51 protein-coding genes, 2 rRNA genes and 1 other RNA gene (2 of these 54 running past the window's edge) are annotated in these 56,625 nt (G+C 65.2%); 14 read left to right on the forward strand and 40 right to left on the reverse strand.

The annotated features are described in order from the left end of the window. Both priA and GT347_RS07650 read left to right on the forward strand, forming a co-directional pair. Positions 1-1,618 carry the 3' portion of a replication restart helicase PriA gene (gene priA / locus GT347_RS07645; protein WP_160551395.1) on the forward strand. Its footprint begins 461 nt before the window's first position, so 1,618 of the gene's 2,079 nt are visible here — the last part of the coding sequence; its start codon lies beyond the left edge, outside the window; the stop codon is at positions 1,616-1,618. 61 nt (positions 1,619-1,679) lie between these two features. Next, positions 1,680-2,414, forward strand: coding sequence for an extensin-like domain-containing protein (locus GT347_RS07650; RefSeq protein WP_160551396.1), 735 nt, complete (start codon positions 1,680-1,682; stop codon positions 2,412-2,414). Here GT347_RS07650 and GT347_RS07655 read toward each other — a convergent pair. Both GT347_RS07655 and GT347_RS07660 read right to left on the reverse strand, forming a co-directional pair. Next, positions 2,411-3,778, reverse strand: a complete 1,368-nt coding sequence (locus tag GT347_RS07655) for a sensor histidine kinase (protein WP_160551397.1) — start codon at positions 3,776-3,778, stop codon at positions 2,411-2,413. The genes GT347_RS07650 and GT347_RS07655 overlap by 4 nt on opposite strands. A 5-nt stretch (positions 3,779-3,783) precedes the next feature. Next, positions 3,784-4,464, reverse strand: coding sequence for a response regulator (locus GT347_RS07660; protein WP_160551398.1), 681 nt, complete (start codon positions 4,462-4,464; stop codon positions 3,784-3,786). Positions 4,465-4,683: 219 nt separating this feature from the next. Here GT347_RS07660 and GT347_RS07665 point away from each other — a divergent pair, with 219 nt between their 5' ends. The 3 genes from GT347_RS07665 (at position 4,684) to GT347_RS07675 (ending at position 7,530) form a co-directional block, all read left to right on the forward strand. Further along, on the forward strand, positions 4,684-6,369 hold the full coding sequence (locus GT347_RS07665; RefSeq protein WP_229722786.1) for a phosphoethanolamine transferase: 1,686 nt from the start codon (positions 4,684-4,686) through the stop codon (positions 6,367-6,369). Positions 6,370-6,442: 73 nt separating this feature from the next. Then, positions 6,443-7,012, forward strand: coding sequence for a type II RES/Xre toxin-antitoxin system antitoxin (gene parS, locus GT347_RS07670; protein WP_160551400.1), 570 nt, complete (start codon positions 6,443-6,445; stop codon positions 7,010-7,012). A 14-nt stretch (positions 7,013-7,026) separates the two neighbouring features. After that, positions 7,027-7,530, forward strand: coding sequence for an RES family NAD+ phosphorylase (locus tag GT347_RS07675; protein WP_160551401.1), 504 nt, complete (start codon positions 7,027-7,029; stop codon positions 7,528-7,530). 4 nt (positions 7,531-7,534) lie between these two features. On the opposite strand, the gene GT347_RS07680 is transcribed toward GT347_RS07675, so the two are convergent. Further along, positions 7,535-8,029: a CreA family protein gene (locus GT347_RS07680; protein WP_160551402.1), complete on the reverse strand. Its 495-nt coding sequence runs from the start codon at positions 8,027-8,029 to the stop codon at positions 7,535-7,537. Between the two features lie 91 nt (positions 8,030-8,120). Here GT347_RS07680 and GT347_RS07685 point away from each other — a divergent pair, with 91 nt between their 5' ends. Both GT347_RS07685 and GT347_RS07690 read left to right on the forward strand, forming a co-directional pair. Continuing rightward, positions 8,121-9,773, forward strand: coding sequence for an MBL fold metallo-hydrolase (locus tag GT347_RS07685; RefSeq protein WP_160551403.1), 1,653 nt, complete (start codon positions 8,121-8,123; stop codon positions 9,771-9,773). Between the two features lie 32 nt (positions 9,774-9,805). After that, positions 9,806-10,558 carry an RNA pseudouridine synthase gene (locus GT347_RS07690; RefSeq protein WP_160551404.1) on the forward strand — a complete coding sequence of 251 codons (753 nt, stop codon included), beginning with the start codon at positions 9,806-9,808 and terminating at the stop codon, positions 10,556-10,558. 26 nt (positions 10,559-10,584) lie between these two features. On the opposite strand, the gene rnpB is transcribed toward GT347_RS07690, so the two are convergent. After that, positions 10,585-11,058: RNase P RNA component class A (gene rnpB, locus GT347_RS07695), an RNA gene on the reverse strand. Positions 11,059-11,150: 92 nt separating this feature from the next. Here rnpB and GT347_RS07700 point away from each other — a divergent pair. Further along, positions 11,151-12,839 carry an NAD(P)/FAD-dependent oxidoreductase gene (locus GT347_RS07700; RefSeq protein WP_160551405.1) on the forward strand — a complete coding sequence of 563 codons (1,689 nt, stop codon included), beginning with the start codon at positions 11,151-11,153 and terminating at the stop codon, positions 12,837-12,839. A gap of 23 nt (positions 12,840-12,862) precedes the next feature. Continuing rightward, positions 12,863-13,486: a flavin reductase family protein gene (locus GT347_RS07705; RefSeq protein ID WP_160551406.1), complete on the forward strand. Its 624-nt coding sequence runs from the start codon at positions 12,863-12,865 to the stop codon at positions 13,484-13,486. Between the two features lie 13 nt (positions 13,487-13,499). Here the strand turns inward: GT347_RS07705 and GT347_RS07710 are convergent, their stop codons facing one another. The 6 genes from GT347_RS07710 to pyrC form a co-directional block, all read right to left on the reverse strand. Further along, on the reverse strand, positions 13,500-15,452 hold the full coding sequence (locus tag GT347_RS07710; protein ID WP_160551407.1) for a hypothetical protein: 1,953 nt from the start codon (positions 15,450-15,452) through the stop codon (positions 13,500-13,502). A gap of 7 nt (positions 15,453-15,459) precedes the next feature. Next, positions 15,460-16,794, reverse strand: a complete 1,335-nt coding sequence (locus GT347_RS07715) for a hypothetical protein (protein WP_160551408.1) — start codon at positions 16,792-16,794, stop codon at positions 15,460-15,462. Positions 16,795-16,913: 119 nt separating this feature from the next. Next, the gene (locus GT347_RS07720; RefSeq protein ID WP_160551409.1) at positions 16,914-18,236 is read right to left on the reverse strand and encodes a hypothetical protein; all 1,323 of its coding nucleotides are present in this window, start codon (positions 18,234-18,236) and stop codon (positions 16,914-16,916) included. 158 nt (positions 18,237-18,394) lie between these two features. After that, a complete protein-coding gene (gene htpX / locus GT347_RS07725; protein ID WP_160551410.1) occupies positions 18,395-19,270 on the reverse strand; it encodes a protease HtpX in 876 nt (291 codons plus the stop codon). Positions 19,271-19,334: 64 nt separating this feature from the next. Continuing rightward, positions 19,335-20,168, reverse strand: coding sequence for a DUF3025 domain-containing protein (locus tag GT347_RS07730; protein ID WP_326830390.1), 834 nt, complete (start codon positions 20,166-20,168; stop codon positions 19,335-19,337). Between the two features lie 2 nt (positions 20,169-20,170). Next, on the reverse strand, positions 20,171-21,226 hold the full coding sequence (pyrC, locus tag GT347_RS07735) for a dihydroorotase (protein ID WP_160551411.1): 1,056 nt from the start codon (positions 21,224-21,226) through the stop codon (positions 20,171-20,173). 129 nt (positions 21,227-21,355) lie between these two features. Between pyrC and GT347_RS07740 the strand changes: the two genes are divergently transcribed. Genes GT347_RS07740 through GT347_RS07750 form a run of 3 tightly spaced genes read left to right on the forward strand, consistent with a single transcriptional unit; the run spans position 21,356 to position 24,255 of the window. After that, entirely contained in the window at positions 21,356-21,892 is a 537-nt protein-coding gene (locus GT347_RS07740; protein WP_160551412.1) for a TRAP transporter small permease, read from the forward strand. Next, positions 21,889-23,187, forward strand: a complete 1,299-nt coding sequence (locus GT347_RS07745; RefSeq protein WP_160551413.1) for a TRAP transporter large permease — start codon at positions 21,889-21,891, stop codon at positions 23,185-23,187. Before GT347_RS07740 ends, GT347_RS07745 begins: the two co-directional genes overlap by 4 nt. Positions 23,188-23,214: 27 nt before the next feature. Then, positions 23,215-24,255 carry a DctP family TRAP transporter solute-binding subunit gene (locus tag GT347_RS07750; RefSeq protein WP_160551414.1) on the forward strand — a complete coding sequence of 347 codons (1,041 nt, stop codon included), beginning with the start codon at positions 23,215-23,217 and terminating at the stop codon, positions 24,253-24,255. Between the two features lie 3 nt (positions 24,256-24,258). On the opposite strand, the gene GT347_RS07755 is transcribed toward GT347_RS07750, so the two are convergent. The 10 genes from GT347_RS07755 to GT347_RS07800 form a co-directional block, all read right to left on the reverse strand. After that, complete coding sequence (locus tag GT347_RS07755; protein ID WP_160551415.1) at positions 24,259-24,729, reverse strand: hypothetical protein; 471 nt, start codon at positions 24,727-24,729, stop codon at positions 24,259-24,261. Positions 24,730-24,745: 16 nt separating this feature from the next. Further along, positions 24,746-25,780 (reverse strand): extracellular catalytic domain type 2 short-chain-length polyhydroxyalkanoate depolymerase, encoded by a 1,035-nt coding sequence (locus GT347_RS07760; protein WP_229722787.1) that lies wholly within the window; start codon positions 25,778-25,780, stop codon positions 24,746-24,748. Between the two features lie 227 nt (positions 25,781-26,007). Then, positions 26,008-26,385: a hypothetical protein gene (locus GT347_RS07765; RefSeq protein ID WP_160551417.1), complete on the reverse strand. Its 378-nt coding sequence runs from the start codon at positions 26,383-26,385 to the stop codon at positions 26,008-26,010. A gap of 238 nt (positions 26,386-26,623) precedes the next feature. Then, on the reverse strand, positions 26,624-27,361 hold the full coding sequence (locus tag GT347_RS07770; protein WP_160555260.1) for an amino acid ABC transporter ATP-binding protein: 738 nt from the start codon (positions 27,359-27,361) through the stop codon (positions 26,624-26,626). A gap of 26 nt (positions 27,362-27,387) precedes the next feature. After that, positions 27,388-28,056 carry an amino acid ABC transporter permease gene (locus GT347_RS07775; protein WP_160551418.1) on the reverse strand — a complete coding sequence of 223 codons (669 nt, stop codon included), beginning with the start codon at positions 28,054-28,056 and terminating at the stop codon, positions 27,388-27,390. Beyond that, positions 28,056-28,781, reverse strand: coding sequence for an amino acid ABC transporter permease (locus tag GT347_RS07780; RefSeq protein ID WP_160551419.1), 726 nt, complete (start codon positions 28,779-28,781; stop codon positions 28,056-28,058). The genes GT347_RS07775 and GT347_RS07780 overlap by 1 nt, the downstream gene beginning before the upstream one ends. Before the next feature lie 118 nt (positions 28,782-28,899). After that, a complete protein-coding gene (locus GT347_RS07785) occupies positions 28,900-29,799 on the reverse strand; it encodes an amino acid ABC transporter substrate-binding protein (RefSeq protein ID WP_160551420.1) in 900 nt (299 codons plus the stop codon). A 210-nt stretch (positions 29,800-30,009) separates the two neighbouring features. Further along, positions 30,010-31,005, reverse strand: a complete 996-nt coding sequence (locus GT347_RS07790; protein WP_160551421.1) for a LysR substrate-binding domain-containing protein — start codon at positions 31,003-31,005, stop codon at positions 30,010-30,012. 28 nt (positions 31,006-31,033) lie between these two features. Beyond that, the gene (locus GT347_RS07795) at positions 31,034-31,966 is read right to left on the reverse strand and encodes an NAD(P)-dependent oxidoreductase (protein WP_160551422.1); all 933 of its coding nucleotides are present in this window, start codon (positions 31,964-31,966) and stop codon (positions 31,034-31,036) included. 47 nt (positions 31,967-32,013) lie between these two features. After that, positions 32,014-33,855 carry an ABCB family ABC transporter ATP-binding protein/permease gene (locus GT347_RS07800; RefSeq protein ID WP_160551423.1) on the reverse strand — a complete coding sequence of 614 codons (1,842 nt, stop codon included), beginning with the start codon at positions 33,853-33,855 and terminating at the stop codon, positions 32,014-32,016. Positions 33,856-33,929: 74 nt separating this feature from the next. Between GT347_RS07800 and GT347_RS07805 the strand changes: the two genes are divergently transcribed. Next, entirely contained in the window at positions 33,930-34,364 is a 435-nt protein-coding gene (locus tag GT347_RS07805) for an acyl-CoA thioesterase (RefSeq protein ID WP_160551424.1), read from the forward strand. A gap of 15 nt (positions 34,365-34,379) precedes the next feature. Here GT347_RS07805 and GT347_RS07810 read toward each other — a convergent pair whose 3' ends face one another. The 5 genes from GT347_RS07810 to GT347_RS07830 all read right to left on the reverse strand — a co-directional run bounded on the left by GT347_RS07810 (position 34,380) and on the right by GT347_RS07830 (position 38,799). After that, positions 34,380-35,144: an enoyl-CoA hydratase gene (locus tag GT347_RS07810; protein WP_160551425.1), complete on the reverse strand. Its 765-nt coding sequence runs from the start codon at positions 35,142-35,144 to the stop codon at positions 34,380-34,382. A gap of 16 nt (positions 35,145-35,160) precedes the next feature. Further along, positions 35,161-36,006 (reverse strand): acyl-CoA thioesterase, encoded by an 846-nt coding sequence (locus tag GT347_RS07815; RefSeq protein WP_160551426.1) that lies wholly within the window; start codon positions 36,004-36,006, stop codon positions 35,161-35,163. Positions 36,007-36,054: 48 nt separating this feature from the next. After that, positions 36,055-36,696, reverse strand: coding sequence for a nucleoid occlusion factor SlmA (gene slmA / locus GT347_RS07820; protein WP_160551427.1), 642 nt, complete (start codon positions 36,694-36,696; stop codon positions 36,055-36,057). A 79-nt stretch (positions 36,697-36,775) separates the two neighbouring features. Continuing rightward, positions 36,776-37,666, reverse strand: a complete 891-nt coding sequence (gene argB / locus GT347_RS07825; protein WP_160551428.1) for an acetylglutamate kinase — start codon at positions 37,664-37,666, stop codon at positions 36,776-36,778. A 35-nt stretch (positions 37,667-37,701) separates the two neighbouring features. After that, a complete protein-coding gene (locus tag GT347_RS07830) occupies positions 37,702-38,799 on the reverse strand; it encodes an MraY family glycosyltransferase (RefSeq protein ID WP_160551429.1) in 1,098 nt (365 codons plus the stop codon). Positions 38,800-38,846: 47 nt separating this feature from the next. On the opposite strand from GT347_RS07830, the gene GT347_RS07835 reads away from it, so the two are divergent. Next, a complete protein-coding gene (locus tag GT347_RS07835) occupies positions 38,847-39,605 on the forward strand; it encodes a glycosyltransferase family 2 protein (protein ID WP_160551430.1) in 759 nt (252 codons plus the stop codon). Here GT347_RS07835 and GT347_RS07840 read toward each other — a convergent pair whose 3' ends face one another. The 15 genes from GT347_RS07840 to GT347_RS07905 all read right to left on the reverse strand — a co-directional run. After that, entirely contained in the window at positions 39,606-40,604 is a 999-nt protein-coding gene (locus GT347_RS07840; RefSeq protein ID WP_160551431.1) for a glycosyltransferase, read from the reverse strand. Positions 40,605-40,608: 4 nt separating this feature from the next. Next, entirely contained in the window at positions 40,609-41,601 is a 993-nt protein-coding gene (locus GT347_RS07845) for a glycosyltransferase family 2 protein (RefSeq protein WP_160551432.1), read from the reverse strand. Further along, positions 41,601-41,894, reverse strand: a complete 294-nt coding sequence (locus GT347_RS27460; protein ID WP_229722789.1) for a hypothetical protein — start codon at positions 41,892-41,894, stop codon at positions 41,601-41,603. The genes GT347_RS07845 and GT347_RS27460 overlap by 1 nt, the downstream gene beginning before the upstream one ends. Then, on the reverse strand, positions 41,870-42,616 hold the full coding sequence (locus tag GT347_RS07850; protein WP_229722790.1) for a glycosyltransferase family 2 protein: 747 nt from the start codon (positions 42,614-42,616) through the stop codon (positions 41,870-41,872). Before GT347_RS07850 ends, GT347_RS27460 begins: the two co-directional genes overlap by 25 nt. Further along, entirely contained in the window at positions 42,600-43,028 is a 429-nt protein-coding gene (locus GT347_RS07855) for a GtrA family protein (protein ID WP_160551433.1), read from the reverse strand. The genes GT347_RS07850 and GT347_RS07855 overlap by 17 nt, the downstream gene beginning before the upstream one ends. Continuing rightward, a complete protein-coding gene (locus GT347_RS07860) occupies positions 43,018-45,972 on the reverse strand; it encodes a hypothetical protein (protein WP_160551434.1) in 2,955 nt (984 codons plus the stop codon). Before GT347_RS07860 ends, GT347_RS07855 begins: the two co-directional genes overlap by 11 nt. Next, on the reverse strand, positions 45,969-47,834 hold the full coding sequence (locus GT347_RS07865) for a glycosyltransferase family 2 protein (RefSeq protein ID WP_160551435.1): 1,866 nt from the start codon (positions 47,832-47,834) through the stop codon (positions 45,969-45,971). The genes GT347_RS07860 and GT347_RS07865 overlap by 4 nt, the downstream gene beginning before the upstream one ends. A 109-nt stretch (positions 47,835-47,943) precedes the next feature. Then, positions 47,944-49,503: a glycosyltransferase gene (locus GT347_RS07870; protein ID WP_160551436.1), complete on the reverse strand. Its 1,560-nt coding sequence runs from the start codon at positions 49,501-49,503 to the stop codon at positions 47,944-47,946. After that, positions 49,496-49,921, reverse strand: coding sequence for a GNAT family N-acetyltransferase (locus GT347_RS07875; protein ID WP_160551437.1), 426 nt, complete (start codon positions 49,919-49,921; stop codon positions 49,496-49,498). The genes GT347_RS07870 and GT347_RS07875 overlap by 8 nt, the downstream gene beginning before the upstream one ends. A gap of 91 nt (positions 49,922-50,012) precedes the next feature. Beyond that, entirely contained in the window at positions 50,013-51,137 is a 1,125-nt protein-coding gene (locus GT347_RS07880; RefSeq protein ID WP_160551438.1) for a DegT/DnrJ/EryC1/StrS family aminotransferase, read from the reverse strand. A gap of 2 nt (positions 51,138-51,139) precedes the next feature. Next, complete coding sequence (locus GT347_RS07885) at positions 51,140-51,886, reverse strand: ABC transporter ATP-binding protein (RefSeq protein WP_160551439.1); 747 nt, start codon at positions 51,884-51,886, stop codon at positions 51,140-51,142. Then, a complete protein-coding gene (locus GT347_RS07890; protein ID WP_160551440.1) occupies positions 51,883-52,662 on the reverse strand; it encodes an ABC transporter permease in 780 nt (259 codons plus the stop codon). The genes GT347_RS07885 and GT347_RS07890 overlap by 4 nt, the downstream gene beginning before the upstream one ends. Before the next feature lie 58 nt (positions 52,663-52,720). Continuing rightward, positions 52,721-53,518 (reverse strand): type III pantothenate kinase, encoded by a 798-nt coding sequence (locus GT347_RS07895; protein ID WP_160551441.1) that lies wholly within the window; start codon positions 53,516-53,518, stop codon positions 52,721-52,723. Between the two features lie 145 nt (positions 53,519-53,663). Then, positions 53,664-53,776: ribosomal RNA gene (gene rrf, locus GT347_RS07900) — 5S ribosomal RNA — on the reverse strand. 127 nt (positions 53,777-53,903) lie between these two features. Then, positions 53,904-56,625: ribosomal RNA gene (locus GT347_RS07905) — 23S ribosomal RNA — on the reverse strand (it continues 156 nt past the right edge of the window).

The raw sequence follows: 56,625 nt of genomic DNA on the forward strand, positions 1-56,625 counted from the left end.
CGCCTTCCTGCTTTTCGGCGCCACTGGCAGCGGCAAGACCGAGGTCTATCTGCGCAGCGTCGCCGCCATGCTGGCGGCCCGGCCCGACGCCCAGGCGCTGGTGATGGTGCCGGAGATCAACCTGACGCCGCAGCTGGAGGCGCGTTTCCGGGCGCGTTTCGGCGAGGCCACCGTCGTCTCGCTGCACAGCGGCATGACCAATCCGCAGCGGCTCAAGAGCTGGCTGGCGGCGCATACCGGCAGCGCACGCATCGTGCTGGGCACCCGCATGGCGGTGTTTGCCTCGATGCCGCGCCTGGGCCTGATCGTGGTCGACGAGGAGCACGACCCCAGCTACAAGCAGCAGGAAGGCGCGCGTTATTCGGCGCGCGACCTGGCCGTGTGGCGCGGCCACCAGGAAGGGGTGCGGGTGATCCTGGGTTCGGCCACGCCTTCGCTGGAGAGCTGGTACCACAGCCGTCCGGCCAGCGCCGAGGATGCCGGCGGCCGCTACCGGCGGCTGGACATGCCGGCCCGCGTCGGCGCCGGCGCCCTGCCGCGGGTACGGCTGGTGGACATGCAGCAGCAGCCGCGCGGCACCGTCTTCACGCCCGCCCTGCTCGAAGCCATGCGCGAGCGCATAGGCCGCGGCGAGCAGTCGCTGGTGCTGCTCAACCGCCGCGGCTATGCGCCGGTGCTGGCCTGCGGCGACTGCGACTGGAAAAGCGAATGTCCGCACTGCAGCGCCTTCCGGGTGTTCCACAAGGTCGACCGCAGCCTCCGCTGCCACCACTGCGGCTTCACCCAGGCGGTGCCGCGCGCCTGCCCGTCCTGCGGCAACCTGGACATCGCGCCGGTGGGCCGCGGCACCGAACGCCTGGAGGAGCTGCTGGCCGAGCGCCTGGCCGACACCCTGCGGCCGGACGGCTCCCCGGTGCGCATCGCCCGCATCGATGCCGACACCACCCGGCTGCGCGGCGCGCTCGAATCGCAGCTGGCGCAGGTGCATTCGGGTGACGTGGATGTGCTGGTCGGCACCCAGATGGTGGCCAAGGGCCATGACTTCCGGCGCATGACGCTGGTGGCGGCGATCAACCCGGACGGCGCCCTGTTCTCCGCCGATTTCCGCGCGCCCGAGCGGCTCTTCGCCCTGCTGATGCAGGCCGGCGGGCGGGCCGGCCGCGACGCCGCGCAAGGCGATGTCAGCGAGCTGTGGGTGCAGACCTTCCACCCCACCCATGCACTCTTCGCCACCCTGCGCCGGCACGACTATCCGGCCTTCGCCGCCGCGCAGCTGGAAGAGCGCCGTTCGGCCGGCCTGCCGCCCTGGGCCGCCCAGGCGCTGGTGCGGGCCGAGGCGCGCAGCCAGGAGATCGCCCAGCAGTTCCTGCGCGCCGCCCGGGCCGCCGCCACCGAGGCGGGGCTGGATGCCGATGGCCGGGTGGTCGCCTTCGATGCGGTGCCGATGTCGCTGCAGCGGGTGGCCAATGTGGAGCGGGCGCAGATGCTGCTGGAGAGCACCAACCGCCCCGCCCTGCAGCGTTTCCTGGCCGCCTGGCAGCCGCTGCTGCATGCGGCCCGGGCGGAGCACAAGGGGGTGATCCGCTGGGCGATCGATGTGGATCCGCTGGCCATCTAAACATCTGATAACGGACAGCCGGTAACTTGCCCTGCGATCCCAGGCCGCAGACTGGCGGGCCATGTCCACCGCCCGACGTATCGCCACCCTGATCCTGCTCCTGGCCGTCGCGGCCCTGGGCTGGTGCGCCTATCTGGCCTGGCAGGACCGCCTGCCGCTGCCGCCGCGCTGGAACCCCTTGGCGCCGCTGGGCCTGGCGGAGGAACCCGGGCCGCTCACCCGCTACAAGCTCTCCCGCCTGGCCGATGCACCGCCCGCGGCCTGTTATGCCTGGCTCGACGCGGCCGGCGTGAAGCACCAGCCGCTGGGCGACCGCAGCGAGACCGACAGCTGCGGCTGGCAGGGCGCGACCCGGCTGTCGGCCTTCGGTTCGGTGCGCCTGGCCAGCACCGCGCCGCTGGCCTGCCCGACGGTGGTGGCGCTGGCGCTGTGGGAGCGCCATGCCCTGCAGCCGGCCGCGATCGTGCAGTTCGGCTCGCCGGTCACCGGCATCGAACATCTGGGCAGCTATGCCTGCCGCAACATCTATGGCGGCGCGGCCGACCGCCGCAGCGAGCATGCGAGCGCCAATGCACTGGACATCTCGGCCTTCCGGCTGGCCAACGGGCGGCGCATCACGGTGCTGGATCCGTCGAGGAAACGCGAGGCCTCGCCGCAGGCGCCCGAGGGCCTGTTCCTGCGCGAGGCGGCCCAGGGCGCCTGCCCCTTCTTCTCGGCGGTGCTGGGCCCCGGCTACAACGCGGCGCACCGCGACCACCTGCACCTGGACCGCGGCCCCTACCGCGTCTGCAGCTAAGACTCGTAGGAATTGCCGGCGGGGCCTTCGAAGGGCAGCAGCAGCATGCGGGCCTCCATGCCGCGTTTGCCTTCGGGCAGCGGCGAAACCAGCTCCAGCCGGGCGTGGTGCCGCTCGACGATGGTGGTCACGATCGAAAGCCCCAGCCCGTAGCCGATAGGCCGCGCCGAATGGCGTGCATGGCGGGTGCGCAGGGCCTGCAGCCGCGCCGGCTCCACGCCTTCGCCGTAATCGCGCACCACCAGCATGCAGGGCGCCTCCACCCGCAGTTCGACTCGGCCGTCGCTGTAGCGCAGGCCGTTCTCCACCAGGTTGCGCAAGGCGATGGCCAGGGCATCGAAGTCGCCTCGCGCCACCAGCGGCCCGGCGCTCTCGGCCACCTCCAGTTGCAGACGGGCCTGCAGGGCCGGCGTCTGCCAGAACTCCTCGGCGATGGTGGCGGCCAGGCGGGCCAGGTCCACCGGCTGGTCCGGCAGCACGGCGCCGGCCTCGGCGCGCGAGAGCTGCAGCAGTTTTTCCGCGCGCTGCGACAGCACGTTGAGCGAGGCCAGCGCGGCCTCCACATCGGTGCGTTCCAGCGCACCTTCGAGGGCGGTCTGCAGCCGCAGCCGCGCGGCCGCCAGCGGCGTGCGCAGCTCGTGCGCCGCGTTGGCCGACAGGGCGCGTTCCACATCGAGCGCATCGGCCAGGCGGCCCAGCAGGCGGTTGACGTGTTCGCCCACCGATTGCAGCTCGCGCGGCATGCCGTCCACCACCACCGGCCGCAGGTCGTTGCCGCCGCGCCGGGCGATCTCGCTCTCCAGCCGCTGCAGCACCGTCAGCTCGCCGCGCGCCACCGTGCCCAGCAGCAAAAAGAGCACGGCCATCACCGCCAGCATCGGCAAGGTCAGGCCGATCAGCACCCGGTGCACCGCATGGCGCCGCTCGGAGCGCGGATCGGCCAGCTGCAGCAGCAGGCCGCGCTGCGGATGGTGGGCAGTGAAGACGCGCCAGCCATCGATGTTGAAGTAACCCGGCCGCAGCGGCACCTTGTCGAAGAACATCTCCCGGGGCTCGTCGCGCGGGATCAGCAGCACGCGGCCGGATTCGTCGACCAGGCGGAAGATCAGCGTGTCGCCGCTGGCCTGCGGCGGCGGCTCCACCACCGGCGGCTGGCCGGGGCCGGGCATGCCGGCCACTTCCAGGTCGTGCGCGGCCACGTCGAGCAGGCGCAGGCCGCTTTCCTCGAGTTCGCTGTCGAAGTTGCGGTTGATCTCGTAGTGCACGAAACCCACCGCGCCGCACAGGCAGGCCACCCAGGCGGCGGCCACGCACAGCAGCAGCACCCGGGTCAGGCGCTGCGCCAGCGTGGCGGGGCGGCGCATGGCCTTCACCGGCCGCCCGCGTCCGGCACGAAAGACAGGCGGTAGCCCAGGCCGCGCAGGGTCTGGATGTGCTCCCGGCCGAGCTTGCGGCGCAGGCGGCTGATGAAGACTTCGAGGGTGTTGCTGTCGGTCTCGCTGTCAAAACCATAGAGCGCGTCCTGCAGCACCTCGCGGGTGTGGATGCGTTCGGGCCGGCTGGCCATCACCCGCAGCAGGGCCCATTCCTTCGAGGTGAGCGTCACCGGCGCGCCGTGCAGGCGCACCAGGTCGCGCGAAAGGTCGATCTCCAGCGGGCCCAGCTGCAGCACCGGATGGTCGGAAGCGGCGCCGCGCCGGCGTTCGATGGCGCGCAGCCGCGCCAGCAGTTCGCCGGGGTCGTAGGGTTTGACGAGATAGTCGTCGGCACCGGCATCGAGGCCGCGGATGCGGTCGCTGACCTGGTCGCGCGCGGTGAGCACGATCACCGCCGGCATCTCCGGCAAGGCCCGCAGATGCGGCAGCAGGGACAGGCCGTCGCCGTCCTCCAGGTGCAGGTCGAGCAGCACGGCCGCATAACGCGCACCGGCCAGGGCGGCCCGCGCCGCATGCAGGCTGGGAGCCGCATCCACCACGAAGGCCTTGGCCCGCAGGTAGCCGCAAACGGCGTCGGACAGGGGCAGATCGTCTTCGACGAGCAGGATTCGCATGGCGGGCGCGCGAGGCGCGTGAAAAAAACAGCGCCCAGTTTATGCGGGTTGTATCCGGGGGATCGCGAAAGCTGAATGCTTTATGAACAAGTCATTCAGCGGTAGGTCAGTGCAAGCTGTTACTTTCGATGGATCATGTCGAATGTCCCGCCCGCCTCTGCCGCCCTGCCGGCTTCTTCCGCGCCCACCGCGCCCCTTCTCGCCCCGCTGCACCGCCGCATGACCAGAGGCCCGCTCACGCCCCGCATGGCCGCCCTGGTGATCGCCCTGTGGGTCGCCATCGCCGGCAATCTCTCGCTCTGGACCGAACTGCACAAGCTCGCCGGCGAAAACGAGCTGGGCCGCAACCCGCTGCTGCTGGGCGGCACCATCTTCCTGGCCGCCTACGGCGCCATCGCCACGGTGCTGAGCGGCTTCACCGGCCGACGCATCTTCAAGCCGGCCATGCTGGTGCTGCTGATCCTGACCGGCTGCGTGCAGCATTTCATGATCGCCTACGGCACCGTGATGGACCCCGGCATGGTGGCCAACGTGCTGCAGACCAACACCACCGAGGCGCGCGATCTGCTCGGCCTCGACATGCTCGGCCAGTGCCTGCTGGTGGCCGGCCCGCCGATGATCTGGCTGTGGCGGCTGCGCCTGGCGCCGCAGCGCGGCTGGGCGGCCGTCTGGCGCAACCTGGTGATGGTGCTGGTGCTGCTGGCGCTGACCGTCGGCGTCACGCTCAGCATGTACCGCGAACTCGCGCCGCTGCTGCGCAACCACCTGGAACTGCGCTTCGCGGTGAATCCGGTGTCCACGCTGGTGTCCACCGTCTCGGCCGTCACCAAGCCCCTGCGCAAGAGCCGCAACGGCCCGCTGGTCAAGATGACGGCCGGTGCCGCCCTCGGCCCCAGCTACGCGGCCGCCGCGGCCGCCGGCAGCACTGCCAGGCCGCCGCTGTTCCTGCTGGTGGTCGGCGAAACCGCCCGGGCCGACCACTTCGCCCTCAACGGCTATCCCCGCGACACCACGCCCGAACTCGCAAAACGTGACGTGATCAGCTTCACCGAGGTGCGCTCCTGCGGCACCAACACCCTGCATTCGGTGCCCTGCATGTTCTCGCCCCTGGGCAAGGCCGGCTGGGAAAGCCGCAAGGCCGAGACCGAGAACCTGCTCGACGTGATCCAGGCCGCCGGCCTGGCCGTGCTGTGGGTGGACAACCAGGCCGGCTGCAAGGGCGTGTGCGAGCGTGTGCCCAACATGAGCACCGAAAAGCCCTTCGCCCCCGCCGCCGATGCCGCGGCCAAGCTGTGCGCCGACGGCGAATGCCTGGACCGGGTGATGCTCGCCGGCCTCGACGAACGCATCGCCACCCTGCCCGCCGAGCGCCGCGCCAAGGGTGTCGTGCTGGTCATGCACATGATGGGCAGCCACGGCCCCGCCTACTGGCGCCGTTCCGCCCCCGACACCAAGCGCTTCGCCCCCGAATGCGCCACCCAGGCGCTGTCGCAGTGCGAACACCAGGACCTGATCAACGTCTACGACAACTCCATCGCCGAGACCGACCGTTTCCTCGGCGCCGCCATCGACTGGCTCAAGGCCCGCGACGACCGCTACGCGCCGGCCATGCTCTACCTGTCGGACCACGGCGAATCGCTGGGCGAATACGGCATCTACCTGCACGGCGTGCCCTACGCCTTCGCACCCGAGGTGCAGAAACATGTGCCGATGGTGTTCTGGATGGACAAGCAGTTCGCCGCGCGCGGCGGTACCGACGAAGCCTGCCTGCGCAAGCGCCGCGACGAGGCGCTGAGCCACGACAACCTCTATCCCTCGGTGCTGGGCTTGATGGACGTGACCACGCCGACCTACAAGCCAGCATTGGATGCGTTCGCGCCTTGCCGCGGGAAAAGCGGCGCTTGAGCTAATCAGCCGGTCGGCAAAAATTCCGTCATATGGCAAAATAAAAATGCCGAATGGCAGAACAGGTGCCGCCATGAACGTGAATGAAATGGTTTTTCAGTCGCCTGAAGCAAGCGACTTCAGGGCCTCCATCGATGACCGGCCGCCGGAAATCTCGGCCGAACTGAAAAAACGCTACAGCGCGCTCATCGCCTCCAGCGGCCCCCATCTGGTCATCGCGCTGGAGATGCTGGGGGGGCGCGACGTTTTTTCGCATATTCCTGAAAGCTTGCTGGACGTCCATCGCTGGGTGTCTCACGGCATGCCCAGCGCTTCCATCCTCCACCTGGCCCAGGCCATGGAGCCGCTGTCGTCGAATGCGCTGAGCGAAGCCCTGGGCATCAGCCTGCGCACCCTGCACCGCAAGAAGGGCGCACAAGGCGACACCTTGAGCGTGGCCCAGGGCGGGCGCACCTTCAAATTCGCGGAAGTCGTCGCCAAGGCCTCGGTGGTGCTCGGCAACCGGGAGACGGCCGTGCAGTGGCTCACCTCCCCCGCCATGGGCCTCGATCGACAAAAGCCCATAGACCTCCTGGCAACGCCCATGGGCACGCAGCTCGTCGAGGAACTGCTCGGGCGCATCGAATACGGGGTCTATGCCTGATGCTTGAGCATCCGATGATGCCCCTGCCGGACATCGGCGCGGGCAGCTCCATGCTGGCCTGGCGCCTGGACCGGCAGATCTATGCAGGCACCTGGGACAGCGGCATCGGCGCCGAGAAATTCGGCGGCCGCTGGAACGCCAGGGGGCAACGCGCGGTGTACTGTTCCATCGACCCGAGCACGGCCATCCTCGAACTGGCCGTGCACGCGGGTTTTCCGGTGCTGGATACCCAGCCGCACATGCTGACCTGCGCGGAAATCATCGGAGGTCCGATTCACCGGGTGGCGCCGGAGAGCGTGCCCAACCCCGCATGGCTGATCCCCGGCACACCCAGCGCCGGCCAGCAGGCCTTCGGCAGCCGCTTGCTCGCCCAGCACGGCATCGTGCTCTTTCCCAGCGCGGTCTCCCGCTTCAGCTGGAACTTGGTGATGGAACCCGCCGTCGCCAAGGGTCGATACCGGCAGAACTCGCAGGCCCGGCTCGTTCTGGATACGCGCCTGCACCCACCCCTGCCCTGACAGCTCAGCGCGCCGGAATCCCGCCCGCCACCGGCACCGCCGTCACGCTGTTCTTGGGCGAGCCCTCGATCACCCGGTCGGAATACGTCAGGTAGACCAGGGTGTTGCGCTTGCGGTCCACCATGCGCACCACGCGCAGCTTCTTGAAGACCAGGGAGATGCGTTCGCTGAACATCTCCTCCTGGTCCGGCAGCGGCTTGCCGGCCGCGAAGGCGATGGGGCCGGTCTGGCGGCAGGCGATGGCGGCCTCGGCCTTGTCCTCGGCCAGGCCCACCGCGCCCTTGATGCCGCCGGTCCTGGCGCGGGAGACATAGCAGGTCACGCCCTGCACCTTGGGGTCGTCGTAGGCATCGACCACGATCTTGTGGTCCGGCCCGATCAGCTTGAAGACGGTGTCGACCTCGCCGATGGTCTCGGCCCGCGCGCCGGGCAGGACACACAGCCCCGACAGCAGCAGCGCCAGGCAGGCGGGGCGCGAGGCGCGGAATACGTCGGTCATGCGGTGATCTCCGGGAAGCCAGGACACCGGACAGGAAACGCCTGCGGTTCGCCCTGATGATGGCCGCCCGATTCTTGCGCAGAATGCGGCGATGGTCCGTGCCTCCCAACTCCTGCATCCCGCCCTCGCCCCGGTCCAGCCCCGGCCCGCCGCCACCCTGCTGCTGCTGCGCGATGCCGAAGGCGGCCTGGAGGTGCTGATGACCCGGCGCTCCGCCCAGGCCCGCTTCGCGCCGGGCGTGCATGTCTTTCCCGGCGGCGCCATCGATGCGGCCGACGGCCTGGCCCATGCCCAGGTGGAGCGCCGCGCCACGCAGGACGACACGGCACTCACCCAGGCCATCGCCGCCCTGCGTGAGTCCTTCGAGGAACTAGGCATCCTGCTGGCCCGCCATGCCGACGGCCGTCCGGCGGACGCCGACGATGTGGCCGCCCTCGACCGCCACCAGCCCCTGCTGCCGCAGTGCGCCGAACGCGGCCTGCGACTGGCCTGCGACCAGGCCTGGCCGCTGGCGCACTGGGTGACCAGCCTGGGCTCGCCCAAGCGCTTCGACACCGCCTTCCTCGTCGCCCGCATGCCCGAAGGCCAGACTGCCGTGGCCGACGAGACCGAGCAGTTCGAGCCGGTCTGGCTGCGGCCCGCCTACGCCCTGTCGCGCCATGCCGCGGGCAGCCTGCCGATGATGTTTCCCACCATCCGCACGCTGGAGCACCTGCAGCGTTATGCCGACACTTCCAGCGCCCTGGCCGCCTGCGCGCCGCACGGCGGCGTCGAAGCGCCGCTGTGGCACTACCACCCGCGCGGCGCGCTGCGCCAGGGCCGGGAATCCCGCGTCACCGACGTGGAAGCGGCCTATGGCGAGTTGATGCTGGTCTGCCCCGACGGCCATCTGCTGCACGAGATCGACTGGCAGCACGAAAGCGCCGTGCCGCTGCTGCGCAACCTGCGGCGGCTGACCGCCGCCAACCCCGGCGTGATGACCGGCCCCGGCACCAACAGCTATCTGGTCGGCAGCGCCGCCACCGGTTACGTGGTGATCGATCCCGGCCCGGACGACGCCACCCACGTCGCCCGCCTGTTCGAGGCGGCCGGCGGCGACATCCGCGCCATCGTCTGCACCCATTCCCACCCCGACCACTCGCCGGGCGCCAGGCCGCTGCAGGCGCTGTGCGATCCGCGCCCGCCCATCCTGGGCCTGCCCTCGGCGCCGACGGCACGGCCGGTCGACCATTTCGTGCCCGACCACGCCCTGGCCGATGGCGAGCGCATCGTGCTGGCCTCGGCCGACGGCGGCGAGGTGCACACGCTGCGCAGCGTGCACACGCCCGGCCATGCCGCCAACCATCTGTGCCTGGTGCTGGAGGAGGACGCCCTGCTGTTCTCCGGCGACCACATCCTCAACGGCAGCACCACCATCGTCAGCCCGCCCGACGGCCACATGGACGACTACCTGCGCTCGCTCGACCGGCTGGCCGGCATCTGCCGCGAGGAAGACATCCGCTTCATCCTGCCCGCCCACGGCCATGTGCTGGCCGACGCCCCGGGCGCCATCGCCCGGCTGAAGGCGCACCGCCTGGCCCGCGAAGCCCGGGTGGCCGCCGCCATGCAGGCGCTGCCCGAAGGCAGCATCGAGGACTGGGTGCGCCACGCCTACGAGGACACGCCGCCGGCCCTGTGGCCGATCGCGGCACGCTCGCTCAGCGCCCATGTGGAGCGGCTGCGGCAGCGGGTCGCCAGCCCCTGACTACACTGCCGCTTTGCCCGCCTGTCGCTCCGATGCCTGTTTCCGTACCGCCCGAACCCGTCCGCCTGTCGAAGATCGTCGCCGAAATGGCGCATTGCTCGCGGCGCGAAGCCGAGCTGTACATCGAGGGCGGCTGGGTGCGGGTGAACGGGCAGGTCGTCGATGTGCCCGGCGCCAAGGTGCTGGACGAGCAGGTGACGCTGGACGAGAACGCGGTGGCCGAGCCGGTGGTGCCGGTGACCATCGTGCTGCACAAGCCTTCCGGTTTCGAGACCTGGGCCGAGGGGCGTCGGCCGGCGCTGCAGCTGCTGCGGCCCGGAACCCGTTCGGCGCAGGCCGACCGGTCGGGCATCCGCCCGGCACGCCAGCATTTCATGCAGGAATGCCTGACGCCGCTGGAGCCGGCCGCATCGGGGCTGGTGATCTACAGCCAGGATTTCCGGGTGCGGCGCAAGCTGACCGAGGATGCCGGCCTGATCGAGCACGAGGTGATCGTCGATGTGCAGGGCGATGTGGGCGAAGCCGCCCTCGACCGGCTCAACCGCGCACCGGTGATCGACGGCCGGGCCATGACGCCGGCCAGGGTCAGCATCAGCCGCCAGAGCGATGGGGTGACCGGGCTGCGCTTTGCCAGCAAGGGCCATTGGGTGGGCCGCATCGCGCAGATGCTGGAGGCCGAGCGCCTGCGCATCGTGGGCATGAGGCGCATCCGCGTGGGCCGGGTGAACCTGGCGGGGCTGGAGCCTGGGGAGTGGCGCTATTTTTACGAAGGAGAGCGGGTCTGATGCCTGCCCTCCCCGGCGCGAAAGAAGGATGAAGTACGCCTGTAAGCCGGATTCTGTGCACCGCACCGGCCTTGCGGCAGATGCGGCGTGACCGCCATTAATCTGGGCCGGGAATCGCTCCCCGGCTCGGTGCTACCTACCCGTCAACTCAGCGGGCCGCCTCGACGTTGACCTACTTGGTATTGCTGCGCGCAGAGATTGCCCGTTTCACCCCGGTCGCCTCCGGCGACCGGGGTGGCTATGAAGCCAGGCTTGCGCCTGGGTCAGATGGCTTGCGCCATCTGCCTTGCCGGCTTTCGCCGGCACTTCATAGAACACCTCGGCTACCTTGATGGGCGATCGGACTCGTCTCTGTTGCTCTGATCCTCACCTCACGGTGGAGAGCCGTTAGCTCCTGCGCTGCCCTGTGCAGTCCGGACGTTCCTCCAGTGCGGTGTTTCCACATGACGACGGATCGTCACCCCTTGCGGGCCAGCACCAGCGGCGGTCCGGCGTACTTCAAGCGCGGGATTATGGCAGGCCCGTATCATCGGCAGCCGGCTCCCGACCAGAGGAGCGTTGTCCAGCCCGATAGTCACGGGCCCCCACGACCATGATCCGCATCTCCGAAATCAAGCTCGGCCTCGAGCACGACGAGGCCGCGCTGCAGGCCGCCGCCGCCCAGGCGCTCGGCCTGGCGCCCGAAGCCATCGCCCGCCTGCACATCCACAAACGCAGCTTCGACGCACGCAAGCAGGCGGTGATGGCCGTCTACATCGTCGACGTCGCCCTGGCCGATCCGGCGCAGGAAGCCGGCCTGCTGCAGCGCAACGAAAAGAACCCGCACATCGCCGCCTCGCCCGACATGGCCTGGTATCCGCCGGCCGGCGCGCCCTTCGAATCGCCGCAGCGGCCGGTCGTCATCGGCTTCGGGCCCTGCGGCATCTTCGCGGCGCTGGTGCTGGCCCAGCTGGGGCTCAAGCCCATCGTGCTGGAGCGCGGCCGCAGCGTGCGCCAGCGCACCCAGGACACCTGGGGCCTGTGGCGGCGCAAGGAGCTGCAGCCGGAGTCGAACGTGCAGTTCGGCGAAGGCGGCGCCGGCACGTTTTCCGACGGCAAGCTCTACAGCCAGATCAAGGATCCGCGCCATCTCGGCCGCAAGGTGATGAACGAGTTCGTGGCCGCCGGCGCGCCGCCCGAGATCCTGACCGAGGCGCGGCCGCACATCGGCACCTTCAAGCTGGTCAAGGTGGTGGAGAACATTCGCGCCAAGATCGTGGAACTCGGTGGCGAGATCCGCTTCGAGCACAAGGTGGTCGACCTGCACATCGAGGCCGGCCCGCGCGGCCGGCAGCTGCGCGGCCTGACCGTGCTGGACCAGGCCAGCGGCGAGCGCCACGAGATGCGCGCCGACCATGTGGTGCTGGCGCTCGGCCACAGTGCCCGCGACACCTTCGAGATGCTGTACCGGCGTGGCGTGCACATCGAGGCCAAGCCCTTTTCCATCGGCTTTCGGGTGGAGCATCCGCAGGGCGTGATCGACCGCGCCCGCTGGGGCCGGCATGCCGGCCATCCCAAGCTGGGCGCGGCCGATTACCGGCTGGTGCACCATGCCGCCAACGGCCGGGCCGTCTACAGCTTCTGCATGTGCCCGGGCGGCACCGTGGTGGCGGCCACCAGCGAGCCGGGGCGTGTGGTCACCAACGGCATGAGCCAGTACTCCCGCAACGAACGCAATGCCAATGCGGGCATCGTCGTCGGCATAGACCCCAGCGACTTCCCCACCGACTACCTGCACCTCGACCTGCCGCCCGAAGCCCAGGGCAAGCCCCATGCGCTGGCCGGCATCGAGATGCAGCGCCGGCTCGAATCGAACGCCTATGTGCTGGGCGGCAGCGACTACCAGGCGCCCGGCCAGCTGGTCGGCGATTTCGTGGCCGGCCGGCCTTCGGCCGCGCTCGGCGAGGTCGAGCCCAGCTACAAGCCCGGCGTGCGCCTGGGCGACCTGCATGCGGCCCTGCCCGGCTATGCCATCGAGGCGATGCGCGAAGCCTTCCCGGCCTTCGCCCGCAAGATCCCCGGCTTCGACCGCCATGATGCGGTGCTGACCGGTGTCGAAACCCGCACCTCCTCGCCGATCAAGATCACCCGCGGCGAGGATTTCCAGAGCCTGAACCTGCGCGGCCTGTTCCCCGCCGGCGAAGGCGCGAGTTATGCCGGCGGCATCCTGTCGGCCGGCGTGGACGGCGTGAAGGTGGCCGAGGCGCTGGCGATGGACATCGCCGCGCCCGCCACCGCCTGAACAAACCCCAGGAGCAGACGACGATGGCCCAGGCAGACAGCCACTTCTACGAACCCGCGGCCGGCCACGGCCTGCCGCACGACCCGTTCAACGCCATCGTGGGGCCGCGGCCGATCGGCTGGGTGTCCACCCACGACGGACAGGGCGTGCGCAACCTGGCGCCCTACAGCTTCTTCAACGGTTTCAACTACACGCCGCCCATCGTGGGTTTCTCCAGCATCGGCTGGAAGGACAGCGTGCGCAACATCGCCGCCACCAAGGAGTTCGTCTGGAACCTGGCCACCCGCCCCCTGGCCGAGCAGATGAACGCCAGCTGCGCCTCCGTGCCGCCGGAGGTCGATGAATTCGCCCTGGCCGGCCTGACGCCGGTGGCCTCGCGTGTGATCGGCGCGCCGCGGGTGCTGGAGAGCCCGGTCAATTTCGAATGCCGGCTGACCCAGCTGGTGCCGCTGCAGAACGTGGCGGGCCACGAGGTCGGCGCCTGGCTGGTGCTGGGCGAGGTGGTGGCGGTGCACATCGACCGCGCCCTGCTGAAGGACGGCGTGTACGACACGGCCGGCGGCCAGCCCATTCTGCGCGGCGGCGGGCCGGCGGATTACTTCGGCATCACGCCCGAACAGCTGTTCAAGATGCGCCGGCCGGGCTGAGCCGGCCAGGGCCTCACTCGTCGTAGTTGTCGCCGCCGCCCAGCACCAGCGGCTGCAGATCGAGTTCGGGCCAGCCAAAGCCCCGACCGCGCGCCTGGATCTGTTCGTGCCAGCGAAGGGCCAGGAAGGCGCGCCAGGCTTCGGCGCGCATGTCGTCCAGCGCCCTGGCGCCGTTGGCGCCGGTGGGTTTCCAGCCGGACCAGTCCTGGACCAGGAAGCTGTGCACCCCCTGGCGCAGGCCGACCAGCACCCGCCGCCGCATGCCCGCCGCGTCGCGCCAGTAGACCTCGTCGATGGTGGTGCCCGACCTGCGCCAGGGATAGGCGATGGTCAGGCGCGGCCGCATCATGCCGGGCATGCGGGCGGCGGAGGGCGCGACCGTGTGCACCACGCCGGCCGGAATGGTCCGCAGGTTGCGCACCAGCTCCTCCTCGCTGCAGACAAAGACGATATCGCCCGACAGCAGGCCGGCCAGGCCGATCCCGCTGACCAGGTTCTTTCTCGCGCCCACCACCGTGTTGACCAGCGGAGTGCCCGGCACCGTCGGCCTGGAGATGCGTTCGAAAAAGGCGTCCAGCTCCTGCGCCAGCCGGTCCTGCTCCAGCACCAGCAGGCGCCATTCCAGATCGGGCAGATAGTGCTCGACGGGCTGCTCCACCGCCGCCATGGCGGCTTCGTCCAGGGACGCGAAGGTGCGCGCCCGGCCGTCCCCGCCCAGGGGCTGCTCCAGGGCGCTGTCGATGGCGGCCTTGGCCAGCCGCTCGACCCAGGGCCCGACCACCGGGGCGAGTTCCGGCCGGCGCGCCAGCACACGGTCGCGCAGCCCGGCCAGGACAGGCCAGAAGTCTTCCAGCGCCCGGGCCGCGTTGCGCAGCACCTGCGTGTCGTGCTCGCGCCCGGGCTGGAATCCGAGTGCATAGACCATGTCGCCCAGGCGGCGCCGCTCCGCCGGCACGCCGGGGTTTTCCGGCGGCACCGCGTCGGGCGGCCCGCCGCCCAGGGCGCGCTGGCCAACCTCCTGCAACAGGGACTCCAGCACCATGGTCATGTAGCGGCGGTCATGCACCGGCACGTTGTGGTTGACCGGCGTCGGCAGGGTGTAGGCGGCGGAGCCTTGGCGTGCATCGGCCACGCTGGCGTCCACGCCCGGAGGGGCGGCACGCCGGTGGACCGCGCGGCGGTCCCGGTCGAGCACGATGCGGCCCGCGGGCTGCGGCCGGCCCCGCTTCTGCGCCAGCTTCTGGAGGTAGCGGTCCATGTCCTTCTGGAAGGCCGCACGGGCCTGCGTGTACAGGCGGGCGTCGAGTTCACGCAGGTAGTCGGGCAGGGGCCGCAGCACCGCCTCGTTGATGGCGGCGTAGAGCCGTGGGTCATATTGCGCCTCGCCGTCCTCGCCCAGCGGCAGGCGCAGGGCCTGCACGACCGCATCGTGGATGAGTTCACCGATCCAGGGCCCGATCACCGGGCCCAGGTCGGGCCGGCTGTCGTACACCTCGGAGCGCAGGATGCGCAGGTAGTGCCAGAAGTCGTCCAGCGCGCGCCCGGCGTTCTGCAGCAGCCTGGCGTCGTGTTCGCGGCCCGGCTGGAAGGCCAGGGCATAACGCATGTCGCCCAGGCGCCGGGTTTCGGCGGGCACATCCGGGTTCAGCGGCGGCACCGCGTCCTGCGGGCCGTCGCCCAGGGCGCGCCGGCCCACCTCGGTCAGCAGGTCCAGCAGCGGCATGGTCATGTAGCGGTGGTCGTGCACGGGCACGTTGTGGTTGACCTCGGGCGGCAGCGTGAAGACCTGGTCTTGCGCATCGGCCGTGGCCGGGCTCAGCAAGGTGGCGAGCTCGCGGCCGATGCGCGGGAGCGCGTCGGCATGGCGGCCGCGCCAGGCAGGCGCGGCCTGCAGCAGGCCGGCGGCGTGGGCGATCGGCAGCGCGGCGGTCGTGGCGGCCAGGGCGATGGCGGAGGCTTGCAACATGGCCGCCTCAGCCGTGGAAGTCGAGCATGGGATGCGGCCGGCGCGGCAGCACCTCGGTATCGGTCCAGCCGCGCACCAGGGCCTGGTTGTAGGCATGCCAGCGCTGGGCCAGGAAGGAGCGCCAGGCCTCGGCGCGCATGTCCTCCAGCACCGCGCCGGTGCCGCCGCCGGTCGGCTGCCAGACGGTCTCGCCATCGATCAGGAAACTGTGCCGGCCCTGGTAGCGCACCACCGCCACCCGCCGGGTCGTGCCCTGCTCGTCGCGCCAGTAGACATCGTCGATGGTGGTGCCGGAAGCGCGGTCCGGGTAGCGCAGCGCATAACGCGGCCGCGTCGTGCGGCCCGGCAGGTGGGCGACCACCGCATCGATCCGGCGCAGCGTGCCGGCGGGGATGGTGCGCAGGTTGGCCGCCAGTTCCTCGCGCTGGCAGACGAAGACGATGTTGCCCTTGAGCAGCTGGAACAGGTCGGCGCCCCAGACCAGGTTTCTCCTGGCGCCGACCACGCCGTTGGCGATCGGCGACTCGGGGCTGGCCGGGCTGGAGATGCGTTCGAAGAAGGCGCGCAGCTCCTCCTGCAGCCGGCCCTGTTCGAGGCCGTTGGCCTGGCGCTCCAGCCCGTCCAAAACGTCTTCGACCGGCCGGTGCGCCAGCGCGTTGATCGCGGTGTAGAGCGCGGGGTCGTACTGCGCCTGGCCGTCTTCGGCCAGCGGCAGCTGCAGCGCCAGCTCGATCGCGGTTTGCGCCAGCCCGGCCGCCCAGGGGGCGATGACCGACTCCAGCTCCGGCCGGCGAGCGCGCGCCTGGGCCACCAGTTCGCGGTAGTCGTACCAGAAGCTGTCGAGCGCCCTGCCGGCATTGAGCAGGCGCTGGCCGTCCGCTTCGCGGCCAGGCTGGTATTGCAGGGCGAAGCGCATGTCGCCCAGGCGGCGGGTGGTCGCCGGTACGCCGGGGTTCTCGATGGGCACCGCATCGGGCGGGCCTTCGTCCAGGGCCCGCTGGCCGACCTCGGTGAGCAGCTCGCGCAGGCCCATGGTCATGTAGCGCCAGTCGTGGCGCGGCACGTTGTGGTTGACCTCGGGCGGCAGGGTGTGGGCAAGGTCGCGCGTCGCGCTTGTGTCGAAGGTGTCCGCATCCAGCAGGGCGGACAGCTCCGGGCTGACCGGCATGCCCTGCTCGCCGATGCCCAGTTGCCGCGGCGGGATGGCGCGGCTGTTGTCGACGTCCAGGCGCCGGGCCTGCGGATCGACCCGGAACGCAGGCGCCCCGGTGGCCTGCGCCAAGGCGTGGGCCAGCGGCCCGGGGGCCGTGGCGGTCGAGGAGAAATCGGCATGCTGCAGCATGGTCAGCCTTTCGTGGGAGGGAGAAATTTCAGTGCCCGGCGCGGTCCGTCGTGGTCCGCGGAGCGAGCCGAAGTTGCGGGACGTCCCGGGTTCGTGGCAGCCGTGACGGCCGCTGCGTCCTATTCGCCGAACTCGCCGATTCCCGCCGCGATTCCGCCGCCCGGCCATCCCAGCAGCAAGGCCTGGTTGTAGTCGTGCCAGCGCTGCGCCAGGAAGGAGCGCCAGCCCTCGGCACGCATGTCTTCGAGCGCCTTGGCACCATCGGCGCCGGTCGGTGTCCAGGCCCCGTCGCCTTCGACCCGGAAGCTGTGCACCCCGTGGTGCAGCGCCACCAGCACCCGGGCCACCACGCCCGCCTCGTTGCGCCAGTAGACGTTGTGGATGGTGGTGCCGGACGCACGGTCGGGGTAGCGGATGGCGTAGCGCTGCTCCGGGTGGGCCACCATGTCGGGTGTGCGCGCTGGAAGCGGCCAGAGCTTGCCCGCCGGGATGGTCCGGAGATTGGCCACGAGATCCTCGCGCCTGCAGGAGAAGACGATGTCGCCCCTGCGCAGCCGATAGAACTCGTGGCCCCCGAGCAGGTTCCTGGGTGCGCCGAGCACGCCGTTGGAGACCGGCACATCCGGACTGGCGGGCTGCGCGATGCGTTCGAAGAAGAGGCCCAGCTCCTGCTGCAGCAAGCCCTGGCGGTGCAGCCCCATGCGGCGTTCCAGGTCGGGCAGATAGTCTTGCAGCGGGCGCCGTGCCAGCGCATCGATCGCGCCGTAGAGCCCCGGGTCGTACTGCGCCTGGCCATCGTCGTCGAGCGGAATCAGCAGCGCACGGCGGATCGCCGACTGCGCCAGGTCGTGCGCCCAGGGGCCGATCGCGGGTTCCAGCTCGGGGTGGAGGCCGCGCATCCGGCCGACCAGGCCACGGTAGTCGTACCAGAAGTTGTAGAGCGCCCGGCCGGCGCTCAGCAGCCGCTGTTCGTCGCGCTCGCGGCCGGGCTGGAACAGCAGCGCGAAACGCATGTCGCCCAGGCGGCGCGTTTCGGCGGGCACGCCGGGGTTCTCGATCGGCAGCGCGTCGGCCGGACCCTCGCCCAGGGCGCGCTGCGACACCTCCGTCAGCAGCGCGCGCAGCGGCATGGTCATGTAGCGCTGGTCTTGCGGGGGCACGTTGTGGTTGACCTGCGGCGGCAGGGTGATGGGGGGCTCGGGCTTGTCCATGGCATTGAGTTCGACCAGCCGCGCCAGCTCCTCGCTGACCGACAGGCCCTGCGCGCCGGGCTGCAGTTCGGGCGGCGGCGCGGCGCGGCTGTTGTCGGTGGCGAGCTTGCCGGCCTGCCTTGCGGCACGGGAGCGCGGCGTGTCGGGCGAGAACAAGGCGGCAAGCCCGCCAGATGTCGAAGCCGCCAAGGTGGCCGGGAACGTGGCTGAGAAGGCGATTTGCTGCAGCATGGACGGCCTTTCGGGATGGGAGGCTGGCCAGTCTCCGCCCGGCAGCGCGTTTCGTCCGGCCGCCAAACGCAGCCCCGTCCTGTCCCGCGTTTGCCGCAAGAAAAGAAAAAGCCGCCGACCTTGCGGCACGGCGGCTGTCGCTGCGGGAAGAAGAAGGATCAGCCCTGCGCGGACTGCAGCGCGGCGATGCGCTCTTCCAGCGGCGGATGGGTGGCGAAGAGCTTGCCGATGCTGCCGGTGATGCCCATGGCCTCGACGTTCTTGGGCAGCTGGCCCGGCACCATGCCGCCCAGGCGCTGCAGCGCGGCCACCATGGGCTGGCGGCGGCCCATCAGGCGGGCGGCGCCGGCATCGGCGCGGAACTCGCGGTGGCGCGAGAACCAGGCCACGATGATGGCGGCGGCGAAGCCCAGCACGATGTCGAGCACGATGGTGGTGGCGTAGTAGCCGATGCCGGGGCCCGAGGACCGGTCGTCGCCGCGGCGCAGGAAGCTGTCGACCGCATAACCGATGACCCGCGACAGGAACACCACGAAGGTGTTCATCACGCCCTGGATCAGCGTCATGGTGACCATGTCGCCGTTGGCGATGTGGGCCACCTCGTGGCCGAGCACGGCCTCGACTTCTTCACGGGTCATGCCCTGCAGCAGGCCGGTGGAGACCGCGACGAGGGCGGAGTTCTTGAAGGCGCCGGTGGCGAAGGCATTGGGCTCGCCTTCGAACACGCCGACCTCGGGCATGCCGATGCCGGCCTTGGTGGCGAGGTTCTGCACGGTCTGCAGCAGCCAGGCTTCGTCGGGCGAACGCGGCTGGCTGATGACCTGCACGCCGGACGACCACTTGGCCATCGGCTTGCTGATGAGCAGCGATATGAAGGCGCCGCCGAAACCCATGATGAGCGCGAAGCCCAGCAAGGCGGTGAGGTTCAGGCCGTTGGCCGTGAGGAAGCGGTTGACGCCGAGCACGCTGGCGACGATGCCCAGCACCACCACGATCGCGAGGTTGGTGAGGACGAAGAGGAGGATACGTTTCATGGAGGCTCCGTAGGGAAATCGAAAAAACCCTGCGCGTGGAAGATACGGACGCCCTGCGCCCGTTTCAAGCCGCGCCGTTTCGCAGATTCGCTGGAGTCGTCGTTTTTATGCTGCCCTGCGAGGGCTGGGGGTGGGAGCCATCATAGGGGGAAAAGTTCGCGGGCCGGGCCGGACGGAAGACCTTGGCATCGTCGTAGAAAGCCTCGTCCTGAACAGGCCACCAGCCGGGCACGCCGAGCACCGGCAGGGGTGAAAAGGGCTTGGCCGAAAGCAGGGTTTCATCGAGCGTGGACAGCAGCCAGGCATCGGTCTGCGCGATGTCCGCCAGGCCCTGCTGGGCGCACAGCACATGGGCGGTGATGTCCTTGCGCGGGGCGGCGAGTTTCTCGACCAGGGCGTGGCCGAAGAGCCAGAGCCGGGCTTGCTGCCAGGCCTGGCGGTGCGTGATGAAGAGTGCCCGCCAGTCGCGCGACCGCAGCGCATCGAGCAGCACCGGCGGTGCACTGAACACGGCGCCGTTCTCGTCGAACAGGGTGATCGCGTCACGCAAGGGACCGCGCCGCCCGGCGATGCCGTCTCGGGCGATGGCCGCGGCCTGCCAGCGGTTGAGCTGGCGCTTGGTGTCCGGGTAGAGGCACCAGACGATGGCGTTGAAGCAGTCGTGCAGATTGTCTCGGCTGGGCACGCTGCGGCTGTCGTGCACGAAACTTTCGTAGGCCTGGTCCGGCGGCAATGCGTCGGGCGACACGAAACGCGGCACGCCGGCCGGTGCGACGGCGTTCATGGCATCGGGCACCGAGGCGCCGCCGGCCAGCGCCGCCAGGGCCGGCTCACCGATCCCGCGCCAGGGCGCGAACCAGGGCGCCTGCCAGTCCAGCGACGGCCAGGGCGTGGACAAACTCAGCCGCGGGCGATGGCCCAGTCCAGCGTCTCGCCGGCGCCCAGCGGCTTGACCGTGGCTTCGCCGAGCGGATAACTCTCGGGCACCGTCCAGCCTTCGCGCTTCAGGGTGATGCGTTCGCTGTTGGGCTGCAGGCCGTAGAAGGCCGGGCCGTTGAGGCTGGCGAAGGCTTCGAGTTTGTCCAGCGCGCCGGCCCGCTCGAAGGCCTGGGCGTACAGCTCGATGGCGGCATGGGCCACATAGCAGCCGGCGCAGCCCACGGCATGTTCCTTGAGATGGGCGGCGTGCGGCGCGCTGTCGGTGCCCAGGAAGAAACGGCCGCTGCCGCTGGTGGCGGCCTCGACCAGCGCCAGGCGGTGCACCTCGCGCTTCAACACCGGCAGGCAGTAGTAGTGCGGGCGGATGCCGCCGATGAACAGCGCGTTGCGGTTGTAGAGCAGGTGGTGCGGCGTGATGGTGGCACCGGTGAAGGGGCCGGCGTCGCGCACGTAGTGGGCGCCTTCGCGGGTGGTGACGTGCTCCATCACGATCTTCAGCTCGGGGAAGTCGCGGCGCAGCGGGATCAGCTTCTGGTCGATGAAGAGGGCTTCGCGGTCGAACAGGTCGGTGCTGGGATCGGTGACCTCGCCGTGCACCAGCAGCGGCATGCCGGCCTTCTGCATGGCTTCCAGCGTGGGATAGGCATGGCGCAGGTCGGTCACGCCGGCATCGCTGTTGGTGGTGGCGCCGGCCGGGTAGAGCTTGAGGGCGACCACGCCGGCCGCCTTGGCGCGCACGATCTCCTCGGGCGGCAGGCGGTCGGTGAGATAGAGCGTCATCAGCGGCTCGAAGGCGGCGCCGGCCGGCAGAGCATCGAGGATGCGCTGGCGGTATTCGACGGCCAGCTGCGCGGTGGTGACCGGCGGGCGCAGGTTGGGCATGACGATGGCCCGCGCGAACTGCGCTGCCGCATGCGGCACGGTGGTGGCCAGCGCCGCGCCGTCGCGCAGGTGCAGGTGCCAGTCGTCCGGGCGGACCAGGGTGATGGAGGTGGGGGCGTGGGAGGCGTCGGTCATGGGGCGGAATTCTCGCATCCGGCGGCGCTGCCGCCCTGGCCGCAGCCCCAGGTTAGCCCCGATGCGCGCACGGCGGGCGGGCCATAGCATCGCTGGCCCTCGTACGCGCTGTCCTGCCTTCTTCCGTTCATGTCCCTGCCTTCCGAGTCCGGCGCCGCGCCCGACGACACCATCCCCGCCCTCCCCGACGAGATCACCCGCGTGCCCCTGGCCATCGAGGACTGGGCCACCGTCATCGTCATGGCGCTGCTGGCGCTGATCACCTTCGCCAACGTGCTGGTGCGCTACTTCACCAGCACCTCGTTCGCGTGGACCGAAGAGTTCTCGGTGTTCCTGATGATCGTGCTGGCCCTGGTCGGCGGCTCGGCCGCGGTGGCGCGCGACCGGCACATCCGCATCGAGTACTTCGCCGAGGCCGGCTCGATGGCACGCCGGCGCGGGCTCGCGCGTTTCGGGGCGCTGATGGTGGCCCTGCTCTTCTTCATCGTCACCGTGACCAGCGTGCGGATGGTGTGGGACGACTACCGCTTCGGCGAGACCTCGCCCGGCATCGGCGTGCCGCAGTGGTGGTATTCGATCTGGCTGCCGCTGATTGCGTTGGGCATCACGCTGCGCGCCCTCGGCCTGTTCGTGCGGCGCGGACAGCGCGGGGACGAGTCCGCATGATCGCCACCCTGCTCTTCACCGCCTTCATCCTGATGATGCTGGCCGGCGTGCCGATCGGCGCGGCGCTGGGCCTGGCCGGGGCCGCCGCCATCGCCGTGGCCAACCTGGGCACGCAGTGGTTCGGCCTGCTGGCCGTGCCGCAGAACTTCTATGCGGGCCTGGGCAAGTACCCGCTGCTGGCGATTCCGATGTTCGTGCTGGTGGGCTCGATCTTCGACCGCTCGGGCGTGGCCCTGCGGCTGGTGAACTTCGCCATCGCCATCGTCGGGCGCGGCCCGGGCATGCTGCCGATGGTGGCGATCCTGGTCGCCATGTTCCTGGGCGGCATCTCGGGCTCGGGGCCGGCCAATGCGGCGGCCGTCGGCGGCGTGATGATCGCGGCCATGTCGCGCGCCGGCTATCCGCGCGCCTTCTCGGCCAGCGTGGTGGGCGCGGCGGCGGCCACCGACATCCTGATCCCGCCCTCGGTGGCCTTCATCGTCTATTCGGTGCTGGTGCCCGGCGCCTCGGTGCCGGCGCTGTTCGCCGCCGGCATGATCCCCGGCCTGCTGGCCGGCGTGGCGCTGATCGTGCCGGCCGTGTGGATGGCCCGGCGCCACGGCATGGGCGCGCTGGAATCCTCGCTGCCGCGCCCGGCCTTCTGGAAGAGCGCGCGAGAGGCCGTCTGGGGCCTGGCGGCGCCGGTGGTGATCCTGGGCGGCATGCGCGCGGGCTGGTTTACGCCCACCGAGGCGGCCGTGGTGGCGGTGTTCTACGGGCTGTTCGTGGGCATGGTGATCCACCGCACGATCCGGGTGCGCGACCTGTTCGTGATCCTGCGCGAGTCGGGCGAGCTGTCGGCCGTGATCCTGCTGGTGGTGTCGCTGGCCGGGATCTTTGCCTATTCGCTTTCCACGCTGGGGGTGATCGATCCGATCACCAACGCCATCGTGCACTCGGGCCTGGGCGAATACGGCGTGCTGGCGCTGCTGATCCTGATGCTGATCACGGTGGGCATGTTCCTCGACGGCGTGTCCATCTTCCTGATCTTCGTGCCCCTGCTCTGGCCCATCGTGCAGTACTACCACTGGGACCCGGTGTGGTTCGGCGTGATCCTCACCCTGAAGGTGGCGCTGGGCCAGTTCACGCCGCCGCTGGCGGTCAACCTGATGGTGTCCTGCCGCATCGCCGGCGTGCGCATGGAGGAGACCGTGCGCTGGGTGGGCTGGATGCTGTTCGCGATGTTCCTGGTGATGGTGGCGGTGATCGCCTTCCCGCAGCTGGCGCTGTGGCTGCCCGCCAGGCTGGGCTACTGATTCGATTTCAAAAGAGGAGACAAAAGCATGACCTTCCGCCGTTCCATTCTTGCCCTGGCCCTGGCCGCATCCGTGATGGGTCCGGCGCTCGACGCCGCCGCCCAGGTGCCGGCCAACTACAAGGCCGAATACAAGATGTCCCTGGTGCTCGGCCCGGCCTACCCCTGGGGCAAGGGCGGCGAGATCTGGGCCAACCTGGTCAAGGAGCGCACCCAGGGCCGCATCAACATCAAGCTGTATCCGGGCACCTCGCTGGTCCAGGGCGACCAGACCCGCGAGTTCACCGCGCTGCGCCAGGGCGTGATCGACCTGGCCGTGGGCTCGACCATCAACTGGTCGCCGCAGGTCAAGCAGCTCAACCTGTTCGCCCTGCCCTTCCTGATGCCCGATTTCGCGGCGGTCGATGCGCTGACCCAGGGCGAGGTCGGCAAGGAGATCTTCGCGGCGGTGGACAAGGCCGGCGCGCTGCCGCTGGCCTGGGGCGAGAACGGTTTCCGCGAGATCAGCAACGGCAAGCGGGCCATCCAGTCGCCGGAAGACCTGAAGGGCCTGAAGATCCGCGTGGTCGGCTCGCCGCTGTTCCTGGAGACCATGACCGCCCTGGGCGCCAACCCCACCCAGATGAGCTGGGCCGATGCCCAGCCGGCCCTGGCTAGCGGCGCGGTCGACGGGCAGGAGAACCCGATGGCCGTCTACATGGCCGCCAAGCTGCACACCGTGGGCCAGAAGTACCTGACGCTGTGGGGCTACGTGGCCGATCCGCTGATCTTCGTGGTCAACAAGGATGTGTGGGCCAGCTGGACGCCGGCCGACCAGGCCATCGTGAAGCAGGCGGCGGTGGACGCGGGCAAGGAAGAGATCGGCATCGCCCGCAAGGGCCTGGTCGAGGCCGACAAGCCCCTGGTCAAGGAGCTGACCGGCCTGGGCGTGACGGTGACGCAGCTCACGCCCGCCCAGCACGAGGCCTTCACCAAGGCCACCAAGCCGGTCTACGACAAGTGGAAGGCCACGGTGGGCCCGGACCTGGTCGCCAAGGCCGAGAAGGCGATCGCTGCGCGCCAGAAGTAGGCGTCAGACGCTGGCTTCCGGTGTGTCTTGCAGGTACTGGCGCCAGCAGGCCAGGAAGCCGGGCCCGGCGCCGTTCGCCAGGGCCTGCAGCTTCTCCAGATGCGCCTGCCACTGCGTCTGCAGTGCCTGGCCCTGCAAGTTGAAGGCCAGCAGGGCATCGCTGGTGCCGCGCGCCTCCAGCAGCGTGCGGCCCAGGTTCAGCTGGTTCTCCAGTGCCAGCGCGGGCAGCTGGTGCAGCCAGGCCGAGATGCCGGTGCGCAGGCGCTGCTCGGTCTCGCCGAGCTGTTCGCAGTAGCGCAGCAGCGACGGCAGCTGCGCGGCCTGCGCGGCGTCCTGCAGCCATTGCTGTTGTTGCGTCTGGCTGGATTGCGCGAGCTGCTGGGCGCCTTCCATGGCATCCAGCATGCCGGACTTCCACGCCCCCACCGCGGACGGCACGGGATCGGCGGCGATTTCGAGAGCTTTCTTCTTCATGGCACGGACCTCCTGGCTAGTGGGATCGGGGAGCGCTGTTGAGCCGGCGCAGCATGGCGTCTATCGCCAGCATCTGCGGGCCGCGCCGGGTATAGAAATCCGGCGCCGCGGGATTCTTGCTGCTGTAGCCCCAGAAGTCCCAGCAGCCCTGGGGATTGCGGGCGCTGCTCACGGTCTGCGGGTAGAGCACCACGATGCCGTTGGTGTCGGCGAGTTCGTTGTAGCCGCCGGTGCGGTAGAAGCGGTCGCCCAGCAGCTGCTCCTGCTGGAAGCAGCCGTGAAACACCACATGGGTGCGGCAGGCGCTGTTCTTCTCCCGGCACGCGGCGGGGATGTAGGCATGGCCGGTCTCCGCCAGGCCGATGTAGCGCTTCGGGTCCTTTTCCTGGATCTGCCTGAAGGCCTCGCGGATGAACTCGGTCTGGTCGAAGCTGACCCAGCTGCCGCCCAGGCGTTCGGCCGGCTCCTTAAGCTTGTCGCCGTAGAGCCAGCGCAGGATGTCGTGGGCCTGCACGAAGCCGCAGTTGTTGAGGTTGGGCGAGGTGTTGGCGGCGCAGGCCAGGTCGCTGCCGTTGGCCGTCACCAGTGCATGGCCGGCGCCGGGAAAACTCACGAAACGGATCTGCCGGGCGGGCACGCCGGCGGCCTCGTAGAACAGCTGGGTCTGCTCCACCACACGCGGGCTGACGACGGTGTCGTGGCCGCCGGTGAAGATGTAGATGCGCTGGCGGGCGATGTGGTCGGTGCTGTCGATCTCGTGTTTCTCCGCCAGCGATCGGGCCTCTTTCCACGCGGCCTTGCCGGACGGTGCCGGACCCACCGGATTCAGGCAATTGGTGGTGGCGTTCTGGATGAACCGCTCGGCACCGAAACCGCCGATGCCGCTGCAAAAGAACGGCCCGCCGGCGACGATGCCCACCCCCTGGATCTCCTTGGCGTAGGCCACGCCGAACTGGGTGGCCATGAAGGCGCCCGAAGACAGGCCTGACACCGTGTTCTTCGCAGGATCCGTCCCCAGGCCGGGCAGCGGATCGGAAGCTGCGAAAGCCATCCCGCTCCACAGGCAGGCGAGAAACAAAACGCCATGGGCACGACGTCGCCCGGTTCGCAGGAACTGCATGCAATACCCTCCTCGTGTGTTGGTGGAACGCCCTGCACCGCAACGGATCCGCCCGGCGCACAACGCGCCCGCAGTATGGTTTTGTTTGCGCCCACTCCGGTTCTGGCGCTTAGGCCGATGTGGCCCAGGGAAATGTTCGTTTGCCGAGCCCGAAGCCGCTATTTGCCGCCAGGCGCCAACAACGATGAGGGCGGCGGAGGAAGCTGGATGACGACCGGCGCTGCCTGCATCGGCGGCAGCTTCGGTACGGCGTTGTTCAGCACGAAGGTCATGACGGTGATGGCGGTGGCGCCGAGTGCCAAGACGCTGCCGACCATCCACTTGATGAGTTCAGCCTTCATGTCGTGCATGTCGGCCTTCAATTCGTTCAATTCGGATTTTGTGGCGACCGTGTCGAGCTTGGTTTCGACACGGACCAGCCGGCTGCTCATGTCATCCAGGCGTCCGCGCATGTCGTCCGATCGATCACGCAGGTCCTCGAGCCTGCCGCGCGTGTCCTGCGCAGCCGCTTCCAGCACGGTGATACGTTCGTCCATCCCGGCATCATAGGGTGGCCCTCCGCCGCCCGTCGATGGCTCTTCGCTTCCTTTTCTTCGGTTCGCCCAGTTCATGTTCCGGCCCTGTCTCGCGCACATCCGCGGTGAGGCAGTGTCACGAATTCCAGGTGCACGATCCGACCGTTCGTCGCGCCAATCGGCCGCTTCATCAAAAAAGCCCCGCCGGCATCTGCCGCGGGGCTCGGTCGCCAGCCTGCCGCGGCAAGCCGGGGGCTACTCAGTGGCTGAGGATCTTGTTGAGGAAGTCCTTGGTGCGCGGCTGGCGGGCTTCGATGTTGCCGAAGAAGTCCTCCTTGGTGCAGTCCTCCAGGATGCGGCCGCCCACGTCGATGAAGATCACCCGGTTGGCCACCTTGCGGGCGAAGCCCATCTCGTGGGTCACGACCATCATGGTCATGCCTTCCTTGGCCAGGCCGACCATCACGTCGAGCACTTCGCCGACCATCTCGGGGTCGAGCGCGGAGGTGGGTTCGTCGAACAGCATCACGTTCGGGTCCATCGACAGCGCGCGGGCGATCGCCACGCGCTGCTGCTGACCGCCGGAGAGCTGGCCGGGGAACTTGTCCTTGTGCGCCATCAGGCCCACCCGGTCGAGCATCTTCAGGCCGCGGGTCTTGGCTTCATCGAGGCTGCGGCCCAGCACCTTGACCTGGGCGATGGTCAGGTTTTCGGTCACCGACAGGTGCGGGAACAGTTCGAAGTGCTGGAACACCATGCCGACCTTGCTGCGCAGCTTGGGCAGGTTGGTCTTGGGGTCGCTCACCTTGGTGCCGTTGACGGTGATCTCGCCCTTCTGGATCGGCTCCAGCGCGTTGACCGTCTTGATCAGCGTGGACTTGCCCGAGCCCGAAGGCCCGCACACCACCACCACATCGCCCTTGTTGATGTTCACCGAGCAGTCGTTGAGCACCTGCACCGGGCCGTACCACTTGGAGACGTTCTTGATTTCGATCATTTTCTCGGACATGTTCTTTCTCCCGGTCAGCGGATGATGGCGATCTTCTTGTGCAGGCGTTTGACCGAGTAGGCCAGCGCGAAGCAGATCACGAAATAGACGACGGCGGCCAGCAGATAGGCCTCGATCGGCCGGCCGTAGTTCTTGCCCGCGGTCTCGAAGCCCTTGAGCATGTCGTAGGCGCCGATGGCATAGACCAGCGAGGTGTCCTGGAACAGCACGATGGTCTGCGTCAGCAGCACCGGCAGCATGTTGCGGAAGGCCTGCGGCAGCACCACCAGGCGCATGTTCTGGCCGTAGGTCATGCCCACAGCCATGCCGGCATTGACCTGGCCGCGCGAGATGGACTGGATGCCCGCCCGCATGATCTCGCTGAAGTAGGCGGCCTCGAAGGCGATGAAGGTGACGTAGGCCGACACCTCCGCGCCGATCGGCCGGCCGATCAGGAAGGGCACCAGCAGGAAGAACCACAGGATCACCATCACCAGCGGAACGCTGCGCATGCCGTTGACATAGAAGGTGGCCGGTGCGATCAGCAGCTTGTTGCCCGACAGGCGCATCAGCGCCAGCAGCGTCCCGAAGATCACGCCACCGACGGTGGAGACAAAGGTGAGCGTGATGCTGAACCCGATCCCTTTCAGGATGAAGTTGCTGATGACGTCCCATTTGTAGAAGGAAAAGTCGAGGTGCAACATCAGTGTCCGCCTCCGCTGGCAGCGACCAGGCCCGGGATGCGGGTACGTTTTTCGATGAAGGCCATGATGCGGTTGATGGCGAAGGCCGAGATCACGTAGAGCGCGGTCACGCCCATGTAGATCTCGATCGGACGCGAGGTTTCCTCACCCACCTGGATGGCGAACCAGGTCAGCTCGGTCACCGACACGGCGAAGGCCACCGAGGAGTTCTTGAAGATGTTCATCGCCTCGCTGGTGAGCGGCGGAATGATGATGCGGAAGGCCATCGGCAGCAGCACGTAGCGGTAGTACTGGAAGGTGGTGAAGCCCATCGCCATGCCTGCGTAGCGCTGGCCGCGCGGCAGGGTCTGGATGCCCGAACGCACCTGCTCGGCGATACGCGCCGAGGTGAAGAAGCCCAGCGCCAGCACCACCAGCACGAAGCTGGAGAGCGACTTCATCGCCGGCACCAGCGCCGGGATGACGTGGTACCAGATGAAGATCTGCACCAGCAGCGGAATGTTGCGAAAGCCCTCGACCCAGAACGTGCCCAGGCGCACGGCCCAGGGCTTGTCGGGCAAGGTCCGCAGGATGCCGACCAGGGTGCCGACCACCAGGGCCAGCACCAGTGCCAGCAGCGAGACGGAAACCGTCCAGCCCCAGCACGACAGCATCCATTGCCAATAGGTGGGGTCCGCCCCGCCCGGGTCTCGCAGAAAGACCTCCCAGTCCCAACTCGATCCCATCGAGCGCTCCTTGTGTTGTATTCAGGTATGCAGGCCTTGCACTGTACGTGCCAGGCTCAAAACAAAAAAACGCCCGCTTGTCTGAGGCGGGCGCTTGCAGGCTTCGGCGGTGAACCGCTTACTGCTGCGGGTAGTCTTCCTTGGGCTTGTCGTTCAGGCTGGCCCAGGCTGCCTTGGTGGCGGCGGAAGCCGGCAGGCCGACCGGCGTGTTGGTCGGCGGGATCGGCTGCATGAACCACTTGTCGTAGAGCTTGGCGATCTCGCCGCTCTTGACCTGTGCGGCGATGCTGTCGTCCACAGCCTTCTTGAAGGCCGGGTCGTCCTTGCGGATCATGATGGCGATCGGCTCGACCGACAGGACGTCCGGCAGGATCTTGAAGTCCTTCGGAGCCTTGGACTTGCTGATGTTGCCGGCCAGGATCTGGCCGTCCATCACGAAGGCGTCGGCACGGCCGGACTCGAGCAGCAGGAAGCTGTCTGCGTGGTCCTTGCCGGTGACTTCCTTGAACTCCAGGCCGCTGGCGCGCTTGTTCTGGCGGATCAGCTGGACCGAGGTGGTGCCGGTGGTGGTGGCGACGGTCTTGCCGCCCAGGTCGGCGATCGACTTGATCGGCGAGTTGGCCTTGACCGCGATACGCACTTCCTCAACGTACAGGGTGTTGGCGAAGGCCACTTCCTTCTGACGCGAACGGTCGTTGGTGGTGGAGCCGCACTCCAGGTCGACCGTGCCGTTCTTCACGAGCGGGATGCGGTTGGCCGAGGTGACGGGCTGGTACTTGATCTCCAGCGAGCTCAGGCCGAGCTGGCGGCGCAGGTCCTTGATGATGTTGGCGCAGACCTCGTAGTGGAAGCCGGTATAGACACCATTGCCCAGCGTGTAGGCCAGGGCACCGGAGGATTCACGCACGCCCTGGGTGATGGAGCCCGAGGACTTGATCTTGGCCAGCGTGTCGTTGCTCTGGGCCATGGCGCCGGTGGCGGCTGCCAGGATGGCGAGCGTCAACAGTTGCTTCTTCATGCGTACTCCTAGAAATGAAAGCGGGAACTTGAAAACAGATTAAGCGCTACGCCCGTAACTGGTGCATTGGGGCGAACACGCATCCTAACGGGGATGAAAGCAGTCTTCGTGCCTGCCGATGTAACCGGAAACTCCGTGACTTGCATTGCAACGGCGCGCGGAATGTAGGCCCAGTCACGTCTGGCAAGCCAATGCATTTTGGATTGCACTTTATGCGTTCTTTTCATGATCGATTGGGGCGGCCTGCGAGAGCAGGTAGCTCCACAGGCCATCGGCAGCGCGTTTGCTCGGCGCCTTGCCGATCCGGCTCCCCGTTCGGGTGCGTGTTCCGGGCTCTCGTGGTGCCGGCGGACGTTCGCGATAGGCCCGGATCTCGAGCTTGACCGTCAGGTCGCCGCGGTCGGCCGGCGCGGCGCTCACCAGCCGCCGGGCGCGCAGCTCGCGCTGCACGGCGCTGTGCGGCAGGAAAGCCACCCCATGGCCTTCCAGCGCCATGGCCTTCAGGCCCTCGGCCATGTCGGTTTCGTAGACCCGGTCGAGGTGGATCGGCGTGCTGGCCCGCTTGACCAGGTCCTCGACGACACGGCCCAGGTAGGCGCCCGGCGCATAGGCCAGGTAGGGCAGCGGCTGCGCGGCACGGCCAGGCAGGCTGTACATGGGCTGGCCGCTGGCGTCGGGGCGCACGAAGGGCGCGACGGCTTCCTCGCCCAGGCTGACCATCTCGTAGCGGTCCGGATCGAGCTGGAAGGGCTGGTCGGGGTGGTGGTAGGCGATCAGCAGGTCGCAGCTGCCTTCGATCAGGCGCAGCACCGCATCATGCACATTGAGCGCGATCAGCCGGCTCTTGATGGTGCCGAAGCCGCCGCGCAGCGAGCTCAGCCAGGCCGGGAAGAAGGTGAAGGCCAGGGTGTGCGGCACCGCGAACTCGATCACGTCCTTGCCGGCCGCCGTGTGGCCGCGCAGCATGGCGCGGGTGGCCTGCAGCGCCTGCAACACTTCGAGCGACTGGGCGTAGAGGGTCTCGCCGGCCGGCGTCAGCCGGGTGGGATAGGAGCTGCGGTCGACCAGGTCGGTGCCCGCCCAGGCTTCCAGGGCCTGGATGCGGCGCGAGAACGCCGGCTGGGTGACGTGGCGCAGCTGCGCCGAGCGGCTGAAGCTGCGGGTCTCCGCCAGGCTGACGAAGTCCTCTAGCCATTTGGTTTCCATCGCGAAATTATGGGTGTCGAGCCGGCGATCAGATCGCCGACACCACACCCTTTCCGCTGAAATGGCCGCCGGCGTTGGCCAGGAAACGCTCCACCGTGTTGTTCACCGCCTCGGGCGAGCGTCCGCCGATGTGCGGGCTCAGCACCAGCTGCGAGAAGCCGATCAGCGGCTGCGGCGGCAGCGGCTCGCTTTCGTAGACGTCCAGGCCGGCGCCGGCGATGTCGCCGGCCGCCAGCGCCGCCGCCAGCGCTTCGGTGTCGACCACGCTGCCGCGCGAGATGTTGACGAGGTAGCCCGCGCGGCCGATGGCGCGCAGGACGCCTGCATCGACGGCATGGTGGGTCTCCTTGCCGCCCGGGGCGGCGACGACCAGCACGTCGCACCAGGCGGCCAGCTCGGCCAGAGAGGCGAAGTAGCGGTGCGGGCAATCGCTGCGCTGCGTGCGGCTGTGGTAGCCGACTTCCATGTCGAAGCCGCGGGCACGCTGGGCGATCTTGTTGCCGATGGCACCCAGGCCCAGGATGCCCATGCGTTTGTAGGCCAGCTGCGGCAGCATGGGCAGATGGTCGCGGTCCACGCCCTGGCGGGCCGAGCGGTCGTTGGCCGGCACCTGGCGCACCGTGGCCAGCAGCAGGGCGAAGGCCTGGTCGGCGACCACGTCGGCATTGGTGCCGGCGCCGTTGGCCAGGGCGATGCCGCGGGCGCGGGCATGTTCGGTGTCGACCCGCTCGTAGCCCACGCCCAGGGTGCAGACCAGGCTCAGCTTCGGCAGGGCATCGATCTCGGCGGCGGTCAGGCCCACGGTGCCGATGGTCATCACGGCCTGGATCTCCTGCGCACGCGTGGCGATCGCCTCGGCGCGTTCGGCCGGGGTGGGCGCATAGATCACGGTGTAGTGCTCTTCGATCTTCGCCCGGTGGGCATCGTTGAGGACATTGAGCATCAGGACGGCTGGTTTCATGGTGCGGACGGGCGAGTCGATGAAAAAGGTGGATCGGGTGGCGGCGCTCAGGCGCCTTCGTGGCTTTGCTGCAGGGCCCACATGCGGGCATAGACACCGTTCAGGGCCAGCAGTTCAGTGTGGTGGCCGCGCTCGACGATGCGGCCGGCCTCCATCACCAGGATCTGGTGGGCGTCGGCGATGGTGGACAGGCGGTGGGCGATGACCAGCGCGGTCTTGCCCGCCGCGGCGCTGTGCAGTTCGGCCTGGATGGCACGTTCGTTGGCCGAATCGAGCGCCGAGGTGGCTTCGTCGAAGATCAGGATCGGCGGGTTCTTCAGCAACGTGCGGGCGATGGCCACCCGCTGCTTCTCGCCGCCGGAAAGCTTCAGGCCGCGTTCGCCGACCGGCGTGTCGTAGCCCTGCGGCAGCGCGGCGATGAAGCCGTGGATACGCGCGGCACGGGCGGCCTCCTCCACCTCGGCCTGGCTGGCCCCCGGCCGGCCGTAAGCGATGTTGTAGCCGATGCTGTCGTTGAAGAGCACGGTGTCCTGGGGCACGATGCCGATCGCCTGGCGCACGCTGTCCTGCGTCACCTCGCGCAGCTCCTGCCCGGCGATCCGGATATGGCCGGCATCGACGTCGTAGAAGCGGTAGAGCAACCGCGCCAACGTGGACTTGCCGGAGCCCGAGGGCCCGACCACGGCCACGGTGCGGCCGGGCGGAATCTCGAAGCTGACGCCCTGGAGGATAGGCCGCGAGGGGTGGTAGGCGAAATCCACCGCGTCGAACACCACGCCGGCGCCTTCGGCCGGCACCCGCAGCGCCGTGGCACCCGGCTGGTCCTGCACTTCGCGGGACTGCTCCAGCAGGCCGAACATGCGGTCGAGATCGGTCAGGCTCTGCTTGATCTCGCGGTAGATCACGCCCAGGAAACCCAGGGGAATGTAGAGCTGGATCATGAAGGCGTTGACCATGACCAGGTCGCCCAGCGTCATGCGCCCGGCGGCCACGCCCTCGGTGGCGCGCCACAGCATGCCGACCAGCGCGACGGCGATGATGAACTGCTGGCCGCCGTTGAGCAGCGACAGCGTGGTCTGGCTCTTGACGGCGGCGCGCCGGTAGCGCTCCAGGCTTTCGTCGTAGCGCGCGGCTTCGAAGGCTTCGTTGTTGAAGTACTTCACCGTCTCGTAATTGAGCAGCGAGTCGACCGCCCGGCTGTGGGCGTGCGAGTCCAGCTCGTTCATCTGGCGCCGGAACTTGGTGCGGTACTCGGTGAAGCTGACGGTGAAGACGATGTAGACGGCCAGCGCCGCCGCGGTGATGACGGCGAACCAGACGTCGAACTTCACCGCCATCAAGGTCAGCACCAGCGCGACTTCGATGAAGGTGGGAATGATGCTGTAGAGCGAATACGAGACCAGCGACTGCACACCCCGGGTGCCGCGTTCGATGTCGCGGGTCATGCCGCCGGTCTGGCGCTCCAGGTGGAAACGCAGCGACATGCGGTGCAGGTGCCCAAACACCTCCAGCGAGATGCTGCGCGAGGCGCCCTCGGTGGCCTTGGCGAAGACCAGTTCCCGCAGCTCGGTGAAGAGCGAGGTCGACAGCCGCAGCAGCGCATAGCCCAGCAGCAGCGCCACCGGCACCACCACCGCCGCCTGCACGGCGAGCTGGCCGCCGCTGGTGTGCGGCGTCATGCGGTCCACCAGGGTCTTGAGCAGCACCGGCACGCCGACGTTGGCCACCTTGGCCGCCACCATGAAGATGAGCGCCGCGCTCACCCGCCACTTGTAGCGCCACAGATAGGGCAGCAGGCGGGCCAGCGCGGCGAGATCGGATTGCTTGCGTGCCGTCGCCGGCGCGGGGGTTTGCAGCGGCCGCGCAGCCGCCTCGCCATAACTTCTCATCGTGTGGCCGGACAATGCTGTCCGTTCCGCTTTCTTTTATTCATTGTTTGCGTCTGCAGCAGGAGATTGTGCCCATGACCGACTCGCGCATGCCCCACGGCGTGGCATTACCCACCGACCAGGAACTGGTGTTGAAACTCACGCCCCGCCCTTCGGACTGCAATCTCAACGGCGACATCTTCGGCGGCTGGGTGATGGCACAGGTCGACATCGCGGGCTCCATCCTGCCGGCGCGCTACACCCGGGGCCGCATGGCGACGGTGGCGGTCAAGGAGTTCGTCTTCAAGCAGCCGGTGCGGGTGGGCGACATCCTGTCCTTCTTCGGCAAGGTGCTGCGGGTGGGCACCACCTCGATCACCGTCGCGATCGAGGTGTTCGCCGAGCGTTATGTGGACCAGGGCCGCTATGTGAAAGTGACCGAGGCCACGCTGACCTATGTGGCGATCGACGAGGAAGGCCGCCCCCGGCCCCTGCCCAGCCGCGACGGCCAGCCGCACGCGGCGGGCTGAGGCCGCCCGACGCACTCAAAGGCCGGAGAAATCCGGCCGGCGCTTTTCCATGAAGGCTTTGAAAGCCTCCTGCGCGGCCGGCGCCTGCACCAGGCGGCCCAGGGTGTCGCACTCGTCGGCGATGCGCTGCGGCAGCAGCTGGGCCGGATCGCGCCTCATCAATGCCTTGGTGGCCACCAGCGCTTCCAGCGGCTTGCCCGCCAGCTTGCGGGCCTGCGCCGCGGCCAGGCGCGAAGCCTCGCTCGGCGGCACCACGCGGTTGACCAGGCCGACCTCCAGCGCCGCCTCGGCCAGGAAGGGCTCGCCCAGCAGCAGGGCCTCGGCGGCGCGGTGGTATCCGAACATCCGCGGCGCCAGCAGGCTGGCGCCCGCTTCCGGGCACAGGCCCAGGTTCACGAAGGGCATGGAAAAAGCCGCGTTGTCACCGGCATAGACCAGATCGCAATGGAACAGCATGGTGGTGCCGATGCCCACCGCCGGGCCGCAGACCGCCGCCACCAGCGGCTTGGCAAAGGCCGCCAGGCAACGCATGAAACGAAAGGCCGGTGCATCCTGGCCGACCGGCGGCGCCTCGATGAATTCGCCGATGTCGTTGCCGGCGCAGAACACCGTCTCGCTGCCCTGCAGCACCACCACCCGCACGGCGGGATCGGCGGCGGCGCCGTCCAGCGCATCCGCGAGGGTGGTGTACATGGCCCGGTTGATCGAGTTCTTGCGGTCGGGGCGGTGCAGCGTCAGCGTGAGGACGCTGTCTTCGGTGTGGCTGAGGATGTCGCTCATGGTGTCTCTTGGCTTGTCAGTCGCGGAAATAGACCAGCTGGTGGGTGGTCGTCATGATGGTGCCGTCGGCGCTCCAGAGCTGGGCGCGCTGGTCGAAGAAGCCGTGGCGGTATTCCTGGCCACGCGCCTCGCCGAGCAAAGGGCCGCTGCCGGCGGCGGCCAGCGCGGCCTGGTCGGCGTGGAAATACACCGTCATCGAAACGGTGCCGGCCGGCGTGCGCAAGGCGCGGCGGCGCCAGATGCGGGGATAGAACATATCGCTCATGGCCGCGAGCGAGAGGAAATCGATGGGGCGCGGCGGCAAGTCCTGGATCCACAGGCGGGTGAGGCTGTCGTCGGCATGAGCCCCGTCCCAAGCCGTGGGCAGGTCGCCGTCGAGCAGGCGCAGGTCGTAGCGTTCGCTCCAGGCCAGCCCGGCGGTCGGCGGTCGAGGACTGAGGTTTTCGGCCGGGGTGACGGGCGGATGCGGCAGCTCGGAACCGGCCCAGGTGCCGCGGCGCAGCGCCGTGACGGCGGTGCCGGACGCCACGGTGATGGTCTGGCCTTCGGTATCGACCTGCGTCATCAGCAGCAGCCAGTGCTGCGAGGAGCGGTTGGTGCGCAACGGCCGCGCCTCCAGCACGAAAGGCAGGTCGGCCAGCGGCGCGGCGTAATTGACCGTTAGAGCGGCCGGCTCGCCGATGCGCTCGGGGTGCAGCAACACCGCATGCAGAAGCGTCGCGGCGGTGGTGCCGCCGAAGGGCCCGACCATGTTCCAGTACAACCTGCCCGGCTGGCCTTTCCAGTGATGCGGCCCGGCCGGCTGCAAGGCCGTGGCCTGGTCGAACGTGTGAATGTTTTGGTGGGTTGGTTCGCTGGACATCCCACGATTACACACGCAAAAAAACGGCGCCCGTGGGCGCCGCGTGTGTCAGAGCATGCTGGCCAGGCTGGCGTCGAGCTGCTCGGAGGGCTGCCGCCGGAAACCCGAGCGCGCGAAGCGCTGCAGCCGTCCCACCGAGAAGGCGCACAGCACCGAGGCACGCACCGCCGAATCGTCGCTGGGCACGGCATCGCCGCTGTGGCCTTCGGCCACGAGCAGGGCCTGGCGCAGGGCGGCCTCGAACTTGTCGAAGAACAGGTTCATGCGCTGCTGCAGGCGTTCGTTCTCGAAGACCAGCGCGTCGCCGACCATCACCCGGGTCATGCCCGGATTCTTCTCGGCGAACTGCAGCAGCATGGAGACCAGCTGCCCCGGCTGACCCGCGCGGTCGGAGCGCTCGGCGATCTCGTCGACCAGCGTGAAGACCGACTGCTCGATGAACTCGATCAGCCCCTCCAGCATCTGCGCCTTGCTGGCGAAGTGCCGGTAGAGCGCCGCCTCACTCACGTCCAGCCGCGCAGCCAGCGCGGCGGTGGTGACGCGCTCGGATCCCGGCTTCTCCAGCATTTCGGCAAGAGCGCGCAATATCTGCACGCGGCGCTCACCGGGCTTGGGACGTTTGCGTGTACCGGATGCGGGAACATCGGCGGAACGCGGCTCCTCGATGGAATTCACTGCTGCCTCGGACATAGGTGTAACCGTGCGTAATCTTGTCCCATTCTCGCACAGTGCTCGCGGCAACAGTCATCCATTTAGTGGTAACACTACATCAATGGGATCGGATCATCGTGCCGAAGGCCTGGTCCGTCAGGATTTCCAGCAGCAGCGCATGCGGCACCCGGCCGTCGATGATGTGCACCGAGTTCACGCCGCTGCGCGCCGCGTCGAGCGCGCCCTCGATCTTGGGCAGCATGCCGCCGGAGATGGTGCCGTCGGCGAACAGCTCGTCGATCTCGCGCGCGCTCAGGTCGGTCAGCAGCGTGCCGCCCTTGTCCAGCACGCCGGGCGTGTTGGTCAGCAGCAGCAGCTTCTCGGCCTGCAGCACGGTGGCGAGCTTGCCGGCCACCACGTCGGCGTTGATGTTGTAGCTCTCGTTTTCCTCGCCGAAACCCAGCGGGCTGATGACGGGGATGAACTGGTCGTCCTGCAGAGCCTTCACCACCGAGGGATCGATCTGCACGATGTCGCCCACCTGGCCGACGTCGTGGAAGGTGTTCGGATCGTCGCGGTCGGGCATGCGCAGCTTCTTGGCGCGGATCAGGCCGCCGTCGCGCCCGGTCAGGCCCACCGCCTTGCCGCCGGCCTGGTTGATCAGGCCCACGATGTCCTGCTGCACCTCGCCGGCCAGCACCCACTCGACCACTTCCATGGTCTCGTGGTCGGTGACACGCATGCCCTGGATGAACTCGCCCTTCTTGCCCAGGCGCTTCAAGGCCGTTTCGATCTGCGGGCCGCCGCCGTGCACCACCACCGGGTTGATGCCGACCAGCTTGAGCAGCACCACGTCCTCGGCGAAGTCGGCCTGCAGCGCCGGATCGGTCATGGCGTTGCCGCCGTATTTGATGACCATGGTCTTGCCATGGAAGCGGCGGATGTAGGGCAGCGCCTGGGCGAGGATTTCGGCCTTGTCGCGCGGAGGGATGGATGCGAGGTTGTCCATGGGATTTGCAGGATGGGTCAAACAGAAAAACGGGCTCAGAAACGCAGCCAGCCCGGCACCTTGAAACGAACGATCATCAAGTAGGCGCCGACATAGATCAACGCGAACAGGGCACTGCACACGACCAGGGCCCAGGTGTGGCGCCACAGCAGCACCGCCGGAACGAGGGACAAGGCGGAAAACATCCAGAGGTAGGGAGCCGTCTTGTTGTTGCGCCGCAGCAGTTGCAGATCGTCGTCGTCCAGCAGCACGGGCCTCACGATGCGGCGGAAAACCAGTTGGTGGAAATGCAGGGCGTCGGCCGTTCCAGGCGACTGGCCGCGGGCCACCTTGCGGTAGATCGAGAAAAGCGTCTCGCAGACCGGATAGACCAGCAGCAGTATCGGATACCAGGGCGACACCTGCGCATGGCGCTGTACCAGCGCCACCGCCGCTACCGCGATGACCATGCCCCACACATAAGCACCGCCATCGCCTGCGAAGATCTTGCCGCGCGGGTAGTTGAAGGCCAGGAAACCGGCGGTGGCGCCCGCCAGGCACAGCACCATGGCAGCGAGCTGGCGGTCGCCCACCTGAAGCGCTACGTGCGATATCGCCAGGCAGGTCAGCAGGGCTACCGTCCCGGCCAGGCCGTTGTAGCCGTCGATCAGGTTGAAGGCGTGCGGCAGGCCGCCGATGGCGAAGACCGCAAACAACAGCCCGAGGACCGGCCAGGCGCTCAAAAAACCGTCGACCAGGCCGATGTCGGTACGGATGATCGATAGGCCGAACAGGTAGCAAAATAGTCCGGCCGAAGACAAGGTAAAGACCAGCCTCAAGCCGATGCGCACCCGCTGCGTGACATCCTCGGCAATGCCGCAAACCACCGCGGGCAGCAGGCAGGCCAATGTCAGCGCGCAATCCTGCCCGGACCAGGCGAGGTTGAACGGGTCGCCACGCAGGCAACCGGCAAACAGCCAGCCAGCGGCGAGACCGATGAAGATGCCGACGCCGCCAAGGCGCGGCACGTCTCCACGATGGAAGCGCTGCGGAAGATCGTCCGCATATCCACGGGCATGCCGGTGGGTTCGCCTGACAAGCAGCAACACCGTCATCGCGGACAGGAAAAAGCTGAGAACTATGAGTGTGATCATCCTGGGGGGTGGGGGCGCGGCACTAGAATCGCGACCGAAATTAGACCATGCCAGACAGCGCCATCTTGCCGCCCTCCCGGCCCATCACCGTTTCCATCGTCAGCCATGGTCAACTGGGCCTGATCGCACCCCTGCTCGTACAGCTGGACCGCCACTGCAGCACCAGCATCGCCAAGATCGTGCTCACCATCAACATCCCGGAGCCCGACGCGCCGCCCCTACCCCCCAGCGGATTTCCGGTCGAACAGCTCTTCAACCATCAGGCCCAGGGTTTCGGGGCCAACCACGACCAGGCATTCGGACGATGCGAAACGCCCTGGTTCCTCGTCCTCAATCCCGATATCCGGCTGAACGGGGACATTCTGTCGCCGCTGCTGGCCGCAGCCCGGCCTGACAGCGGCCTGCTGGCTCCGCGCATCCTTGAGCCGGGCAGGCGGGGACCCGAGCCGCACCGGGGCTTGCTGACTCCGTGGGAGATCCTGACGCGGCGCCGGCCGGCCTACCTGCCGCCCGCCGAGCCGGCCTGGATTCCCGGCCTGTTCATGCTGTGGCGATCGCAGGCCTTCCAGCAGCTGGGCGGTTTCGACAAGCGCTTCTTCATGTACGGTGAGGATTTCGACCTGTGCGCTCGCGCCCGCCTGGCCGGCTGGCGGCTGCAGATCGACGAGACGCTGCTGGCCCACCACGAGGCCCAGCGCGCCAGCCACGCAGCGCTACGTCCACTGGCCTGGCATGTCGCCAGCCTGCTGCGGATCTGGATGTCCAGCGTCTTCTGGCGCTATCGCTCCTTGCTCGGCAAGGGCTGATCAGCCGCGCTCCAGCAGATCCTTGGCCAGGCCCCGCAGCCCGCGGCCGAACCGCCGGTAGCGGCCGGTACGCCATTCGCGCCACACCGGCAGCGTGCGCAGCAGCCGGTTTGCCGGCAGCGCCGCCCGCACCGCGTGGTGCGCCACCTTCTCTCCTGCCAGACGCAGGGCCCGGGCAGGCACGCGCAAGCCCAGCGCCTCGAGCGCACACCGCAGTTCGCGGGCCCGCTCCAGCCGGAAAGCGAGGAAATCGCCTCTCGGGCTGACCAGGCGGCGCATCGCCTCGTGCCAGGACTCCTGGCGCGCACCGATCTGGTTGGCGCCATGCTGCCGGTAATCGATGAGGCATCGCCGCGTCACCGCCAGCGCGTCCATCGCCGCGGCCAGCGCCGCCAGCCATTCGTCGTGGATCCAGTGCGCGGGTATCGGCAAGGCGAGCGCGAGCAGTTCCTGCCGGACAGCCATGGTCGCGCCGGTGGCCAGATTACGGTCTAGCAGGGGTTCGAAAGCCCTGCCCTGTTCGAGCGCTTCCAGTTCTTGTGCGCCAACATCCAGCGCGGTGAAGAGGTCTAGACCCAGGGGCTTGCCTGCGGCATCGACCAGATCGGCGTTGCCATGCAGCAGCAAGGCTTGCGGATGGGCGGCGAAAAAGCCCACCGCGTGTTCCAGCCGGTCGGGATGCCAGCGGTCGTCCTGGTCGCTGAGCACCACCAGTTCGCCGCTGCACCGTGCCAGAGCCGCCGCAAAATTGGCCGCCACGCCCAGGCGGCGCGGTTGCACCGTCACGCGCAACGCCGGCACCTGCCATCCGGCGTCCCGGCAGCGCGCCCATGCAGCCCGGGCACGCTCGACGGTGTCGTCCGTGGAGGCGTCGTCGCACAGCACCAGTTCGGTCGCCGCGACCGTCTGCCGGCAGATGCTGTCGATCTGCTCCTCGACAAAACGCGCGCCGTTACAGGTGCACAGCGCAACCGAGACGGAATGGCAGGGTTGGCTCATGGCCTCAGGTGGCGATCAGCAGATCGTGCAGCATGGAAATCTTGCCGTTCGACCAGCGGTGGTAGTCGCGCCGACGCCAGCTGTGCGACACGGCGATGGCCCGGCGCAGCGGATTGCGCGGCAGATGACCGCGAAACTGCGCATGTTCGGCCGCGGCGCGAATCCAGGCGATCGCCTGCGCATCCGCGCCCAGGTGCTCGGCGCGCTCGACCATCTGCGTCAGGCGTTCGGCACGCAGGATCTGGCGCGGCGCCATGGGCGTGAAAAAAGCCTGGGCGATGGTGCGCAGGCGCCATCCCCACGACGGGATCGGCATGCCGACGGTGTTGGCCCGGTGCAGCCTATAGGCCATGGTGGGTACGTCGAGCAGGCCGACTCTGGCCGTCAACGCCGCAACGAAGGCGAGCCATTCGTCATGCACCCAGAGTGGCGAAAACGGCAAGGCCCCCTCCAGCAGCGAGCGGCGAAAGGCGCAGGCAGCGCCGGTGACGAGATTGCGCTTGGCATACACACGCCAAGCCCGGCCGCCTGCAACCTGGCTGCGTTCGTCATCCGTCACCAGCAGGGCCTGGAACAGGCGGCGGCCCATGGACACGCCCTCGGAGTCGATCAGTTCGGCATCGCTGTGCAGCAGGCACAGGCCAGGATCGGCTGCGAAGCGGTCGACGAAGGTGGCGAGCTTGTCGGCGAACCAGCGGTCGTCCTGGTCGGCGAGGAAAACGAGGTCGATGTCATCGCCAGCCAGCGCCAGCGCGCGTTCGAAGTTTCGCACCACCCCCAGGTTGGTCGTATTGCGATGCAGCCGCACCTCGAAGGGCGCCGTCGGTGCCCAGCGCTGCAAAAGCTCCCAGCTGCCGTCGACCGATCCGTCATCCACGATGGCCATGCGCCGGGGCAATTCCGTCTGAGCGGCGATGCTGTCGAGTTGCTCCTGCAGATAGGCGGCGCCGTTGTAGACGCACATGGCGACGCCAGCGACGGGACGGAGGATCGCCATCAGCGCAGCGACGTCACGCCGTCGTCCGCCGCAGCGGGCGGCACGTCCGGTGCTGCAGACCGGACGATGGATTCTTCATCGACCCGATCGAAGTTCACCCGCTCCAGCTCGACTACCAATGGCATGCGCCGGACCCGTGTGTAGATCGCACCCACGTATTCACCCAACAGCCCGATGAACAGCATCTGCACCGATGAAAAGAAAAACAGTCCCACGACGATCGGGGCGATACCGAGCGAAAAGTAATTCCAGAAGAGCAGCTTGGCCATCAGGAACAGGATGGCGATGAACATGCTGAGCATGGACAGCAGAAAGCCCCGAGCGCCATGAGGCGCAGCGGCACCTTCGAGTGGTTCGTGATGCCCAGCATCGCGATGTCGTAGAGCGTGTAGAAGTTGTTTTTCGTGATGCCGCGCTTGCGTTTGGGCTGCTTGAACGGAACGGTTGCGATGGGAAAACCGATCTCGCATACCAGGCCACGAAAATACGGATACGGGTCCTCGATCTTGCGCAGGATGTCGATTACGGCGCGGTCGAACAGCCCCGCGCCGGTGGCGTTGCGCACCAGTGGGACCTCTGAAATGCGGCCAATCATCCGGTAATAGGCCGAACGCACCGCATACATCAGCCGCGACTCCTCGCTTTCGGGCTTGGTGGCCATGACGGTCTTGAATCCCGCCTCCCACCTCTCGACGAACTGCGCAATCATTTCCGGCGGATCCTGCAGGTCGGCGGCGATGAGTACGCATGCATCGCCCCGGGACTGCATGATGCCGTAATAGGGCGAGCGGATATGGCCAAAGTTGCGCGCGTTGACGATCAGCTTGATGCGGCGGTCGGCGGCCGCCATCGACTTGATCAGCCCGGCGGTGCCATCGGTCGAATGGTTGTCGATGAAAATGTGCTCGTACTCGTAGGGCAAGGTCGCCATGGTGGCTGCAATGCGGGCGGCGAGCTCCTCGACATTGCCCTCTTCGTTGTAGCAGGGAGTGACGATGCTAATGAGTTTGGGCATGGGTAAATACGAAAAACTTGCTGAGTAGATAGGAAAGCACGGCCATGGGGACCAGCATCAACGCCCCTGCCGCATACGCACCGATGCCGAAATGCAAAAGCATGGCCAAGCCTGCCACATTGCATCCATACACCACACCGTAGACCAGCACGAACCGCCCCAGCAACCGGGGCGATGCCGAACCAAAGACCAGGCGCCCGGTGGTCATGAAATTGAAGAGCACTCCGCACACAGTCGCCAGCAGTTGGGCGAGCGCGTAGTGCAGGCCCAGAAAGAGCAGCGCTGCAAAACACCCGTAACCGAAGGCGGAGTTCAGCACGCCGACAAACAGGAAGCGCACGAACTCCAGCCGGGACACAGCCCCTGCCGCGCTCCGCCAGGCGACGCGCTTTTCCGAAGGCTCAACGCGCATACAACAGGCGCATGACCAGCGCCCCGGAGACAGGCTTGTCGCCGGCTTGGGCAGGCGACATGCCCGACGGCAAAGCGCTGGCAGAAGTCATCCATACCGTCACCGCGTGCGCCGGCAGTACCTGGGGCGCCGACAGGGTCAGCGTGTAACTCTGTCCCGCTGAGTTGTCCATTCGGGACAAACGAAAATCCTGGAACGCGTTGTCCCTCAGCAACTGCTGTTTTTCAATGCCCTGCGCAACCGTCCTCCCCTGGCTGTCGGTTAGGCTCCACTGCAACTCGCCCAGGTTGATACGCGCATACGTGGCGAACTGCAGCCCCACCCCGATCAGGCCGTTGCGAGGAACCACGAAGCGTTGGGATACGACCTCGCCGCCCCAAATCGCGCCTACTGGCCGTTCGCCTTCGCTGGCGAGCGGCACGACCGTCGCCTCCTGGACCCAGGCGTTGCGATTCCACCGCTGCGCAGCATCGCGCGAGATCAGGCCGCAGGCGAGCGCGGGCAATACGAAGAACGCCACGCCCAGCCACATGCGGCTCTTCAGCCCGGCCAGCGAGGAGCCCGCCACAACATGCGCAGGCTGGCGCCAGAGGCGTTCGAACACGACGAGCGCCACCGGCAGCAGCAGGAATATCTGCAACCACAGCTTCCACCAGGAGGTCGCCACCAACGGCATCAGATCGGCCATCGTCATGTATTGCACCTGGAAATGCTGCCGCCACACGCCCAACTGCAACATCGTCGCGTCGACATTACCCACCCACTGGTTGGCGCTGACCCAGACCAGCCCTGCCATCGCGAACAATTCGCCGATCAAAAGAAGGGAACGGCGCCGAACCAAGATTGTCGACAGCGCGATGAAGGGCATCGTGATGATCAGCCACTGCGGATGCCAGTCCACGCTGGCCAGAAAACAGCCATACGCGGCGATCGGGAAAAGCACTGCCTCACGTCGGAAGCTCGCCGCCGATGCCGGTCGCCTGACATATGCAACCAGACAGATGAGCGCCATGGCCAGCGCGAGATGGAGGCGGGGGCTGTGCAGCAGAGGGACCGCCGCATCGCCCAGCTTGGTGCCCGCCAGATGGAAAATCGATCCGCGAAACGCCGGGCTGCCCGCATACAGCAGGAACTGCAGCAGTGTCAGCGACACACCAATGGCACCCAGGCGAATAATGGCCAACGGCCTTTTCTCGGCGAAAAGCAGCAGCGGTATGAACGCCAGCAGGGCGAAATACTTGAAGGGAATGGCGAATGCGAACAGCACCGCAAAGCGGTTGAGGTCCCGCGTCAAATAGAAAAAGAATCCCCAAATCGCAAAACACAAGGCAATGACGTCGTATTGCCCAAAAATAAATACCGCGAATATGGCAATTGGCGATGTGGCAAAGGCGACCGTCGCCAGCCTGGCGGCGTCGCGTGTCCCCTCCGCAAGTAGCAGGGCGCATCGATACACCCCGGCGGCGACGATTGCGAAGGCCACGGCCAGCAGGCTTTTCGCCCAGAGAATCTCCCCCGTCGACAGTGACATCATCCCCAAATGTCCGACATCGCCTGCCGCGCCTAATATATGCCATGGCAGCATCCAGATGGCGAAAATGACGTAAATGATCGGCAGATAATCGTTCCGCGCCACGATACCTTGGTTGTAGTCGTAGAAGTCTACAAAATGCCCCGTCAGGTAGGCATAGGATGAAGCAGTGGTGTGAAAAAGGTCGGGCTGCTGGAAAAGCAGCGCGCAAATCAACACACAAGCAACATAAGCGATGATATTAAACGGATCCAATCTCGGAACTCCGGCGGCCAGCGGTAGTGTTCGCATGGGTCTTTCAGAAAATATGCGTCGGCAGACCACAGCGCAAGCCAAGGCCAGAAGGATCAATTTCGGCAAAAAGAAATAACGGTTTTCGACATGGATGATGGCCACGGTGAAAATAATCGCAGCCACGGAGAAAACCAGCGCCGCTTTCTCCCGTCGTCCTCTCGAATACCTCGCGAGCAGGCAGCATATCCCTGTAAAAGCCGCAACCGACGCCCATGCGCAGGCCAGGAGCCATCGATCGACATGAAGCGTCGACGGCGCATCGGCCGGGGGCTCACCCAGATAAACTGCGTGCCGGTACGCAAAAAGGCCTTGCCACAGCTTGATCGCGTAGTGGCTGGCGCGGCTCACCGGTGCATCGAGCTGGCTGATATAGGCGCCCGTGTGAGGAAGCGAGAACGCGATCAGCTCAACATTCGGCTGATTGCGAACATCAGCGAAAACCGCATTCATGGCGGGATCGTAGACATGCACATGGCCCGTGTGCGCCCAGATCCACCACACCTGCGTCAGGCTGACGCTGAAGCCCGCTGCGAACATCGCAGCACAGCGCAGCAGTTGGCTCCAGGAATGGATCCGTGGACGCCAAGGCATCGTGACGATCAGCGCCAACACGGCGAAAGCCGAGAAAACCAGATAGTTTTGCTTGATCAACCCGCCAAGCGCCATGAAAAGCCCTGCCAGCAGGGCATCGATCAGGCGCCCGGGCAAACGCACCATGAAGCCCAAGCCAATGGCAAACAGCGTGGCTGCAGGCATGTCACTCAACGCGACGGGCAGGAGCGGCAACGCAAGCAACAGGGTGAGCGCCCCTACGAGTATCCGGGCCAGACCGACCCCGGCATTGCACATTCCTGCGGTTGGCATCCGCAGTTCGACAATACGCAGCACCGCCTGGTACATGAGCGCAAGCCAAAACAGATTGAACGCCAGTATGGTGTACGACTGCGTGACAGGATCGCCGCTGAGCAAGGGCGGCAAGGCGAAATACAAGGCGCTGCCGATCGACCGAATACCGTTGTAGCAGCCCTTGAACAAGGACTCCTGACCGCGCAGGGCCAGGGCACATTGGTCTCCGATCTGCCTGAATGTTTCGGCATCTCCGAAGGAGGGAAAATTCATGCCATGGGACTATGAGATTGGGCGCATCGATTTGCGGCCGGTAAGAAACCTGGAGCGTGGCGGATAGGCCAAGGAAAAATCGCCTCGTTCAGAAAGGTTGGGGCTGTAGCTGCTGTCTTCAGACAAGGCCCCCCCCAGCGCAATGCAAGTGCCTTCCAGTGCTCGTCGGAGACCGCATCTCCGCCCGGGCCCGCGCGCGTTGAGGGCTCCGTCCATTGCACATGGGCTTTGGGCGCATACACCATCCGCAAACCCACCTGACTGGCGACCAGCCCGTAGTCGATCATGGCTGCCAGGCCCGCCAAGTTGTGATCGAGCTCCGGCATAAGCTGCAATAGCAAGTCGCGGCGCAGAGCCACGCAGCCGTCCTCGAGTGCGGTGAAATTCTGTGCAAGCAGTGCTCTTCCGAAAAAGCCCGGATCGCCCTCTCGCAAGCCGTGGAAGGCCGGCGCAAAGCGCCGGTCAGGCCCAACACCGAGCAGCAACCCGCTGCCCCGATATTGGTCTTTGCCGATCTGGTAACGCGGGCCCGCTCCGGCGATGTCTGGCCGCATGGCTTGTGACACCAGAACAGACAGCCATTGAGCATCGACGAACCGCAATACCGGCTGCACCAGCACCAGAACCGCGGCGTCGCCGCCGGCCAATGCGGCCGCCGCCAGCCCACCTGCCGGATCAGGTGCGACTGCCACCGAGATGCGGTGGTCGAGCAGCGCCGCGAAACGACGATCGTCCGGCGACACCTCATCCAGCCACACCACCACGTGCCACGACGCATAGTCGGTATGCGCCACGAGCGAACTCACGCACGCCTGCCAGGCGTCCGATCGTCCACCATGCAAATCCGCATGCACCACGATGCACGCCTTGGGCTCCGGCGTCGGGCAATGATGTGAGATTTCGTATCCCCAACCCACATGCCGCGCAGACGCGGGACGATCGATGCGGGAAAAATGCTCCGTCAAAGCTCTTTCGGCGGCGAACATTGCATAGGGCTTCGCGTCGGAAGAATGCGCTGTGCTTTCCGAATGAACGCGCCAGTGGTAGAGAACCCGCGGTATGTGAATAACCTGGCGATCATGGATGTGTTCCAGGCACCGTAGCGTCAGGTCATAGTCCTGCGAGCCTTCAAGGCCCAAGCGGAAGCCGCCCACCTGCTCCACCAGCGAACGCGAGAACGCCCCCAAATGGCTGAACATGTTCTGTGAATAAAAAAGGTCCCGGTTCCAATCACTTTTGAAATAAGCGCCAAACCGTTGCCCGGTTTCGTCGATCTTGTCCTCGTCGGAATAGACCATGCGCGCATCCGGATTGCCATCTATCGCTTCGGCAATCCAGAAAAGGGCATCTACGGAAAGCAGATCGTCATGATCAAGCAAGGCAATCCATTCGCCGCCAGCCAACGACAAGGCACTGTTGGATGTCGCAGAGATGTGGCCGTTTTCTTGACGCATGACAATCTTGATGCGTGGATCACGGGCAGCCCAGCGGGCCAGCAAAGGGCCAACCGAAGACTTGCTGGATGCGTCATCGGCAATACACAACTCCCAGTGCGGATAGACCTGCGCTCTAATCGATCGGATTGCCGCATCAAGCCACGCGGGCTCGGGGTTGTATGTAGGCATCACGACCGAAATGACAGGCCGCTTGGCAAACTTTTCCGTGCGCTGGCGCATCCATGCCTTGTCCGCGCCAGTCACGGTCGAGTATTTTTGCACCCAGTCTGGATAATCAACCTCACGCTGCAATTCGGTGGCATGAGCATCCGCCATGGAAGCGACGCGAATAAGAATTCGAACGCCACCAGCCATGCCTTTGACAAACCCGTCTCGCCTGAACAACTTGAGCGCCGACCGTGCCATGGCCACCCATCCGCCGCCGAACGACCACGCCGCGCCCCCCCACCGGAGCGGCCTGGCCAAGTGAAACAAACCTTTTCGGCACCTTTTAAGAAAACGGGACGATCGCATATCAGGCGAAATATCGCATGGGGAAAATCAAGTTGGAAGAAATAAAGGCGCAACTGCCGATACTGGAGAGTCCATAAAGGCCGACCGTACGATCCGAACGGTTTTCCACCCGCACATCGATGACCCCGGGGACCAGACCCGGCACCGCGAAGCGGAGATGCGCCCCATCCGAAGAAGCATCCAAACCAAATGACTGTTCAAGCAACGGCGCGCTGAACTGTGAAATCCACAAACGTATTTCTCCAATGGGTACGGTTGCAAAGGTGGCTACCACCATACTCCACGTGCGCGGATCAGCAGTCGTTACCCGCAACGCAGAAGTCAAACCGTCACCCGGCGCCAAGGCCAGAACGGTCTGCCGTTGCATCAAATCGACAGAATCACCCAGGCCTGCTACAACATCAAGCTGATCCGCCGAAACGATCCGCGGCGCCACACTGGTTACGACGCCCGTCCTTGCTGCGGCGTCGATGCGTTCCCCGACCCTCCTGACGGTCCGGATGCGCCGTGTCACCGACGGACGCCAGGCCTTCCACCATGCGCCGTGCACCCGGGCAAGTGCATGGTGTTTCTGCACATAGGCATTTGCCCGGAGCCCGATGGTTTGTGCGGCCGGAATGTCGTTGAGTGCCGCCAAGATCGTTTCCACCCACGCCTCGGCATCGTCGGGCACGAGCCAGCCAGTCTGTCCATGCGCCACGCTATCCCGGTAAAGTGGGGTGTCTGAATAAATCGCCGGGATCTTGCAGGCGCCGAATTCGCGCACTTTGTTGTTGGTCTTGTAGCGTCCGAAAGGGGTATCGAGCAAGGGCGCCAGCGCAAGAACCCAAGAACGTGACAGCTTGGTCTGGATGAAGCTGGAGTAATCGCGGACCCCGTCCAGGCTACGTACGCCAGGCCGCCCGGACAGCGCCGGAGGCGTAAAACCGAAAAACTCGAATACCGTGCCTTCCGGCGCCCGCTTCAATACCTGATCGATGACAGGAACAAGCAGTGCGACGTCGGCAGCACGGCTGGCGTTGGCGACAACGCCAATCCGCAATTCCGTAGACGACTCACGCTCGGTTCCCACCACCGGCTTCAGCATTAAAAAATCGAAGAACGCCGGAACCAGCCGCACATTGCGGTTGAACGCTTGAAGGAACTTCCGAAAGATGTTCGTGTGGCACAAAACCACATCAGCGCCATGAACCACATACTCTAATACCGCACGGACTTGCGGATTCGAATAGAAGCAGGAAATATCGCTCCTGTCGTCTAGCAACCAGAAATTATCGTCCAGCAGATACGCATAAGGAAACCGGCAGCGCTGCAACCAATTAATGAGATCAAGGGATTCGATCGATGCAACCCTGATGAGCACGACATGCGTATTGGCAGGCGCGGAAGGCAGGAAATCCAGGGCTTCTTTGCATGACATCACCGTGACTCTTTCGACCGCGGGTATCGCACAGAACGCCTGAAAAGTCAGCTGAACCGTTGGGATATTGCCCTCGCACACCAGCACTACATGCAGACGTGTTCGAGTGGCATAGCCCAGCCGACGCATCAGTTCAATCAAAGTGCTTCTCCATGCGCACGATCAATCCTTCGTCACCGGTCACGGCGAAACCGGCCCTCTCATAGAGCTTGCGGGCACGCTCATTGCCGGCGAACACTTGCAGATAGACGGAGGTCAGGGCCCAATATTGCTGCGCCATGATGCACAAACCTTCCAACGCCCGACGCATCTGGCCCTTGCCATCCTCCCCCGGCGCAGCAATAAAACGACCAACTTCGGCGGTGCGCAAGTCATCGTCGATGCGATAGATGGCAACTTGGCCGATCGGCTGCCCCACTGAATTTTCCGCAATGAACACATAATCATCGGCCTTGCCGACATAAGCATCAAACCATGCCAATTGCGAAGCCGAATCGATTACCTCAGAATGCAGGAATTGCTGGCGAATGCCATCCCGGTTTCGCCAAAGCCGAGTCATTTCCAGATCCGTCTCCCTCAAAACCCGCAAGGTCAGTTGCTCGCCACAATAGGGGGCAATTTCTTTTTTTCCACCAAGGCAGTTGGATTTTTCACTTTGCGTAGCGTGCCACCAATTCGGAAATTTTCCGTACTTCCGCCGCCGTCACAGCCATGTGCATTGGAAGGGAAAGGATTTCTTCGCTGATCTTGCGTGCGTTCGGGCATGGCGGACCTCCAGCATACATCTCATAGCAGGTATTATCCCGGTAATGGACGCCCGGATAAATTTCATGCTCGTTCAACGCCAGCATGACCTCATCGCGATTGCGCAAGCGCACTTGGAACAAATGGCGTGACGACTCGCATTCTTCCGAATGACTAACAACATTGACATTATTGTGGCCAGTCAGGCCGGCCGAGTACCAGGTAGCCAGTTGACGACGGTAGGCGTTATCCAAATCCAGATATTTCAACTGGACCAAGCCTATCGCAGCCATGATCGAATTGCCGTGGTATTTGAAGCCCAGTTCCTCTACGTCATACATCCACTTATATGCGCCCTGGCTGCTCGTTCTCGCATAGGTATCCTTGTTGATTCCAAGCCAAGTCAACCGGCGCACGCGAGCGTCGTCCTCAACGTCACGGAAACATATCATTCCGCTGTCCGCTGTAGGCAAGTTCTTGACGGCCTGAAAACTGAAAACGGTGCAGTCTGCATCGCCCCCGACATGGACGCCATTCACGCGTGTGCCCGCCATATGCGCCGCATCGAGAATCAGCCTGAGACCCCTTGCCCGGCACAGTTCCACAACGCGCCGGTATTGGCCGACATTGCCGCCCATACCCACGAAAATCACCGCTTTCGTGCGCGGTGTGATCTTGCGCTCGATATCCGCCGGGTCGAGACAAAGAGAATCATCAACGTCGGCAAATACAGGATTCAGAGCGCAGTACTTAATCGCATGATTGGTCGAAATAAAAGTCAAAGGGGAAGTGATGACCTCATCGCCATCGACCCAGCCATCCTTGGTGCGGAACAGATGCATGGCCAAGTGCAAGCCCACAGTGTTCGAACTAAGAAAATGGGAAAAAGGCAACTCGGTATAGTCACCCCACGCCTTCTCGAACTGAACCGTCTTGAAGCCCAAGCCGGTCCATCCTTTGACCAGGCATTCCCTGATTTCTTCAAGGCATTCTTCAACCCGAAAAGCCGGTACAAACAATTGAGTTGCCATATTTATTCCCCTTTGTGCAAATAATTAGTCAAAACCTGCTCTGTCGGGCCGTCCTCTCGGATTTGGCCATGATCCATCCATATAACACGGTTGCAGAGGCGTCGAATCAAGTCGGTTTGGTGAGAGACAAAAACAAGGATGCTAGAGTTATCGACGAAAGACGCCATGCGCTCTTGCGCACGCGCAATGAATTCTGCATCCCCGCCTGCAAAAAGCTCATCAAGTATCAAGATTTCCGGATGAACCGCCGTCGCGATCGCAAACGCAAGCTTCATATACATGCCGGTCGAATAATACTTGACTGGAGTGTCGATAAAATCCTGCATGCCCGTGAACTCAATCACTTCGCGTTCGATCTTTTCGAGTTGGGGCCTCGTGTAGCCTAGGATGGCGCCATTGAGGTAAATATTTTCACGGCCGCTGATTTCGGGCTGGAAACCGGCGCCGATCTCGAGCAAAGGAGCAACTTTGCCAGCGACACGAACCGTACCGAATGTAGGCTCGTAGATCCTGCAAATGGTCTTGAGCAAGGTGCTTTTACCCGCGCCATTGTGGCCCACGATACCGACCCGCTCGCCGTGGACGATATTGAGGCTTACATCCTTGAGAGCCCAAAACTGCTTTGGCTGAGGACTATGTTGCCCCCGCAGCATAAGCGCAAACTTCTCTTTGATCGACGTGTGCTTATCCTGATAGAGCTTGAACTCCAGGGAAACACCCTCGACATTTATCTCACTGAGCTCATTCATAAGCGAAAAATAACCTCGCGATCAAAGCGCCGAAAAATGTACATGCCGATCAACAAGCTGCCAACCGCACACATAGCGGCCACAGAGTAAGAATGCAAAGACGGGAATTCCCCGGAATAGATAGGCGCGCGAAATAAATCGATAAAATAATACAAAGGATTGGTTGCAACGATCCAATGATATTTCTCGGGAATGATCTCGAGCGGATAGATAATAGGCGTCAAATAATATCCAGCCTGCAACGCGATTGACACAATGTGTTGCGCGTCGCGCGCATAGACTGTCAATACCGACATCGCCAACGCCATTCCCACAGCGAATAAAAAGACGAGCAGAAATGCGAGCGGAATGGTGATCAAGGCAATCGTCATCTGCGCACCAAGCAATAGCGCCAGGATGAAAAGGCATGCAAAGCTCAAAAGAGCATCAACCAGCAGACCGCAACAGCGGGAAATAACGAAAATCTGGCGCGGTATATATATTTTCTTGATTAATGACTCGTTCTCCAAAATGCCGCCTCCGCCCTGAATAACGCAGCCGGAAAATAATGTCCAGGGAATCAATCCAGCAAATAAAAAGACGGCAAAACTCTTTACCGGCATCCGCATCATTAGCGAAAAGACAACCGAAGTGATGGCCATCGTCAACAAAGGATTTACCAGCGTCCACATAAACCCCAGTGCGGTGCGGCGGTAGCGCAACGTGACATGCTGCTGAATGAAATGAACAAGAACAAGCTTGAATTCCCAAAGGCCCGTCAAAAACCACTTAATCATATCCAGAACCCTAGCACGGAATCATAATGCGAAAACAGCCATTCACACGCGAGTACCATTAAGGGAACAAAACGGCATTATCCTCGCCGTCCTGCATTCCACGATGAAACGCCACCTCTAACAAACCATCGAAAATAAGCATTTCTACAAGTTCGACCTGAAGGTCCATATTCTGAACCATCTTCCACCCCGCCCCGCCGCTCATCACGCATAAGGGCGTTTCGTTGCACTGGCTTCCAAGTGTATCCACCATTCTGCGAACTGCACCAGCAATGGCATACGTGCCGCCGCTGGTCAACGCATCACTGGTGTTTTTCGGAAATGACACAACTTCTCCTGTCGGAACATGGAGGCCAGCAGTGCCGCTTTCAAGCGCGCGCAGCATGATGCCATGGCCAGGAAGAATTAATCCACCCAAGAACATGCCCGAACTATCGAGCGCATCAATCGTAACTGCAGTGCCAACCATTACCACTATCAATGGCTTGAATACCTGGCTTCTCCGCATTCTGCGGTAGGCGCCGATCATTGCAAGCCAGCGGTCGGCGCCGAGTCGCAGCGGATGATCATAGCCATTCGTCACTCCCGCCTCATACTTTGAAGCGATGACCCATTGAGGCAATACATTCCAAAGCTCGAGCTGCTCTTCTACCAAACGTCTAATGGCGTCGCCTGCAACGATGCAGCCCAGCATACGAGTAGGAGCAGGCAACTCAGCCCAAGGTCCCTCTGAAAGCCGGCCAATGTTTTCCAAGAACTCTACGCCCTGCGCGATCGGATACTGCCCAGGCGATACGTTTGAAAACATTGCCCACTTCAGCCGGGTGTTCCCGACATCAATCGCTAGAAAAGTCATGGCCGGGTTTATAAGAGGTCAAAAAATAAACAGCAAGTTAGCTCCGTTAGGAATGTAAGCCTTCCTGCGAGTTTGCACCACATGGCATTACCCAAAGACAAAAGCCCCTCAATCTTTCGACTGAGGGGCGTTTGCGGCTGTAAGAGCCTGACGATGACCTACTTTCACACGGGAACCCGCACTATCATCGGCGCGGAGTCGTTTCACTGTCCTGTTCGGGATGGGAAGGAGTGGTACCAACTCGCTATGGTCATCAGGCATAAAGGGTTGCCGTCCTGGTTTTGAGGTCAGGACAGCGAATTCATAGAGTCAAATCAGTTTGAGTGTTTTGATTACGTCTTGGCATAACACCCTGATATCTGCGTTGGCAGTGTATCAAAGTTATAGGGTCAAGCCGCACGAGCAATTAGTATCAGTTAGCTTAACGCATTACTGCGCTTCCACACCTGACCTATCAACGTCCTGGTCTAGAACGACTCTTCAGGGGGCTCAAGGCCCCGGCAGATCTTATCTTGAAACGAGTTTCCCGCTTAGATGCTTTCAGCGGTTATCTCTTCCGCACTTAGCTACTCGGCAATGCCACTGGCGTGACAACCGATACACCAGAGGTGCGTCCACTCCGGTCCTCTCGTACTAGGAGCAGGCTTCCTCAAATCTGCAGCGCCCACGGAAGATAGGGACCAAACTGTCTCACGACGTTTTAAACCCAGCTCACGTACCTCTTTAAATGGCGAACAGCCATACCCTTGGGACCGGCTACAGCCCCAGGATGAGATGAGCCGACATCGAGGTGCCAAACACCGCCGTCGATATGAACTCTTGGGCGGTATCAGCCTGTTATCCCCAGAGTACCTTTTATCCGTTGAGCGATGGCCCTTCCATACAGAACCACCGGATCACTATGTCCTGCTTTCGCATCTGCTCGACTTGTCAGTCTCGCAGTTAAGCACGCTTATGCCATTGCACTATCGTCACGATGTCCGACCGTAACTAGCGTACCTTCGAACTCCTCCGTTACGCTTTGGGAGGAGACCGCCCCAGTCAAACTGCCTACCATGCACTGTCCCCGATCCAGATAATGGACCTAGGTTAGAACCTCAAACGCACCAGGGTGGTATTTCAACGTTGGCTCCATGCGATCTAGCGACCGCACTTCAAAGCCTCCCACCTATCCTACACAGATCCGTTCAAAGTCCAATACAAAGCTACAGTAAAGGTTCATGGGGTCTTTCCGTCTTTCCGCGGGGAGATTGCATCATCACAAACATTTCAACTTCGCTGAGTCTCGGGAGGAGACAGTGTGGCCATCGTTACGCCATTCGTGCAGGTCGGAACTTACCCGACAAGGAATTTCGCTACCTTAGGACCGTTATAGTTACGGCCGCCGTTTACTGGGACTTCAATCAAGAGCTTGCACCCCATCATTTAATCTTCCAGCACCGGGCAGGCGTCACACCCTATACGTCCACTTTCGTGTTTGCAGAGTGCTGTGTTTTTAATAAACAGTCGCAGCCACCGATTTTTTGCAACCTCATTGGGCTCCAGGAGTAAATCCCTTCACCTACTAAAGGCACACCTTCTTCCGAAGTTACGGTGTCAATTTGCCGAGTTCCTTCTCCCGAGTTCTCTCAAGCGCCTTAGAATACTCATCTCGCGCACCAGTGTCGGTTTGCGGTACGGTCGTCAATAGCTGAAGCTTAGTGGCTTTTCCTGGAAGCAGGGTATCACTCACTTCGTCTGCAAGCAGACTCGTTATCACCCCTCATCTAAGCCCGGCGGATTTGCCTACCAGGCACGACTACAGGCTTGAACCAACATGTCCAACAGTTGGCTGAGCTAACCTTCTCCGTCCCCACATCGCACTATTGATCGGTACAGGAATATTGACCTGTTTCCCATCAGCTACGCATCTCTGCCTCGCCTTAGGGGCCGACTCACTCTACGCCGATGAACGTTGCGTAGAAAACCTTGCGCTTACGGCGAGGGGGCTTTTCACCCCCTTTAACGCTACTCATGTCAGCATTCGCACTTCTGATACCTCCAGCATCCTTTACAAGACACCTTCACAGGCCTACAGAACGCTCTCCTACCACGTGCCATAAATGACACATCCGCAGCTTCGGTAACTGGCTTAGCCCCGTTACATCTTCCGCGCAGGACGACTCGATCAGTGAGCTATTACGCTTTCTTTAAATGATGGCTGCTTCTAAGCCAACATCCTGACTGTTTTAGCCTTCCCACTTCGTTTCCCACTTAGCCAATTTTAGGGACCTTAGCTGGCGGTCTGGGTTGTTTCCCTCTTGAGTCCGGACGTTAGCACCCGGTGCTCTGTCTCCCAAGCTGTACTCTGCGGTATTCGGAGTTTGCCTTGGTTTGGTAAGTCGCCATGACCCCCTAGCCAAAACAGTGCTCTACCCCCGCAGGTAATACTTGAGGCACTACCTAAATAGTTTTCGGAGAGAACCAGCTATTTCCAAGTTTGTTTAGCCTTTCACCCCTATCCACAGCTCATCCGCTAGTTTTGCAACACTAGTCGGTTCGGACCTCCAGTACCTGTTACGGCACCTTCATCCTGGCCATGGATAGATCACTTGGTTTCGGGTCTACACCCAGCGACTGGACGCCCTATTCGGACTCGATTTCTCTACGGCTTCCCTATTCGGTTAACCTTGCCACTGAATGTAAGTCGCTGACCCATTATACAAAAGGTACGCAGTCACCCTTGCGGGCTCCTACTTTTTGTAAGCATGCGGTTTCAGGATCTATTTCACTCCCCTCCCGGGGTTCTTTTCGCCTTTCCCTCACGGTACTAGTTCACTATCGGTCGATGATGAGTATTTAGCCTTGGAGGATGGTCCCCCCATATTCAGACAGGATTACACGTGTCCCGCCCTACTTGTCGCTGGCCTAGTACCACACGTCGGTTTTCGCATACAGGGCTATCACCTGCTATGGCTGACCTTTCCAGATCATTTTGCTAACCGTCGTGCTATCACCAGCAGGCTCTTCCGATTTCGCTCGCCACTACTTTCGGAATCTCGGTTGATGTCTTTTCCTCGAGCTACTGAGATGTTTCAGTTCACCCGGTTCGCCTCGCATGACTATGT

Origin of the sequence: Xylophilus rhododendri, from assembly GCF_009906855.1 — a bacterium.
In the GTDB taxonomy this organism is placed as follows: domain Bacteria; phylum Pseudomonadota; class Gammaproteobacteria; order Burkholderiales; family Burkholderiaceae_C; genus Xylophilus; species Xylophilus rhododendri.

Bases quoted from the DNA above. Each gene is read 5' to 3' on its own strand.
- GT347_RS07650 (WP_160551396.1), top strand. From the start codon at position 1,680: ATGTCCACCGCCCGACGTATCGCCACCCTGATCCTGCTCCTGGCCGTC.
- GT347_RS07655 (WP_160551397.1), bottom strand. From the start codon at position 3,778: ATGCGCCGCCCCGCCACGCTGGCGCAGCGCCTGACCCGGGTGCTGCTG.
- GT347_RS07660 (WP_160551398.1), bottom strand. From the start codon at position 4,464: ATGCGAATCCTGCTCGTCGAAGACGATCTGCCCCTGTCCGACGCCGTT.
- GT347_RS07665 (WP_229722786.1), top strand. From the start codon at position 4,684: ATGACCAGAGGCCCGCTCACGCCCCGCATGGCCGCCCTGGTGATCGCC.
- parS (WP_160551400.1), top strand. From the start codon at position 6,443: ATGAACGTGAATGAAATGGTTTTTCAGTCGCCTGAAGCAAGCGACTTC.
- GT347_RS07675 (WP_160551401.1), top strand. From the start codon at position 7,027: ATGATGCCCCTGCCGGACATCGGCGCGGGCAGCTCCATGCTGGCCTGG.
- GT347_RS07680 (WP_160551402.1), bottom strand. From the start codon at position 8,029: ATGACCGACGTATTCCGCGCCTCGCGCCCCGCCTGCCTGGCGCTGCTG.
- GT347_RS07685 (WP_160551403.1), top strand. From the start codon at position 8,121: ATGGTCCGTGCCTCCCAACTCCTGCATCCCGCCCTCGCCCCGGTCCAG.
- GT347_RS07690 (WP_160551404.1), top strand. From the start codon at position 9,806: ATGCCTGTTTCCGTACCGCCCGAACCCGTCCGCCTGTCGAAGATCGTC.
- GT347_RS07700 (WP_160551405.1), top strand. From the start codon at position 11,151: ATGATCCGCATCTCCGAAATCAAGCTCGGCCTCGAGCACGACGAGGCC.
- GT347_RS07705 (WP_160551406.1), top strand. From the start codon at position 12,863: ATGGCCCAGGCAGACAGCCACTTCTACGAACCCGCGGCCGGCCACGGC.
- GT347_RS07710 (WP_160551407.1), bottom strand. From the start codon at position 15,452: ATGTTGCAAGCCTCCGCCATCGCCCTGGCCGCCACGACCGCCGCGCTG.
- GT347_RS07715 (WP_160551408.1), bottom strand. From the start codon at position 16,794: ATGCTGCAGCATGCCGATTTCTCCTCGACCGCCACGGCCCCCGGGCCG.
- GT347_RS07720 (WP_160551409.1), bottom strand. From the start codon at position 18,236: ATGCTGCAGCAAATCGCCTTCTCAGCCACGTTCCCGGCCACCTTGGCG.
- htpX (WP_160551410.1), bottom strand. From the start codon at position 19,270: ATGAAACGTATCCTCCTCTTCGTCCTCACCAACCTCGCGATCGTGGTG.
- pyrC (WP_160551411.1), bottom strand. From the start codon at position 21,226: ATGACCGACGCCTCCCACGCCCCCACCTCCATCACCCTGGTCCGCCCG.
- GT347_RS07740 (WP_160551412.1), top strand. From the start codon at position 21,356: ATGTCCCTGCCTTCCGAGTCCGGCGCCGCGCCCGACGACACCATCCCC.
- GT347_RS07745 (WP_160551413.1), top strand. From the start codon at position 21,889: ATGATCGCCACCCTGCTCTTCACCGCCTTCATCCTGATGATGCTGGCC.
- GT347_RS07750 (WP_160551414.1), top strand. From the start codon at position 23,215: ATGACCTTCCGCCGTTCCATTCTTGCCCTGGCCCTGGCCGCATCCGTG.
- GT347_RS07755 (WP_160551415.1), bottom strand. From the start codon at position 24,729: ATGAAGAAGAAAGCTCTCGAAATCGCCGCCGATCCCGTGCCGTCCGCG.
- GT347_RS07760 (WP_229722787.1), bottom strand. From the start codon at position 25,780: ATGGCTTTCGCAGCTTCCGATCCGCTGCCCGGCCTGGGGACGGATCCT.
- GT347_RS07765 (WP_160551417.1), bottom strand. From the start codon at position 26,385: ATGGACGAACGTATCACCGTGCTGGAAGCGGCTGCGCAGGACACGCGC.
- GT347_RS07770 (WP_160555260.1), bottom strand. From the start codon at position 27,361: ATGATCGAAATCAAGAACGTCTCCAAGTGGTACGGCCCGGTGCAGGTG.
- GT347_RS07775 (WP_160551418.1), bottom strand. From the start codon at position 28,056: ATGTTGCACCTCGACTTTTCCTTCTACAAATGGGACGTCATCAGCAAC.
- GT347_RS07780 (WP_160551419.1), bottom strand. From the start codon at position 28,781: ATGGGATCGAGTTGGGACTGGGAGGTCTTTCTGCGAGACCCGGGCGGG.
- GT347_RS07785 (WP_160551420.1), bottom strand. From the start codon at position 29,799: ATGAAGAAGCAACTGTTGACGCTCGCCATCCTGGCAGCCGCCACCGGC.
- GT347_RS07790 (WP_160551421.1), bottom strand. From the start codon at position 31,005: ATGGAAACCAAATGGCTAGAGGACTTCGTCAGCCTGGCGGAGACCCGC.
- GT347_RS07795 (WP_160551422.1), bottom strand. From the start codon at position 31,966: ATGAAACCAGCCGTCCTGATGCTCAATGTCCTCAACGATGCCCACCGG.
- GT347_RS07800 (WP_160551423.1), bottom strand. From the start codon at position 33,855: ATGAGAAGTTATGGCGAGGCGGCTGCGCGGCCGCTGCAAACCCCCGCG.
- GT347_RS07805 (WP_160551424.1), top strand. From the start codon at position 33,930: ATGACCGACTCGCGCATGCCCCACGGCGTGGCATTACCCACCGACCAG.
- GT347_RS07810 (WP_160551425.1), bottom strand. From the start codon at position 35,144: ATGAGCGACATCCTCAGCCACACCGAAGACAGCGTCCTCACGCTGACG.
- GT347_RS07815 (WP_160551426.1), bottom strand. From the start codon at position 36,006: ATGTCCAGCGAACCAACCCACCAAAACATTCACACGTTCGACCAGGCC.
- slmA (WP_160551427.1), bottom strand. From the start codon at position 36,696: ATGTCCGAGGCAGCAGTGAATTCCATCGAGGAGCCGCGTTCCGCCGAT.
- argB (WP_160551428.1), bottom strand. From the start codon at position 37,666: ATGGACAACCTCGCATCCATCCCTCCGCGCGACAAGGCCGAAATCCTC.
- GT347_RS07830 (WP_160551429.1), bottom strand. From the start codon at position 38,799: ATGATCACACTCATAGTTCTCAGCTTTTTCCTGTCCGCGATGACGGTG.
- GT347_RS07835 (WP_160551430.1), top strand. From the start codon at position 38,847: ATGCCAGACAGCGCCATCTTGCCGCCCTCCCGGCCCATCACCGTTTCC.
- GT347_RS07840 (WP_160551431.1), bottom strand. From the start codon at position 40,604: ATGAGCCAACCCTGCCATTCCGTCTCGGTTGCGCTGTGCACCTGTAAC.
- GT347_RS07845 (WP_160551432.1), bottom strand. From the start codon at position 41,601: ATGGCGATCCTCCGTCCCGTCGCTGGCGTCGCCATGTGCGTCTACAAC.
- GT347_RS27460 (WP_229722789.1), bottom strand. From the start codon at position 41,894: ATGTTCATCGCCATCCTGTTCCTGATGGCCAAGCTGCTCTTCTGGAAT.
- GT347_RS07850 (WP_229722790.1), bottom strand. From the start codon at position 42,616: ATGCCCAAACTCATTAGCATCGTCACTCCCTGCTACAACGAAGAGGGC.
- GT347_RS07855 (WP_160551433.1), bottom strand. From the start codon at position 43,028: ATGCGCGTTGAGCCTTCGGAAAAGCGCGTCGCCTGGCGGAGCGCGGCA.
- GT347_RS07860 (WP_160551434.1), bottom strand. From the start codon at position 45,972: ATGAATTTTCCCTCCTTCGGAGATGCCGAAACATTCAGGCAGATCGGA.
- GT347_RS07865 (WP_160551435.1), bottom strand. From the start codon at position 47,834: ATGGCACGGTCGGCGCTCAAGTTGTTCAGGCGAGACGGGTTTGTCAAA.
- GT347_RS07875 (WP_160551437.1), bottom strand. From the start codon at position 49,921: ATGACTCGGCTTTGGCGAAACCGGGATGGCATTCGCCAGCAATTCCTG.
- GT347_RS07880 (WP_160551438.1), bottom strand. From the start codon at position 51,137: ATGGCAACTCAATTGTTTGTACCGGCTTTTCGGGTTGAAGAATGCCTT.
- GT347_RS07885 (WP_160551439.1), bottom strand. From the start codon at position 51,886: ATGAATGAGCTCAGTGAGATAAATGTCGAGGGTGTTTCCCTGGAGTTC.
- GT347_RS07890 (WP_160551440.1), bottom strand. From the start codon at position 52,662: ATGATTAAGTGGTTTTTGACGGGCCTTTGGGAATTCAAGCTTGTTCTT.
- GT347_RS07895 (WP_160551441.1), bottom strand. From the start codon at position 53,518: ATGACTTTTCTAGCGATTGATGTCGGGAACACCCGGCTGAAGTGGGCA.